At 50.3% G+C, this 57671-nt stretch carries 52 protein-coding genes and 2 tRNA genes (2 of these 54 cut by a window edge); 21 read left to right on the forward strand and 33 right to left on the reverse strand.

Annotated features, from left to right (window positions below; translation table 11 throughout):
- The 5 genes from EL386_RS09565 to EL386_RS09585 all read right to left on the reverse strand — a co-directional run.
- Nucleotides 1–992, reverse strand: the 5' portion of a protein-coding gene (locus tag EL386_RS09565) for a TRAP transporter large permease (protein WP_126455660.1). The gene continues 550 nt to the left of window position 1, outside the view; only the first 992 of its 1542 coding nucleotides appear in the window; the start codon lies at nucleotides 990–992; the stop codon falls past the left edge of the window.
- A complete protein-coding gene (locus tag EL386_RS09570; RefSeq protein WP_126455662.1) occupies nucleotides 989–1690 on the reverse strand; it encodes a TRAP transporter small permease subunit in 702 nt (233 codons plus the stop codon). Before EL386_RS09570 ends, EL386_RS09565 begins: the two co-directional genes overlap by 4 nt.
- Before the next feature lie 81 nt (nucleotides 1691–1771).
- Nucleotides 1772–2917: a TRAP transporter substrate-binding protein DctP gene (gene dctP, locus EL386_RS09575; RefSeq protein WP_126455664.1), complete on the reverse strand. Its 1146-nt coding sequence runs from the start codon at nucleotides 2915–2917 to the stop codon at nucleotides 1772–1774.
- A 302-nt stretch (nucleotides 2918–3219) separates the two neighbouring features.
- Nucleotides 3220–4545 carry a four-carbon acid sugar kinase family protein gene (locus EL386_RS09580; RefSeq protein ID WP_126455666.1) on the reverse strand — a complete coding sequence of 442 codons (1326 nt, stop codon included), beginning with the start codon at nucleotides 4543–4545 and terminating at the stop codon, nucleotides 3220–3222.
- A gap of 45 nt (nucleotides 4546–4590) precedes the next feature.
- Complete coding sequence (locus EL386_RS09585; protein ID WP_126455668.1) at nucleotides 4591–6810, reverse strand: phosphoketolase family protein; 2220 nt, start codon at nucleotides 6808–6810, stop codon at nucleotides 4591–4593.
- A gap of 250 nt (nucleotides 6811–7060) precedes the next feature.
- Here EL386_RS09585 and EL386_RS09590 point away from each other — a divergent pair, with 250 nt between their 5' ends.
- Together EL386_RS09590 and EL386_RS09595 are read left to right on the forward strand one after the other, a co-directional pair.
- Entirely contained in the window at nucleotides 7061–7813 is a 753-nt protein-coding gene (locus EL386_RS09590; RefSeq protein ID WP_126455670.1) for an IclR family transcriptional regulator, read from the forward strand.
- 73 nt (nucleotides 7814–7886) lie between these two features.
- Nucleotides 7887–8606 (forward strand): 2-keto-4-pentenoate hydratase, encoded by a 720-nt coding sequence (locus tag EL386_RS09595; protein WP_126455672.1) that lies wholly within the window; start codon nucleotides 7887–7889, stop codon nucleotides 8604–8606.
- 76 nt (nucleotides 8607–8682) lie between these two features.
- Here EL386_RS09595 and EL386_RS09600 read toward each other — a convergent pair whose 3' ends face one another.
- Genes EL386_RS09600 through pdsO form a run of 4 tightly spaced genes read right to left on the reverse strand, consistent with a single transcriptional unit; the run spans nucleotide 8683 to nucleotide 12341 of the window.
- On the reverse strand, nucleotides 8683–9243 hold the full coding sequence (locus EL386_RS09600; protein WP_126455674.1) for a class GN sortase: 561 nt from the start codon (nucleotides 9241–9243) through the stop codon (nucleotides 8683–8685).
- Nucleotides 9240–11369: a marine proteobacterial sortase target protein gene (locus tag EL386_RS09605; RefSeq protein WP_172597694.1), complete on the reverse strand. Its 2130-nt coding sequence runs from the start codon at nucleotides 11367–11369 to the stop codon at nucleotides 9240–9242. The genes EL386_RS09600 and EL386_RS09605 overlap by 4 nt, the downstream gene beginning before the upstream one ends.
- The gene (locus EL386_RS15625) at nucleotides 11347–11520 is read right to left on the reverse strand and encodes a hypothetical protein (RefSeq protein WP_172597695.1); all 174 of its coding nucleotides are present in this window, start codon (nucleotides 11518–11520) and stop codon (nucleotides 11347–11349) included. The genes EL386_RS09605 and EL386_RS15625 overlap by 23 nt, the downstream gene beginning before the upstream one ends.
- Before the next feature lie 11 nt (nucleotides 11521–11531).
- Nucleotides 11532–12341, reverse strand: a complete 810-nt coding sequence (gene pdsO / locus EL386_RS09610) for a sortase-associated OmpA-like protein PdsO (RefSeq protein ID WP_126455679.1) — start codon at nucleotides 12339–12341, stop codon at nucleotides 11532–11534.
- Between the two features lie 243 nt (nucleotides 12342–12584).
- On the opposite strand from pdsO, the gene EL386_RS09615 reads away from it, so the two are divergent.
- Both EL386_RS09615 and EL386_RS09620 read left to right on the forward strand, forming a co-directional pair.
- Nucleotides 12585–13283, forward strand: coding sequence for a response regulator (locus EL386_RS09615; RefSeq protein ID WP_126455681.1), 699 nt, complete (start codon nucleotides 12585–12587; stop codon nucleotides 13281–13283).
- Complete coding sequence (locus EL386_RS09620) at nucleotides 13280–15325, forward strand: ATP-binding protein (RefSeq protein ID WP_126455683.1); 2046 nt, start codon at nucleotides 13280–13282, stop codon at nucleotides 15323–15325. The genes EL386_RS09615 and EL386_RS09620 overlap by 4 nt, the downstream gene beginning before the upstream one ends.
- Nucleotides 15326–15395: 70 nt before the next feature.
- Here EL386_RS09620 and EL386_RS09625 read toward each other — a convergent pair whose 3' ends face one another.
- The 11 genes from EL386_RS09625 to recA all read right to left on the reverse strand — a co-directional run bounded on the left by EL386_RS09625 (nucleotide 15396) and on the right by recA (nucleotide 30223).
- Nucleotides 15396–15701: a hypothetical protein gene (locus tag EL386_RS09625; protein ID WP_126455685.1), complete on the reverse strand. Its 306-nt coding sequence runs from the start codon at nucleotides 15699–15701 to the stop codon at nucleotides 15396–15398.
- A 400-nt stretch (nucleotides 15702–16101) separates the two neighbouring features.
- Nucleotides 16102–19224, reverse strand: a complete 3123-nt coding sequence (locus EL386_RS09630; protein WP_126455687.1) for an efflux RND transporter permease subunit — start codon at nucleotides 19222–19224, stop codon at nucleotides 16102–16104.
- Between the two features lie 9 nt (nucleotides 19225–19233).
- The gene (locus EL386_RS09635; RefSeq protein WP_126455689.1) at nucleotides 19234–20496 is read right to left on the reverse strand and encodes an efflux RND transporter periplasmic adaptor subunit; all 1263 of its coding nucleotides are present in this window, start codon (nucleotides 20494–20496) and stop codon (nucleotides 19234–19236) included.
- Complete coding sequence (locus EL386_RS09640; RefSeq protein ID WP_126455691.1) at nucleotides 20483–21757, reverse strand: TolC family protein; 1275 nt, start codon at nucleotides 21755–21757, stop codon at nucleotides 20483–20485. The genes EL386_RS09635 and EL386_RS09640 overlap by 14 nt, the downstream gene beginning before the upstream one ends.
- 1255 nt (nucleotides 21758–23012) lie before the next feature.
- A tRNA-Arg gene (locus tag EL386_RS09645) sits at nucleotides 23013–23089 on the reverse strand.
- Nucleotides 23090–23538: 449 nt separating this feature from the next.
- Nucleotides 23539–23629 (reverse strand) — tRNA-Ser (locus EL386_RS09650).
- A gap of 553 nt (nucleotides 23630–24182) precedes the next feature.
- Nucleotides 24183–24389, reverse strand: coding sequence for a carbon storage regulator CsrA (gene csrA / locus EL386_RS09655; RefSeq protein ID WP_126455693.1), 207 nt, complete (start codon nucleotides 24387–24389; stop codon nucleotides 24183–24185).
- 226 nt (nucleotides 24390–24615) lie between these two features.
- Complete coding sequence (locus EL386_RS09660) at nucleotides 24616–25839, reverse strand: aspartate kinase (protein ID WP_126455695.1); 1224 nt, start codon at nucleotides 25837–25839, stop codon at nucleotides 24616–24618.
- A gap of 100 nt (nucleotides 25840–25939) precedes the next feature.
- Nucleotides 25940–28546 (reverse strand): alanine--tRNA ligase, encoded by a 2607-nt coding sequence (gene alaS / locus EL386_RS09665; RefSeq protein ID WP_197722050.1) that lies wholly within the window; start codon nucleotides 28544–28546, stop codon nucleotides 25940–25942.
- Nucleotides 28547–28550: 4 nt separating this feature from the next.
- On the reverse strand, nucleotides 28551–28994 hold the full coding sequence (locus EL386_RS09670; RefSeq protein ID WP_126455697.1) for a regulatory protein RecX: 444 nt from the start codon (nucleotides 28992–28994) through the stop codon (nucleotides 28551–28553).
- Nucleotides 28995–29146: 152 nt separating this feature from the next.
- The gene (recA, locus tag EL386_RS09675; RefSeq protein ID WP_126455699.1) at nucleotides 29147–30223 is read right to left on the reverse strand and encodes a recombinase RecA; all 1077 of its coding nucleotides are present in this window, start codon (nucleotides 30221–30223) and stop codon (nucleotides 29147–29149) included.
- 223 nt (nucleotides 30224–30446) lie between these two features.
- Between recA and EL386_RS09680 the strand changes: the two genes are divergently transcribed.
- The 3 genes from EL386_RS09680 to EL386_RS09690 all read left to right on the forward strand — a co-directional run bounded on the left by EL386_RS09680 (nucleotide 30447) and on the right by EL386_RS09690 (nucleotide 32547).
- On the forward strand, nucleotides 30447–31346 hold the full coding sequence (locus EL386_RS09680) for a WYL domain-containing protein (RefSeq protein WP_126455701.1): 900 nt from the start codon (nucleotides 30447–30449) through the stop codon (nucleotides 31344–31346).
- A gap of 367 nt (nucleotides 31347–31713) precedes the next feature.
- Nucleotides 31714–32100 (forward strand): tetratricopeptide repeat protein, encoded by a 387-nt coding sequence (locus EL386_RS09685; RefSeq protein WP_126455703.1) that lies wholly within the window; start codon nucleotides 31714–31716, stop codon nucleotides 32098–32100.
- 81 nt (nucleotides 32101–32181) lie between these two features.
- Nucleotides 32182–32547 (forward strand): glyoxalase superfamily protein, encoded by a 366-nt coding sequence (locus EL386_RS09690; protein WP_126455705.1) that lies wholly within the window; start codon nucleotides 32182–32184, stop codon nucleotides 32545–32547.
- 81 nt (nucleotides 32548–32628) lie between these two features.
- Here the strand turns inward: EL386_RS09690 and EL386_RS09695 are convergent, their stop codons facing one another.
- The 3 genes from EL386_RS09695 to EL386_RS09705 form a co-directional block, all read right to left on the reverse strand.
- A complete protein-coding gene (locus EL386_RS09695; protein ID WP_126455707.1) occupies nucleotides 32629–33216 on the reverse strand; it encodes an FMN-dependent NADH-azoreductase in 588 nt (195 codons plus the stop codon).
- A gap of 97 nt (nucleotides 33217–33313) precedes the next feature.
- Nucleotides 33314–33931, reverse strand: coding sequence for an SAM-dependent methyltransferase (locus tag EL386_RS09700; RefSeq protein ID WP_126455709.1), 618 nt, complete (start codon nucleotides 33929–33931; stop codon nucleotides 33314–33316).
- Between the two features lie 61 nt (nucleotides 33932–33992).
- The gene (locus tag EL386_RS09705; protein WP_126455711.1) at nucleotides 33993–34748 is read right to left on the reverse strand and encodes a glucose 1-dehydrogenase; all 756 of its coding nucleotides are present in this window, start codon (nucleotides 34746–34748) and stop codon (nucleotides 33993–33995) included.
- 117 nt (nucleotides 34749–34865) lie between these two features.
- On the opposite strand from EL386_RS09705, the gene EL386_RS09710 reads away from it, so the two are divergent.
- The 3 genes from EL386_RS09710 to EL386_RS09720 all read left to right on the forward strand — a co-directional run bounded on the left by EL386_RS09710 (nucleotide 34866) and on the right by EL386_RS09720 (nucleotide 37565).
- Nucleotides 34866–35459: a TetR/AcrR family transcriptional regulator gene (locus EL386_RS09710; protein ID WP_126455712.1), complete on the forward strand. Its 594-nt coding sequence runs from the start codon at nucleotides 34866–34868 to the stop codon at nucleotides 35457–35459.
- A 145-nt stretch (nucleotides 35460–35604) separates the two neighbouring features.
- Nucleotides 35605–36048, forward strand: coding sequence for a YtoQ family protein (locus EL386_RS09715; RefSeq protein WP_126455714.1), 444 nt, complete (start codon nucleotides 35605–35607; stop codon nucleotides 36046–36048).
- 149 nt (nucleotides 36049–36197) lie between these two features.
- Nucleotides 36198–37565: a hypothetical protein gene (locus tag EL386_RS09720; RefSeq protein WP_126455716.1), complete on the forward strand. Its 1368-nt coding sequence runs from the start codon at nucleotides 36198–36200 to the stop codon at nucleotides 37563–37565.
- Nucleotides 37566–37667: 102 nt separating this feature from the next.
- Here EL386_RS09720 and EL386_RS09725 read toward each other — a convergent pair whose 3' ends face one another.
- Nucleotides 37668–38426, reverse strand: coding sequence for a DUF2189 domain-containing protein (locus tag EL386_RS09725; protein ID WP_172597696.1), 759 nt, complete (start codon nucleotides 38424–38426; stop codon nucleotides 37668–37670).
- A 252-nt stretch (nucleotides 38427–38678) separates the two neighbouring features.
- On the opposite strand from EL386_RS09725, the gene EL386_RS09730 reads away from it, so the two are divergent.
- Nucleotides 38679–39032 (forward strand): hypothetical protein, encoded by a 354-nt coding sequence (locus tag EL386_RS09730; protein ID WP_126455720.1) that lies wholly within the window; start codon nucleotides 38679–38681, stop codon nucleotides 39030–39032.
- A gap of 74 nt (nucleotides 39033–39106) precedes the next feature.
- Here the strand turns inward: EL386_RS09730 and EL386_RS09735 are convergent, their stop codons facing one another.
- On the reverse strand, nucleotides 39107–39580 hold the full coding sequence (locus EL386_RS09735) for a hypothetical protein (RefSeq protein ID WP_126455722.1): 474 nt from the start codon (nucleotides 39578–39580) through the stop codon (nucleotides 39107–39109).
- Between the two features lie 139 nt (nucleotides 39581–39719).
- Entirely contained in the window at nucleotides 39720–40550 is an 831-nt protein-coding gene (locus tag EL386_RS09740) for an AraC family transcriptional regulator (RefSeq protein ID WP_126455724.1), read from the reverse strand.
- A 118-nt stretch (nucleotides 40551–40668) separates the two neighbouring features.
- On the opposite strand from EL386_RS09740, the gene EL386_RS09745 reads away from it, so the two are divergent.
- On the forward strand, nucleotides 40669–41283 hold the full coding sequence (locus EL386_RS09745) for a cytochrome P460 family protein (protein ID WP_126455726.1): 615 nt from the start codon (nucleotides 40669–40671) through the stop codon (nucleotides 41281–41283).
- 97 nt (nucleotides 41284–41380) lie between these two features.
- Nucleotides 41381–41965, forward strand: coding sequence for a uracil-DNA glycosylase family protein (locus EL386_RS09750; protein ID WP_126455728.1), 585 nt, complete (start codon nucleotides 41381–41383; stop codon nucleotides 41963–41965).
- Between the two features lie 235 nt (nucleotides 41966–42200).
- Here EL386_RS09750 and EL386_RS09755 read toward each other — a convergent pair whose 3' ends face one another.
- On the reverse strand, nucleotides 42201–42827 hold the full coding sequence (locus EL386_RS09755; RefSeq protein ID WP_126455730.1) for an NAD(P)-dependent oxidoreductase: 627 nt from the start codon (nucleotides 42825–42827) through the stop codon (nucleotides 42201–42203).
- A gap of 68 nt (nucleotides 42828–42895) precedes the next feature.
- Between EL386_RS09755 and EL386_RS09760 the strand changes: the two genes are divergently transcribed.
- Nucleotides 42896–43486, forward strand: coding sequence for a TetR/AcrR family transcriptional regulator (locus tag EL386_RS09760; RefSeq protein ID WP_126455732.1), 591 nt, complete (start codon nucleotides 42896–42898; stop codon nucleotides 43484–43486).
- An 89-nt stretch (nucleotides 43487–43575) separates the two neighbouring features.
- Here the strand turns inward: EL386_RS09760 and EL386_RS09765 are convergent, their stop codons facing one another.
- From EL386_RS09765 to EL386_RS09790, 6 genes are all read right to left on the reverse strand, one after another.
- The gene (locus tag EL386_RS09765; RefSeq protein WP_126455734.1) at nucleotides 43576–43911 is read right to left on the reverse strand and encodes a hypothetical protein; all 336 of its coding nucleotides are present in this window, start codon (nucleotides 43909–43911) and stop codon (nucleotides 43576–43578) included.
- Nucleotides 43912–43984: 73 nt separating this feature from the next.
- Nucleotides 43985–44539, reverse strand: coding sequence for an RNA 2',3'-cyclic phosphodiesterase (gene thpR / locus EL386_RS09770; RefSeq protein WP_126455736.1), 555 nt, complete (start codon nucleotides 44537–44539; stop codon nucleotides 43985–43987).
- Complete coding sequence (locus EL386_RS09775) at nucleotides 44526–45050, reverse strand: CinA family protein (RefSeq protein WP_126455738.1); 525 nt, start codon at nucleotides 45048–45050, stop codon at nucleotides 44526–44528. Before EL386_RS09775 ends, thpR begins: the two co-directional genes overlap by 14 nt.
- A 185-nt stretch (nucleotides 45051–45235) precedes the next feature.
- Nucleotides 45236–45568: a TusE/DsrC/DsvC family sulfur relay protein gene (locus EL386_RS09780; protein ID WP_126455740.1), complete on the reverse strand. Its 333-nt coding sequence runs from the start codon at nucleotides 45566–45568 to the stop codon at nucleotides 45236–45238.
- Between the two features lie 210 nt (nucleotides 45569–45778).
- Entirely contained in the window at nucleotides 45779–46399 is a 621-nt protein-coding gene (locus EL386_RS09785) for a CBS domain-containing protein (protein WP_126455742.1), read from the reverse strand.
- Between the two features lie 50 nt (nucleotides 46400–46449).
- A complete protein-coding gene (locus tag EL386_RS09790) occupies nucleotides 46450–47019 on the reverse strand; it encodes an HPP family protein (protein ID WP_197722051.1) in 570 nt (189 codons plus the stop codon).
- A gap of 233 nt (nucleotides 47020–47252) precedes the next feature.
- On the opposite strand from EL386_RS09790, the gene EL386_RS09795 reads away from it, so the two are divergent.
- The 7 genes from EL386_RS09795 to EL386_RS09825 all read left to right on the forward strand — a co-directional run.
- Nucleotides 47253–48110 (forward strand): LysR family transcriptional regulator, encoded by an 858-nt coding sequence (locus tag EL386_RS09795; protein ID WP_126455744.1) that lies wholly within the window; start codon nucleotides 47253–47255, stop codon nucleotides 48108–48110.
- A gap of 181 nt (nucleotides 48111–48291) precedes the next feature.
- Nucleotides 48292–50850, forward strand: coding sequence for a DNA mismatch repair protein MutS (gene mutS / locus EL386_RS09800; RefSeq protein ID WP_126455746.1), 2559 nt, complete (start codon nucleotides 48292–48294; stop codon nucleotides 50848–50850).
- 160 nt (nucleotides 50851–51010) lie between these two features.
- Complete coding sequence (locus EL386_RS15890; protein ID WP_269471104.1) at nucleotides 51011–53110, forward strand: methyl-accepting chemotaxis protein; 2100 nt, start codon at nucleotides 51011–51013, stop codon at nucleotides 53108–53110.
- Nucleotides 53111–53125: 15 nt separating this feature from the next.
- The gene (locus EL386_RS15895) at nucleotides 53126–55378 is read left to right on the forward strand and encodes a methyl-accepting chemotaxis protein (RefSeq protein WP_269471105.1); all 2253 of its coding nucleotides are present in this window, start codon (nucleotides 53126–53128) and stop codon (nucleotides 55376–55378) included.
- Between the two features lie 3 nt (nucleotides 55379–55381).
- On the forward strand, nucleotides 55382–55840 hold the full coding sequence (locus EL386_RS09815; RefSeq protein WP_126455750.1) for a chemotaxis protein CheW: 459 nt from the start codon (nucleotides 55382–55384) through the stop codon (nucleotides 55838–55840).
- 2 nt (nucleotides 55841–55842) lie between these two features.
- On the forward strand, nucleotides 55843–57117 hold the full coding sequence (locus tag EL386_RS09820) for a CheR family methyltransferase (RefSeq protein ID WP_126455752.1): 1275 nt from the start codon (nucleotides 55843–55845) through the stop codon (nucleotides 57115–57117).
- Nucleotides 57117–57671 carry the 5' portion of a chemotaxis protein CheW gene (locus EL386_RS09825; RefSeq protein WP_126455754.1) on the forward strand. Its footprint extends 144 nt past the window's final position, so only the first 555 of its 699 coding nucleotides appear in the window; its start codon is at nucleotides 57117–57119; the stop codon falls past the right edge of the window. The genes EL386_RS09820 and EL386_RS09825 overlap by 1 nt, the downstream gene beginning before the upstream one ends.

The raw sequence follows: 57671 nt of genomic DNA on the forward strand, positions 1-57671 counted from the left end.
CATCGATTATGCATAATGGCCACAACAATCGCACCAAATGAACCGATACCGGCAGCTTCCACGGGGGTGGCAATACCGCCAAACAACAAACCCAGAACGGTAAAGACCAGAATCAAAGGTGCAATCAATTGGCGCAGTAACAATATTTTATCTAGTAAAGAGATGCGCTCTTCTTTTGGTATTGCAGGGCCTAATGATGGATTCATCCATGAGCGGATCAATACATAGGCCACATACATGCTAGATAACATTATGCCGGGAATGATGGAACCCAGGTAAAGCTCACCTACCGATTGTTGTGCTACCACGGCATAAAGAATTGCCAGAATAGAAGGCGGTATGAGTATTCCCAGTGTGCCGCCCGCCATAATAGAGCCCAGGGCAATCTCATGGTTATATTTGCGCTTTAACATGGCCGGTAAGGCAATAATACCCATGGTAACTACCGCGGCACCTATGACACCAACCATTGCCGCGAGGATTGTTGATGCCAGGATGGTGGCAGCGGCAAGACCGCCATTTAGCCCCCCCATCCATTTGTATACCACATCAAACATTTCCTCTATCAAACCTGCCCGCTCTAACATCGAAGCCATAAATATAAATAATGGTATCGCGGCCAGGTCCGAGTTCGTCATCATTGGAAAAATACGACTTGGGATAATGTTTAACATGGCCTGGTCGCCGACCAGATAAATGAACACCACCCCCAGACCACCGGTTACAAATGCCAGCGGCAGCCCCATCATCAAGGCAATGAACAAGGTACCGAACATTAACCAGGTCAGGGTGGCAATGTCTGCGTCTTCCAGCATTCCGGCCGTACGGAACAGGAAGTATTCTTCTTCATAGGGATCGTAAAAAAAGATATTAATAAGCTCGACGACCACGGCAAATGTCATACCGACAGTGGCGAGGATCATTAACCATGTCCAAAACTTACCGGACAGATTCTGCCCAGGGTTTGGCGTATTAGCCACTGCAGTATTCATTGTTTATTACCCTCGCCCATAAGGCGGAACAGCATAATATCCTTTATAAGTTTTGAGAGGCCCGCCAGGGTGATCAACACGGCACCCGTGAACATCAGCAACTTGACCGGCCAGTACTGAATGCCCCAGGTTTCAAGTGTGGTTTCATTCATGCCGTACGAACTTGTAAAGAACACCCATGATGTCCCCATGAGGGCAATCGCAAATATAAAGAAAAATACCGAGGTAAAAATATCCATGCCGACGCGGCCACGTGGAGGCAATTTCACATAGAGAATGTCGACGCGGACATGTGCGCCGTGTAATAAGGCATAGGCACCCGTCATCAGGTACTGCATGCCAAATAATAAGAAGGAGGCTTCATGCACCCAAATGGTGGGCATGTTAAATACATAACGCATAACGACTTCATAGAAATAGGCAACAACGGCGTTAACGGTCCATAAGGCGATAAACACCCCTGAATAATCGCTGATTTTATCAATGATACGAGTGAGTCTGTTCCCCTCCGTATGCAGCACCGGGTCCTCTTCGGCCAATATATCAAGCGCAAGTTCTTCATCCGGTGTGGTGGGTTCTGCTTTTTTCTTAGATTCTTTGCGATTAAGCCAGTACATATAAGTTAGAGGCATAATAGCCAGCCAGCCCCAGTATGCCCAGTGCGGCACGACGAAACCGAAGCCCTGTAACTCATTCATATAATAACCCCCAAATCTGCTTCAATATAAAGTAGAGGACAGCTGAAATGCTGTCCCCTACTTCATTGCCAGGCGTTTTTGTTAATTAAACTTCTGCCCTTTGATATCGTTCGGGTTAACGTAACCCATAACATCATTGAGCATGTAGTCCAGCTGCAGTTTAAAGACGCGTTTCGCATCTGCGTCTTTATTCGCCCATTTATACCAGATGGGAATGGCTTTGCGGCGGAATTCAGCTACATCTTCCACGCTTAATCGTGACACAGTACTGCCTGATTTCTTGAACTTGTCCAGTGCCTCAACGTTGCGCCCCTGGATAGAAACATAGTGTTCGAGTGAGTAGGCCTTTACCTGCTCTTCAACCAGGGCTTGAAGCGAAGGTGATAAGCGGTTCCACGCGCGCTGGTTAACGGTGAGGTCCATTAAATCAACCGGCTGATAAATAGACATGACACCGGGAGGTCCAAACAAAATGTATTTAGTTACCTGGCCAAAACCAAGATCCCAGTTTACTGCAGGCCCGACATAATCTGCCGCATCAATCGTGCCTTTTTCCAAAGCCGGAAAAATATCAGAACCCGGCAAACTCACCGTGCTCGCACCGAATGACTGGAACACCTCGGAAACCATGCCACCGGGCACACGCAGCTTCAGGCCCTTAAAGTCAGCGAGACTATTGACCGGCTTTTTGGAATGAATGATGTTGGCGTCATGCTGAATAGGGCCGACATATACCAGACCTTGCTTGGCATAGATTTCACGTGCCATTTTCAGCATACCCAGGCCATAGAACATGGTATCCCACTGCGCCGGCTGGTCAGGGCCGGCGGGATATGAAGATAAAAATACTGATGCTGGAATTTTACCTGCCCAGTACAGGGTGAATGGGTTCATGCCTTGTAATACACCGGTTTTTACGGCTTCAAACAGTGCATTATTGTCGGCCGCCACCGATTTAGCCGGAAAGGGTTTTACCTTTAACTCACCACCTGTTCTTTCCTGGAAGCCATTACACCATTTTTCAAACAGTGTATAACCGGTAGTGCCCGCATCCCATGTCGTCTGAATTTTCCAGGTCTGGCCCTTTGCCGCTTCGGCATTACCAATAAAAGGCGCCCCAAGGATGGCCGTGCCGCCCACTGCTGCGGCAGACTTGATAAAATTTCGACGTCCGCTGGTTTCCTCTACCTTTTCTTTGAGAATTGGAGATTTTTTATCATCTTTCATATTCGACTCCTCATGGTTGGCTGTATACATCGATACAGGGAGAACCCTATCTCGATTTTCTTATAGCTATTATTATCATAATGCAGCTTTATACAAAGCAGGCTCTATACCTGTTCTGGCTAAACGTATGGTGCACGAATCTGATGAGAATGACGACTCACAATGTGAATAATTACAGCTGTTTGTATGGCCTCAACACGGTCGAGCAGGCTAAATGTCATATCCGCGTCAAGTATATTAGGAGAATCTGATGCTGCATGAGAGGGTTTTTTTAGTACCTGAGCAAGATTCTTTTTCATCGCTTAGGCTTTCGCAGACAAACGCTCATAAGCGGTGACCAGGGCATGTTCGTCGCCGACATTTCCGGGGAATATCACCACCGGCATGTCAGGATAACGCGGATGGTTGTTTGGACAACATACGACCGAGCAACCCGGCAGGATCTGCCCGACCACACGGGAAGTGCGTAATGCCAAACCCGTGCTCAAGACATCATTGGATGTAATCCCCCCCTTACTAATCAGGTAACCCAGTGTTTCAGGCAGGTTGCGCACCACATCCATGAGAAATGCAGAGACTTGTTCTCCGAAAGCCAGGCGGCTCTGTTGATCCGGAAATACCTGTTCAACACGGCTGGTATAGATAACGGGGGTTAAATGCTGCGTATGCGCCTGTCTCGCCTGGGTCAAAATCTCATCTAATAATGTCTTATATTCTGTTGGAATGCGCTGCACATCAACTTCCAGTGCGACAACATCAGCTACCTTGAGCAGTTGCTCCAGCTGCAGGGTTGTTTTTTTAACGTGTGAGCCAATAATCACGGCGCCCGGTTTTCCCCCACGCACATATTCGGCCATGGCATCTGCCGCGACGGGTTGTGCCGGGAGGTTTGCCAGGGAGGTTAACAAGCTTGCGCCGCTACGAAACAGGAAGCGTTTGCCGTGTTTTGTTGCGTCTTTTAATTGCTCCGCGAAATGGTTCAAATCAGCCTGTGTTTCACTATCTACGGCGCAACATACATTGTTTTTCAGCTTTAACAGGCGATCCAGGCTATTACCACGCACATCACTTAATAAAAACCGTTCAACTTGTTCAGCCTTGATCCTGCCGGACGTCTTTTCTTCAACATAGTCAGGTAGATAACTGTGCGTATAACCAAATACAGAATCTTGCGCAAACTCGGTTTCATGTACCGGCGTTTCTTTTCCCTCCACGACCAGATAATGAATGCTGTCACGCGTTATTCGCCCACCCTCGAAGAAGGCGGGCACGAGGAAATGTGCATCAAATGGCCCAAGTTCTTCGGCGATCACATCGGTTTCCACAGGATAGTGCCCGCGTAATGTCGAATCTGAGCGACTGACAAGGATCGGGCTGATATCCTGACCGTTATTTTTTAGCTCATCAAGCACCCGCTTAACATTCCGGCATACCTCCCGGGTGATGGCAGCAGCGCGATCCGCCCCCATCCCCCGGGTATTGGTCAGTACAAAAAATAACGGTGCCGAATCGAGCATTGCCTCACGCAATGTATCCACATCCCATTGCGTTAATAACAAACAGCTATGCACTGTTTGCGACCCTGTCGGGTCATCGTCGAGAACAATTATTTTTGTTTTTATTGTCATAATTCTCCAATAAAGTCATCGTCACCGCGCATCGGCACAAGCAATTTACTTCGCCAGGATGTTAGCGCGCTCAACCATGGCTTCAGCGGTGATGCCGTTAAAGTTCATGATTTCGGCTGGCGAAGCAGTGGTCTCGCCACGTTTCCAGGCGAAGGTGTCACGTTTTGCTGCGCGTGTACGTAACAGCACGGGCTCTAACGGCGCACTTGGCCCACCACTGACGGCAAGTAATACATCGGCATCAAACAGGGCATTAAAGTGGTCGTCGTCCATGAACTTGTTATCAGGCTCTGATACCGTATCCCATGCCACATCGGTAGGGCGGTATAAACGGCGTGGGTTAACCACGGCCACAATGCGGACACGGTAACCTTCCGTCTCCAGCTTATCTTTCGCCTCAAATACGGGCAGGAAGACCATGTCACCGGTTACGGCAAAGACTATTGTGCCCTTACTGCCTGATTTACTCTCGTAAATAGTGGCCGCGCCCTCTTCGACAGCATGTTGGGCCTCATCCAGTGTCATGTAAACAGGCAACGGGCTCTTGGAGGCAATGATCACCATGCCTTTATTGAAGCTATTGGTTGCCCATTCGTATGCCACCTGAATCGTATTGGCATCACAGGGAAATAACGGGAAAAGGTTACCGTTACGCATCATCGCAGCAAAATAGTTTTCAATTTCAGGGCGTTGATGGGTCCAGCCATTACGGCCTTGTTCCAGTGCACCGGCTGTAAACATGGTTACGATGGATGGCGTCTTGCGGCGCAACTCGGCCATGGCCTGGGTAACGGTTTGAACAATTGGCCAGCCATTAATGGCAAAACTTTCATATGACAACCATAAGGCACGCGAACCGAATAATGCCAGGCCGGCAGCAAGTCCGGCACAGGCATCTTCATTGAGTGGTTCATAAACCTGCCCGTTCGGTTCCTGGTTGTAAAGCGGGTCCACCGTTGGATGACGGATTTTCAGCGCATCATTAATGTTTTTCATCGCAGAGGCTTCATTACCATCGGCATTGGTGACGACGAAACGCTTATCCGCCTTGCCTACAGCGGCTACCAGTGCACCCATGGCGGTTGAAGGCACCGCCTTTTCATCTTTACTGAATTCATGCAGGGGCAACTTGCCCAGTGGGGTAAGCTCGAGAACATGTTCTGTGACGGATGTTCTGACAGCAGGCCCGCCGCCGGCACGCACGAAATTATCACGGACTATCTGCCATGCCTCCGGATTTAAGGCCCGGCGTTGCAGGCCGGCAATAATTTGAGGATGTTCCAGCGTATCTGCCGGATACAGATTATGTGACTTTGAGCCCACTGTGTGTACGCCGGCGCCTTTCATTTGTTTGATAATGAATGCGGTTAATGTACCCCCCATGGCGGATCGGGCTGCCTTATCAACACCTTCAAGTACTGCCTGGGTAAACTTAAGACGGTTCTCGAATGAAAAATAGGTGCTGTCGATATAATCACCTTCCTGGCCTGAGTCATCAAAGTCTTTTGCATCAATCAACACAACCTCTTTGAAGCCATGACCTTTCCAGTAATTGGTCATGTCTTCATTGCTCATGCGTGAAACCATCGAATGGTGTTCCTGGCTGTATCCATTCCAGACCAGTGTCGGCATAAAGTTGGTTGTTTCTGGGTAGGCCGTATTAAAATGCATCATGGCTGAGAGGATATAGGGCTCTCCCATACCGCCATCACCCATGGTGAACGGGAATAACTTTTCAGGGTGGAGTAATGCGCCCGCCATGGCAAAGTGCTGTCCCTGGCCTAATGGACCTGCGGGTGCGAGCAGGCCTGGTACGGCCCCTGATAAATGTCCAAGCAGGCCATGGCGTTCACGAAAACGCGCCTGCATATCGCTGACGGTATGGATACCCATCTCTTCAAGTGAGCTATCCAGAAACATGGCGCTATAGAAGCCCGGTGCATGGTGGCCCACTTCAGTAACAATATTGGTATGGCCCAGCATAACCAGTGCGGCATACGCATCCGCACTCGAGGCAAACCCACCCGGGTGGCCTGAGCCCTTGGAGCCGCACACCTGTAAGGTCAGGTAACGTAGTGCATCGGCCATCAACTGCGTCTGATAGACAGACTGCGGACTACAGCAGTCACTGATCGCACTCTGCCCCTCGGCAATAACTGCCGTAGCGGCTTTATCAGCATAGTCCGGCCATGCCTCACCATAGTGCTGAATGCCTTTGCAGAATACTGGCGCTGCAGGCATCTGTTGCTGTGCTGTTGTGGTCATTTTGCTCACCTCCGAAAAATTACGTATTACTCGTAGCCACTGTGTCAGTGGGTGGTGCTATTTGAAGACAGGTTAACCATAGAACATGCCGCCCAATCCCACAATACACAATCGTTTTCATAATGCGCAATATCGTGTACAATTTTGTCTATATAGAGGCTATTCACCCTAAATAAGTACTGGTTTAAACATAGAAGATGATCTAATCTTTCACAATAGACAATCGTTTTCATAATACGGAAATTTAAAAATGAGCAAAACACCCTCCATCCAGGTCATTGATCGCATGGCCTTATTGCTGAATATCATGGCGCGCTATGACGATGCGGTCAGCCTGAAGATTCTTTCCGCTGAAAGCGAATTACACCCCTCCACGGCATTTCGAATCCTCGCGTCACTGGCTAAACACCAGTATGTTGAGCGAGATGACAGCGGTTATTACCGGCTGGGGATTAAATTACTCCACCTCGGCTCCCATGTTCGCCAACGCGTAGGCCTTAGCCAGCAGGCTAAACCGATAATGAGAAAACTACGTGATGAATTAGGCGAAACCATCAACCTCACAATAAGAGAGAATGACGAGGTCGTATATGTTGAGCGTTGCATCAGTAGCCAGATGATGCGTGTCGAACAGGTAATAGGTAGTCGGGCGCCATTACATGTCACCGCTGTGGGTAAATTAATGTTGGCAGAAGCGGGTGAAGAAGAGTGCCGCCAATATGCACAAAGGACCGGGTTACCGGCGTATACAGAAAATACCATTACGGACATAGATGACCTGATCAGCAAAACCAAACAGGCAAAAATTAATGGTTATGCCTATGATAATGAAGAAGCCGAAAAAGGCGTTGGTTGTATTGGGGTGTTGATTTATAACAATGCTGGCGACATTGCCGGTGGCTTATCACTTTCAGCACCGATAGAACGGCGAAAAGAAGAATGGATACCCATCATCATAGAAGCAGGCAAGCGTCTATCAGAGAGCCTGGGATACTTCGGCTAATATTCTTTTAACAGTGATAATCGTTGTTCAATACGCTATCTATTCATGAATACGAAACGCAGAGTGATATCTCATGACCAAATCAATTTCTGAACAGGAACTTATTGAAGACGATGTGCTGATACAGGCAATGAATCTACAGCTGCATAAATGGAAGGCCATGCTCGCTTCCGGGCAGGAAAGAGTAGGTTGGAAAATTGGCTTTAATACTTTAGCTGATCAAGAGCGCATGCATCTGTCCTCCCCTATTATTGGTTTTTTAACCAGCAAAAGCCTTCTCGAGAACGATGGGGCTTATAAGGCAAAAGCTGCCTCTAAAATAATGCTCGAGGCAGAGATAGCTATTCTTATTGGGCAGGATGTTCCCGCAGGTGCGGATAAGGCACAATTGGCCGCAGCAATTGAGGGCTTTGCGCCGGCAATAGAGATCGTTGATGTAGCCAGGACACCTCATGATATCACGTCAATTCTTGAAGATAATCTCTTTCACGAGGCTGTCATACTGGGGCCGGTTAGCCGTGAGCACCCTGGTTTAGCGGCCCGGGACGTTGATGCCAAAGTATTTATTAATCAGGAGAACGTTCAGAGCGGCGATCCTTCGCGTTATCCTGAAGATATTACCGAAATCGTCTCGGTGGTTGCTGATACACTGGCCAGGCAGGGAGAGTCTCTGCAAGCGGGTGACTGGATAATATCAGGCTCAATCACCAAACCTGTTGCCGTGCAGGCGGGTGATCAGATAGAAGTATCATTATTGCCACTGGGTACACTTTCTGCGGAGATTACTGAATAAGATATCATAGGTATCTACCTGCCCTGTCTGAATAGGCAACAGCAGCAAGATTATTTTGTTAGGCCACCTCTTCTGGTTATATTTCAATCAATTCGGCATCCACCACATAACGTAACGGTCCGCCGCTAACGAGGCTATCAAACGGATAACAGGTGACGAGATGTAGCAGCTTGTTGTCCGGGTCACTGACCAGTTTATGCCGATGTATATTCAGCAATCGTATATCCCGTACCCGGTAACGATATTGCCCGCTGGCGGTTTGCAGATGGATGTCATTTCCCTGTTGTAATTGCTGCAGAAAACGGAAGTGCGTATCACGGTGACCACTGATCACAACACTACCGGCCTCGCCGGGCATGGCACTGCCCTGAGTATGGCCCGGACCAAACGCCAGCGTACGCCCGCTGTCGCCTGCGAGGACGATCTGATCGATACCCTGAGCCGGTACGCTGATCCGCGCCACGGCCCAGGTGTCGGCCCACGGCCAGGGTCTGGCCGCTTGTCCACTCTGCAGCGCCTCCTGCCAGGAACGCTCGAGTAGCTGTTGCGCGAGCGCTGCCTTGAGGTAGATCCAGCCACCGTCTGCCAGCAGGTATCCGCCGCCAAGCATGAGCAGCAATAACACAAACTTTTTCATATGTCCGTCCTGTTCAGCCAGGGCCAGGCGACCATACCTAGCAGCAGCAATACCAGACCGACGAGTAGTTGCAGCATCGCAGGGGTCGCGGTCTTTGCCATGCCGAATACCCGCCCAAACACCTTATTGGCGTTCATGCCCTTGGGTAATTGTGTCTTCATCGCATGACTTACGAGCGGTTCATTATGGCGCACCGGGGTTATATCCACGGCCACCAGACTGGTGAACTTGCTTACCAGATGATGTTTGAGCGCAAGTTGAAGAACCTTGTCACCTAATACTTTTTGTTTGTCCTGGCCATGAATAGCCAGACGCTGGTCCATAAGTGATGCGATCTTACGCCGTGCCCACACCGCGGCGATACCCTGCCGCTGTTGTCCGCCGGACAGGTTAACCTGCGTCTGCCATGGCATGGCACCAAACCTGCCCTTCAGTTGCAGGTCAACGGGTAATTGATCGGCCTTCATGGCCAGTATCACGGGTTCGCCCAGATAGAGATCCGGCAGCGGGTCAGGCAGGGTCTCAACTACCGTGGCGTCTGACAATACCAGCTTCAGATCAGTCAGTGCCGGTTGCGATAACTTGAACAAAAGTGGCTCCATCTTTGCCAGCACCTCATGGGTATTGCCGATATAGGTAAATGTACCGCGGCCGCGCTCGGCTGCCTTGCGCATGAAATAACTGTTGGGGGCAGAACCAATACCGATGGTAAACAGCCTATTGTTACCGAGGTGGATATTGATCGTCTGGAACAACTGGTCTTCATTGCCCACCGCACCGTCGGTGAGAAAAATCACCTGGCGAAGGCTGTTGAAATCATTGCGAATAGTCAGTGCACGCTTTAATGCCGGCAGCATCTCGGTGCCACCATTGGCATGCAGTTGCTCAACAAAACGTTCTGCATGCGCCACGCGCAATGAAGTGGCAACACGCGCATCCGGAAACAGGCTACCGTAACCGTGGTTAAACCAGATAATGTTAAAGCGGTCACGTGTCGACAGGCGTTCCAGTGCTAGCTTAAGTGCGGCCTTTGCCTGTGCAATTGAGTCGCCACTCATTGAACCTGAAACGTCAATCACAAAAATAAACTCACGTGCGGCAATCTGCTGTTTCATATTGGCTAAGTCTGGCGGCATAACCATGAGCAGGGCATAATCCTCGTCCTGATAGCGCTGCTTGAACATCGCGGCAACGGGGGCCTCATTCGCCACTGGCTTCCATACCAGTTCAAAATCCCGGTCCGCCGTAACCTCGCCTGCGGCGAGCTTGATATGAAATACGCCTGTGCTGTCCTCTTTGCTGAGGATGGTGTGATAAGGACTGCTCAGTTCTGCCAGTTGAAACCCCGGTGCCAGGTCAATGGAAATGGCTACCGGGCTTGCCAGCTCGTCTTGCGGGGTTGCTACCGGGGGGGTGATGCGTGCAGCATCCGCTACCTGTGGAGTATTCGTATGCCTTCCCTGCGCCCAGCCACTTCCACTGAAACTGACTGCATCGCTTACCGGAGCCAATGAAACAGCGGCCCCGGGAATATAACGTGGCGTGATCGCCATAGGAAAACGCAGGCTGAAGTGGTTGTCGGTATACGTCAGTGTTTGCAGATATTCTATTTCAACATGTACCTGTTCACCCGGCGCGATGTTGGCGACCGAGGTAGTAAACATGTTGGGCCGTTCCTGTTCCAGCAGTGATGCGCGTTTGCCCGCGCGCCTGGCCTGCTGATAAATCTTTTTCGCCTGTTTGCGTTCCTTGATCTGCCCTTCGATCACCCGCTCACCAATACGCAGGCGCATGCGATCGACTGCGGCTTGTTCCGGCAACGGAAACACATAAACCCCTTCCGCCCATTCAGTGCCTTCATTTCGAAACTGTTGGCTAACCTTGACCCGCGCCACCATACCGGACACCTGCATGCTGACATCCGTGTTCAGCAATGGTGACGGAGAATATTGTCCGGGGGTATCGGTTTTCAACAATAATGAACCGTGTGTGACTTCAGATGCACGCATGCTGCCATCATTACGCAGCATTTCACTGGCCTGTAACATAGGCCCCTTGCCTGCCAGTAGCGCCAAACCCAGCAGCCAATGCATCACATAGCGCTTATCTATTATAATTTTGTTCATCTGAGTTCTCCTTGTCGGGGCTATCTGCAGATTCCACACCATCCAGATAGCGATGACACTCATAATCAAGGCTAAACGGTACAAGTGGCTCGCAGATCAGTTCCGGGTGATCGAAAATAAGTTCGTCAGTGATCGGTATAAACAGTTTCATGAGTTATTGCCTTATTGCTGACGCAAACCGACAGGCACAATGCTTCCCACTCGTTTGCCTGCGCCTTTCAACGATGCGGCCTTGTCAGCATCTGATGGCTGGGTGATAAAATTAATCACCACACGGCGATCAAATGCATAGGCTTCAATATCACTCGGTGTCGAAATGGTATTGCGCTCTCCCCAGGCAGTGGCATGGATGCGTGTGTTTTTTATGCCGGCCTTTACCAGCATTTGACGAATGCTGTTTATGCGGCGCGTGGAAAGTGCAAGGTTGTCAGTGTCTGCCCCACGCGGGTCAGCATGACCGGCAAGCTGAATATCCACCTCGGGGAACAGTTTCATGACCGCAATCACCCTTTGCAGTTGCGGTGTGTAATGCGGCTCAATATTTGAGCTATTGGTTCGAAACTGCACATCCACGCGCATACCACTGGCCAATGCATTGACCGCCTTGCGATTCGCGCCGGATGTAACCTTATGTAACAGTGTACTGTCCCGACTTACCTCTATACGGGCTTTGGCCATGCCGGACTGTGCATGTGTGATGTCTTTGCGCAGCGCGGCCAGCTGTTGATCTTTTTCCGTCAACTGCTGTTTGTAGTCTTCGGTCTGCCCCGCCTGTGCACCAATAAGACCACCGACAACAAAACCGATGGGGCCGCCGACTAACGCCCCGGCCAGCAGGCCGATGCCAAGACCGGCATCCTCTCGGGTCGGCTGGTATTCATATCCCATGTCAGGGCCGATATCGGAGGCAAAGGTGTTAGTGCTGCCCATTACAGCGGCCAGTGAGATAGCTATAATTGTCTTTTTCATCATGTTCTCCTTGTTTGCGATTGGGCCAGCGCTGCCATCCTTGGCAAATTCGGTGTAAATCCTGCTCCGATGACAATGCCTGTCTGCGCCGGGATAAGGTTCGATACAGATTTAAGCAATGATGGGCATTTCAATCTTTGCCGCGGGATGGAAAGATCATGGAGAAATCATGGAGAGTGGCGCCCTATGCTCTGCACGGACGATGAGGTAAGGTACAGTTATTATTGAAGATTTGGAGGAAATCGCTTGGATAGAACCATCGCCATCGTCGAGGATGACCCGGACCAGCGGCAAAACTGCGTCGATGCACTGACACGCCGAGGCTATCAGGTGCTGGCCTATGGCACACGTGCCGAGGCGCAGGCGGCATTTGAACAGCAGCTGCCGGACCTCGCGATCCTCGACATCATGCTCGGGGCCGAACAGGATGCAGGCTTTGAACTGTGCCGCTACCTGCTGGCACGTAAGTCAGACCTGCCGATCATTTTTCTTACCAGCCGCAGTGACGACATCGATCGTATTTCCGGTCTGCGTCTGGGCGCATGGGACTATCAGACCAAACCGGTATCGCTGGAATTTCTGGCAGAACGCGTGAGTTCGGTATTTCGTATTCTGAATATCAACCAGGATAAGGAACCGACTGCCAATATCCACCAGATTGGCGATCTTACTCTTGACAGCGAACGTATGCAGGTCGCATGGCAAGAACAGCCGCTGGTTCTGACCTTTACCGAATACAGTGTCTTGCAGGAATTGATTAATAAAAAAGACGCGCGCGGCGCGAGTTATGATGAACTCGCCGAGGCAACGCGTCAGGGTGTGGTGCAGAACAACACTATTAACACCCACATCCTGCACCTGCGCAACAAATTTCGAGACATTGATAAGGACTTTGATTGCATCAAGAGTGTCTATGGCTTCGGTTATCGCTGGGTGTGTGCATGAAAAGCAGACGCAGCAGTATTCGCGGCCGCCTTATCATCATTAGCCTGCTGCTACTGGTCATTCCATGGCTGGGTTATCAATACCTGATAGAAATGAAAGACTTCCTGCTCACCGGACAGGAAAAGGCACAATTGCTCGCCACCCAGGCCATCGCCACCGTATTACATGATCGCAATGACCTGTTTGATCCAACGGAAGACATCCCCGCCTCGCTTATCGAACAGGGTTCCGTCTATGCCTATCCACTCGATGTATCGATCCAGATAGATGGCTATCTAAGTGACTGGGAGCATCTCCTGCCGCATGCCAATCATTATAGTGAAGAAAGTATTATTTCAGTACGCAATGGCAACATGACGGACCTGCCGGAATTTTCACTACTGCTAGGTATTCAGCAACGTTATATTTATGGTGCGATACAGGTTAGTGACGGCACCGTTATCTACCGGCACCCCGGTTATCGGCGGCTGGATAATGGCGACCATGTACGCATGAGCTTTATTGATGCCGAGGAAAAAATCCGGCGCGTCGTGCTGGTTACTGAAGGCCCCGGTACGATCAGCGCCTATGAAGTGGATGAGAACTGGATGTTTCCACTCGGCGGCTACCCGCTTGGCGGTATCTATGGTGAGTGGCTCGAAGGCCCGAACGGTTATGTCGTTGAGTTCCGGATGAAACAGGAACTGCTGGGGCAGGACAAGCGCCTGCGTATCAGCGTGGCTGATGTCGATGATGCCGACAGTCGTCAGGTGAATGCCGAGATCGGCAGCTTGCCTTCACAGTGGTCAAATGAACTCAACGTGCTGGTAGTGCGATCATCGAAACTGGAGAATATTTTACGCGGGCTGGCGCGCTCCGATGCGCATATCTGGGTCGTCGACAGGCATCAGCGTGTACGCGCCTCGGTAGGCGGTCAATCCCTGTACGAAACCGACACCATTGCACGCCTGGATGAACGCCCGGTACTGGAAGCGCTCAATGGCTCGCCGGTGGTGCGTCGCATCGTCGACACTAACACCGGTGATGAGGTCATTATCGCTGCACAGCCGATACTCAATAAAGAGCAGATCATCGGTGCTGTGGTGTTAATGCAAAATACGACCGATATCCTCGCCCTGCAACGCAAGACTTTTTTACAAATCACCCTGACCACCCTGACAGTGTTACTGGTGATTATTCTCAGCCTGCTTGGTTTTGCCTCATGGCTGGCCTGGCGCATCCGCCGATTGAGCCATGAAGCCGATACAGCCATTGATTCTGAGGGCCGTGTGACGGCAACCGAACTCCGCGCTGATCGTGAAAGTCGTGATGAACTGGGACAATTATCACAACGCATGAGCGCCATGTTACAGCGTCTGCAACGCTATACCAGTTTCCTGGAAAACATGCCGCGAACACTGCGCCATGAGATCAATAACCCATTAAATGTCATCAGCACATCATTGCAGAATTTGACAGAGAAACATCCGGACCTGAAAGATGAACAATACCTGCACAGTGCGGAACGTGGTATCCAGCGCTTAAGCCGGATCATGGACAGCCTGACCGAGGCCGCGAGTCTGGAGCAGTCCCTGCAGGGAGATGAGAAGACCCGGTTTGACCTTGCACTGCTGGTACATACCTATGTAGAGAGCTGCCGTCATTCACACCCACAGCAAAGATTTGATTACACCGGGCCGGCCAGCGGCATCGAGCTTACTGGCAGCGCACTGCGTATCGAACAGTTGCTCGACAAACTCGTGGATAATGCTATCGATTTCGCAAGCCCCGAGAGCCCCATCAACATACACCTTGCCATGGAAGGAACGCAGATTATTCTTCGGGTTCTGAACGAAGGACCGTTACTACCGGAAGAACTGCGCGGCTCCACCTTCATGTCCATGACCAGCACCCGGCCATCGAGCGATGAGCGACCTCACCTGGGCATGGGCCTGTTTATCGCCCGGACCATTGCCGAATACCATGGTGGTCAGTTACAGGCAGATAATCGCGCTGATGTTACCGGGGTAGAGATAAAACTGCTTCTGCCTGGCACTACCTAAGTTGCCTCGACGCGAAGGGATAGTTCGCCAGGCAGAATTTCCCGATAAGCAGCGCTTCGGAATACATTTATTATTTGTCGCCCTGCTCATAGTGCCTCACCCGCTGCCATTGCCTGGCGTAAAGCTCGCGTGTCTCATGGATAAGATCAGTAATGGCCCAGGCAGCATCGGCAATGGTCGCGTCGTTCGGATAGTCCTGGCTACCGATTAACAAGCGGCTTATGGCCTCGGCCTTGGCCAGACGCTCAGTGATGGCGTCGGTGAGATCGACGAGGCTGTTGGCATCGTCGTCCTCGCGTATCGCCCAGGCGCTGTCATGAATCAGGTAAAGACCTTTAGTGACAGATTCGGAGTAACTATGATCAGTCTGTGGCATGGCATTAACTCCTTGTATACCGACAGTGTCGGTGCCCACTTGCAAAATCTCAACAAAAAAGCTGCCTCTGACAAGGTATGGCCCGTGCAGCGCCTTTTTATGAGTGGTTTATAAGCCCAAAAATATGAAGTTATCGCGAGTGTGTCAAGCCATGTTTACGCCAGATTTGAAAGAAAAGGTTTTTCAGACACTATAAACATAGTTTTACGGCAACAAATCGCACGCAAGCGTATGAGCTTGCATGATAATTCGCTAACTTTAGATGTTTTTTTCGTATCTATATAGAGCCATAGCATAGGCTGAACAGGCACCAAAGGTACTACCGCGAGAATGGTGTCCGCAAATGCGTGGCATTAAATAATGATCCCTAAATCAAAACACATAATAGTATGACATCAGCTTAATTAGTAGATGTGGATTCCTGTTTATCGTTTACGTAAACAAGCCTGTATAGAGCCGGTAACACAACCAGGGTAAGTATGGTTGACGAAATAATCCCGCCTATTACCACTGTTGCAAGCGGGCGCTGTACTTCAGAACCAATCCCCGTATTAAGCGCCATGGGTATAAAGCCCAATGCGGCGACCAGAGCGGTCATTAATACAGGTCGAAGCCTTGTTAAAGCGCCATCAACAATGGCATCTTCAAGGCCTTTACCATGCATACGCAGATCGCGAATGAATGCGACCATGACTAATCCGTTTAATACGGCAATACCAGATAGAGCGATAAACCCTACCGCAGCTGAAATCGAAAACGGAATATCCCTGAGCAATAATGCGATGATCCCGCCGGTTAACGCCAGGGGCACTCCCGAAAATATCACCGCAGCATCTTTAACCGAACCCAAGGCCATGATCAGCAAACCCAAAACCAACAGCAATGTCAGCGGTACGACTACAGACAGTCTCTTGGAGGCAGATTGTAATTTCTGGTATGTCCCACCGTACTCGACCCAGTAGCCAGCAGGAATGTCTACATTCTTAGTGACAGCATTTTGTACATCTTTGACAAAAGAGCCGAGGTCTCGACCACGGACATTTGCCGCCACAACAACACGGCGTTTACCATTTTCCCTGTATACCTGGTTATAACCCGTAGACAAGTTTAGTTCTGCAATCTCGCCCAAAGCCACATAACCACCTTCAGGTAGCATAACAGGCAGATTAGATAAAGAATCGGTGTCAGTTCTCAGGTCCTCAGCAAGACGTACAACAATGTCTGCGCGCCGGTCACCCTCATACATTTGGCCTGCTACCGTACCACCAAGTGCGGTAGACAACATATCCTGTACGCCCTGTACAGACAGGCCTAAACGAGCCATTGCCTCACGCTTTGGTTCTATTGTCATAATGGGCAAACCCGTCGTTTGCTCAACAGCGACATCAGCAGCGCCTGGCACTTTATTTATGGCTTTTTCTATTTGACTACCGAGGTCTATGAGTTGGTCAAAATCATCGCCAAAAACTTTAACGGCAAGCTCTGTCCTCACGCCTGCAATCAATTCATTAAAGCGCATTTGGATGGGCTGCAAGAATTCATAACGGTTGCCTGGGATAGGTGTGACCAGCGCTTCCAGTTCTTCCACCACTTTGTTCTTCGATTTATCTGGATCCGGCCAGCTGTCTCGAGGTTTTAGTATAATAAAATTGTCCGCAACACTGGGTGGCACGGCATCTGTAGCAACCTCGGCGGTACCAATTTTGGCAAAAACTCTTTCTACCTCAGGCATTTTATTAATTTCTGCTTCCAGCACTTTTTGGAGTTCTATGGCCTGTTGCAATGACGTACCGGGAATTCGCAATGCGTGCATTGCAATATCCCCCTCATCAAGATTAGGCACAAACTCCGAACCCAGCCTGGGAACCAGTAACCCCGACACAATAACCAGCAGCAGCGCCGATGATATTACAATCCAGCGAAATCTTAGGCTTAGCATCAATATCGGTTTATATATGATACGTGCAGTATTAATAATGCGGTTTTGCTTCTCTATGACGGGTTTTCGAAATAATAATGCTACACCTGCCGGAATAAATGTTATCGATAAAACCATCGCACTAACCAGCGCGATAATTACCGTAGTCGCCATGGGGTGGAACATTTTTCCTTCAACACCTGATAGTGCAAAAATAGGGATGTAAACAGCGGTAATAATGAACACTCCAAATAATGCCGGGCGTATCACTTCACGCGTAGAATCAAATACAACTGCCAGGCGTTCCTTCAGTGACATCATGCCATCACGACCAGATTCACTGAGTCTTCTCAGGCAATTTTCTACAATAATCACTGCACCATCGATAATCAAACCAAAATCAAGTGCGCCCAGGCTCATCAGGTTTGCGCTAACACCTGATTTGAGCATACCAGTGATGGTCATGAGCATTGCAATGGGAATGACCAAAGCGGTTAGAATAGCTGCGCGAACATTCCCTAACAGCAGGAAAAGTATAACGATGACAAGTATGGCGCCTTCTATCAGATTCTTTTGAACGGTAACCAAGGTTTTATCGACCAATTCTGTGCGATTGTAAACTGCCGTCGCGGTGATGCCTGCCGGTAATGTAGATTTAATTTCCTCCAGCTTTATAGCAACATCGTTGGCAACCGTGCGACTATTTTCACCGATTAGCATAAACACGGTGCTCATAACCACTTCTCGGCCATTCTGGGTGGCAGCACCTGAACGTAATTCCTTACCAAGTCCGACTGTAGCCACATCCTTTATGCGTATAGGTACACCCTGTTGCTGTCTAATAACGATATTCTCAATGTCTGCCATGCCCGTCACCTGACCAGGCACCCTCATTAACCATTGTGAGCCGTTGCGCTCGATGAAGCCTACACCCCGGTTATCATTATTTCTCTGCAGTGCGTTATATATATCAGGGTAACCAAGCCCATATGCGAGTAGCTTGCCTGGTTCTGGGGCCACCAGGATCTCTTTCTTGAAGCCACCAACCGGGTTAATTTCCGCAACGCCAGCTACCCGTGATAATTGTGGGCGAATAATCCAGTCGTGAACTGAACGAAGGTCTGTAGGCGTGATGGCGCTGCCATCCGGGTTTGTCGCCCCCGGCTCGGCATCAACCGTAAACATGAAAATCTCACCCAAACCGGTAGCAATCGGACCCAGCTTGGGTTCTAGTGACGCTGGCAAATCACTTTTGGCAGCATTCAAACGTTCGCCAACCAATTGGCGTGCAAAATAGATATCTGTTCCTTCTTCAAAAACAACCGTCACCTGTGAAAGGCCATAACGTGAAACAGAGCGTGTATAAGAAAGCTTTGGCAAACCGACCATTGCTGTTTCTACCGGAAAGCTTACTCTTTGTTCAGCTTCCAATGGCGTATAGCCAGGTGCAGCGGTATTAATTGAGACTTGTACATTGGTGATATCCGGTACTGCATCAATGGGTAGTTTGGTGAAGTTCCATATACCCAGGCCCATCACCAAAAGTACGGCTGTCATCACCAGACCACGGCGAGCCAGCGAGAAATTAATTATAGCTTCAAGCATGATAACTCCTTAGTGATCGTGTGATGCGCCAGATTTTTCAATGTCGGCTTTGATGATGTAGCTGTTATCGCTGACATAACGTGTGCCTGGCTCAAGACCACCAAGTACTTCCACCCACTCACCATCCTGACGGCCTAGTTCCAGCATACGTACTTCGTATTCATCACCTATCTTTGCGTATACCACGGTAAAGTCTCTGAATGCCTGTAAGCCAGTGCGTTTCACTGCAAGATCTACAGAGTGCATTGCTATTTCAATATCGGCTGAAACAAAGCTGCCCGGGAGTAAACGCCCCTCCTTGTTATCCAGCACAACGCGTGCAGTAACGGCCTGATTTACCTCAGTCATAACATTAATGCGATCAATGACACCATCAAATACCTGCCCACCTATTGCCGTGGTTATGCGGACAGGGGCACCAATACGTACTCGTGTGCGATCAGAAGGAAATATGGACAAATTGGCCCACACTGAAGAGGTGTCCATAATCGTAAACAGGTTGCGTCCATTGGTTTGCTCACCAGGGTTTGCATTGCGATGTGTGATTACGCCACTGATCGGTGCGTTGATGTTATATATTTTCAGACTTTCATTGCTCTCGACTCGTGCGAGAAGCTGACCTTTCTTAACCGTATCGCCAATTGATGGTGCCACAGACTTAATTTGGCCATCAAATCGCGCACTGACATCTCTCATACGCTCACTGTCACCGACAATCTTTCCGTACACAGTGACAATTTCTTTTATGACCCCGGCTTCTGCTACTGATGTCCCAATAGCGAGCGCTTCGGCCACCTTGGGTTCGATCATAGTGCGGCCTTCAAAATTATCATATTCCCAGCTATGGGTTACCCCCTTGTGAAGGGCAATGATATTGACCACGAATGAATGGGGTTCATAGATGACCGTATCGCCGCGCAGTGCGTCCCCATGCGGCTCGAAACCTATGTCATCTATCTTGTTACCCAGTCGAATTAATTTAATCTTCAGATCAACTTCATCCGGTGTAAGTAAACGACCTTCATTTTTCGCCCAGGCACGAAATTCTGGCGGCACACCCGTTTCGAAAATTGATAGTTCGAGCGAGAAATCACCAGAATGTAGCATGCGACCACCATGAGGTCCTTTTTCAACTTCTATTTCTGTTTCTGCACCGTGCTCTCCAGCCATCGAACTTTTGGGTTCGTTATCACTAACACCACAAGCACTAAGCAATATTGCAAAGCTAACAGTCCAGAATAGTTGTAAAAATTTAGTATTACCTGACTTCATGATTTTTCTCCAAACGAGCCATATTGCTACCTGTTAGGCGCTCGATTTCAATTTTGTTTCGGTGGTAATTACTCGCGGTAACCGCTGCTTCCAGTTGCGCATCAAGCAAGGTTCTTTGAACGGTGTTTAGTTCAATGAGAGAGTATCGACCTGCCTCATAACCACGTTTATAATCACGAAGCACCAGTTCTGCTTCCGGAATTATTATTTCTCGCAATACCTTCACCGCATCAATCGCATGATGGATTTCCTGGTATAACGCGTATAGATTCGTATACAGTGTGATACGTCGTTGCTCACGGTTATAGGGTGTCAACTGGGATAATAACTGTGCTTCACCTATAAATGGCTTGGCTCGTGATGATGAACCAAAAGGCATACTGGCCGATAACACCAGGGCGGTATCCGACGTATCGTGAAAATGTCTAATACCGCCTGATATTTCCACATCCGATCGGCTGCGTGAGTTGGCAAGATTCAGTCGTGCTGCAGCAAGGCGTTCCTGCGTTGCATACTGAACAATATCCGGATTTCTCGTCAATAGTTCCTCGAGTTGCTGGAAAGAGCCTGGTTCTTGCAGTGAAAACAATTCTGCCTGTGCCGATATAAAACCGGGTGATGTTTTTCCCCATGTTGATGAAAGCTTGACACGGGATGTCTTCAATTCGTGCTCAATATGCTCTAATTCTATTTTCGCTCGTTCCAGTTCAATTCTTACCCGTCTCTGTTCTGCTTGTGGGCTTTTACCGAGTCTTACGCGTTTTGCGACAATATCCTGTATGCCTTTTATGAGTGCTAATTTATTCTTAGCTATTTTCAGCTTATGTTGGTCAAGCACAACCTCTACAAAACGCCTTGTCGCCTCTGCCAGAAGATCGAGCTTCCTTGCATCTTGTTCATTTCGTAATAAGTTGGCTTCATTTTTCGCAACGCTTTCACGCAACTCAGGTTTCCGGCCGAGTTCTAATACCTTGGCTAAACTAAGCGTTGTTTCAAGACGATCATTACCGCTATACACGCCCGATCCAGCAACGTTTTCAAGCTCAAGTTTGAGAGTCAACGGGGATAATGATTGTTGTGCCTGCTGAACCCTTGCTACGGCTGCCCTTGACTCAATGTCACCGGCCAGTATTTGCGGATTATGCTCAAGGACTTTAGCAACAACCTGTTCCAGGCTGATTACATTGGCAGTAAATTTATCCCCAGCATACGCTGACGATATAGATATAAGCATCGCTACCAGGGGTATCCAGTATCGCATCGTTTATATACTCCCGGACATGGTAAAATAGTCCGAATAATGATTTTTAATGTTGCGCATAGACAGCATGCGTGTGCCAGGCGAAACGCCGGCAAAATTTATCAAAAGGGATATCTAAAAATTAATGGAGGGGTGGTGCTCGGAGAGGAGGGGTACTACAAATATACAACTTACGCAGATGAGTAGACACAAGCGGACGAAGCTTGTGAGATGAAAAAGTAATACTTAGGAAAACAAAAATTCCAATCAAGATAGCTATAAAGAGAGAATTAAAATTAACTTTCTTTATCAAGGTATCAGGTGTTGCAGCTAATACAACATCATCTTCATGCCCATCATGCCCCCTAGTATCGGAAATAGCATGAATAGCAGCATGATGATCGTGAGCCTGAGATGTCATATTGGTCAAATGGGATGAGACTAATAGATCATCTTCATGATACATATGGATGTGTGCAGGGAATAGCGACAGCATAACAACAGCAGCCAGAACCAGCCAACTGACGGATTTGTTTACAAATATGAATTTTCGCCAAGAACGCATCCCTGAATTTTAACAATATGCGCTAACCTTACGCAATAAATTAATTTTTATAAATACCACTCTCACACTATGTAAGTGCCGTTTCGCTCTTAACCGTGCCACCGTCATATTTGGCCTGGATCTATGCGGTCAACATTGCCAAGATTTGTTTGCCTGATCATCTAATCGCTCAGTGCATCACTGATCGTCAATACAATAAAGGGACGAGCCTTTTTGGGTTGGTACATGGATTTATTCGGCGTAGTTACCGGAGTATGACAGTCCCTCAGAGCAAATTGACCAATTAGTGCTGTCATGTTGCCGGTACTTGGACTATTGCCGTTAGTTGCGGTCAGCCTGCGAGTGGCGCGCCTGGAGCGATTATTCGGCCTGTGGCCTCACCCCTTCGGGGCCGTCGTCGCAAGCTCCAACGTTCTGCGCCGACTTCGTCGGCTTGTCGAACGATCCTTCATATTACGTCGGGCGTTCGAATCACCTTTCAAACATACCCCATAAATGCAAAAAGCCCCCATAAAGGGAGCTTTTTGCATTTATATGGCGCGCCTGGAGCGATTACTCGGGCTATGCCCTCGCCCTACGGGCCGGCCTTCGGCCGTTCTGCGCCGACTTCGTCGTCTTGTCAAACGCTACCTTTTAATGTCGGGTGTTCATAAACCATCTTCAGGCGAACAAATAAAAAAGCCTCCGCAAAGGAGGCTTTTTTATCTTGTATGGCGCGCCTGGAGCGATTCGAACGCCCGACCGCCTGGTTCGTAGCCAGGTACTCTATCCAGCTGAGCTACAGGCGCTTAAGAGGCGCGTATTATCCTTGGAATCCACCATTCAGTCAAGATTAGTTCCTGCTAATGTACACCGAATTTCGCGCTAAGCATCCGTGTTTGTTGAGAAATAATCCTGTCGAGGGTTTCAAATCCCTCGCCTAAGAACCAAAAAACCGCCCAGTGGGCGGTTTTTTGGTTATGGCGGATGCCCTGACGCTGGAAGCGTAGGGTACTCATAATGAAGCCCGAAGGGATTCTATGAGAGCGAGGGATTACTCGGGCTATCGCCCTCGCCCTTCGGGCCGCCTTTGGCGTTCTGCGCTGCTCCGCAGCTTGTGACCGGAGCGATGCGTAGGAAATACCTGATGAAACCCGAAGGGGTTCTGAGGTGCAAACCGGCTTTTTATATTCATCGAGGGTTCAAATCCCTCGCCTAAGAACCAAAAAAACCGCCCAGTGGGCGGTTTTTTTGGTTATGGCGGAGAGCGAGGGATTCGAACCCTCGATAGGGTATAAGCCTATACACCCTTAGCAGGGGTGCGCCTTCAGCCACTCGGCCAGCTCTCCAATTCTTTCTATTACCCACTAATAGTACGACAGGTAACGTATTTTGCACGGCACACGCTATTTAAAACGGGGTGCGCGTTACTCGGGACTCCGTCCCTCGCCCCTTCGGGGCCGTCGTCGTCCATCTCCGATGGCTCCAACGTTCAAGCGGCAAAGCCGCTTAGTCAGCCACTCGGCCAGCTCTCCAAAAACTCTAACTATCAGTATTAAACGGTTCTAACTACTCCATTGCATCCAATATAAAATGGAGCCACTTGCCGGAGCAGAGCGTTGCCCTGACACTCAATGTGTAGGGTACTCACAATGAACCCTTCAGGGTTCTGTGAGACAACCTAATGAAGCCCGAAGGGATTCTAGGTGCGGCCAGCTCTCCAAATATCCACAGAGGATGACCTCAGCGAGAGCGGTATTATATAGGGTTAATGCGAAAGCAAAAAGCCCCGACCGGCACTTGGTCGAGGCTTTTTTTATCCGCCTGGCTTAAAATCAGCCAATATAGCGAAAATAAGCGAAATGGCTTGTTACCCACCCCAGAAATTCCGGGGAAAACGTCTTACTCGCTTACTGTGGACTCATCTTTTACTGCGGGCTCATCTTTCTCACGCTGAATGCGCTCGTAGATCTCCTCACGGTGTACTGTGACATCCTTTGGGGCATTCACACCGATTCGTACCTGGTTACCCTTCACCCCGAGTACGGTAACGGTGACATCGTCACCGATAATCAGCGTTTCGCCGACACGTCTTGTCAAAATTAACATGTTACTGCTCTCCTGATAGAACCATTACAACAATTGGTTGAGTCATCCTTTTCGAACTCGTTTTATATATCGTCCAGCAGAGTCGAAAACTATACCCCTAAGCCCCTGTTAACGTCATAAAAAATATGCCGTTATCTCTCCCGATTGTATTAGCCTGCCATGGCCTTCTGATTATATACTAATTCTATAGCCTTATTTTAAATAGGTACATACGGGTTTATTATTATTATAAATCTTCTTTAAGATCAAAGGCTTGATGAAGTGCGCGCACGCCAAGCTCAAGGTACTTTTCATCTACCACCACAGAAACCTTGATCTCAGAGGTAGAAATCATCTGAATATTAATATTTTCGGCCGCCAGGGTCGAAAACATTTTACTGGCAATACCGGCATGCGAACGCATGCCCACGCCTACCAGTGAAATCTTGATGATCTTATCATCACCCTTCACCTCGCGGGCGGAAAGTTCCCTGGCGACCTGCTTCAGTACCTCCATACCACGCGCAAATTCGTTGCGGTGCACCGTGAAGGTGAAATCGGTGGTGTCATCGGCCGCGACGTTCTGCACAATCATATCCACTTCGATATTGGCATCGGCAATCGGACCGAGGATCTTGGAGGCCACACCGGGATGATCCGGCACACCCAGAATGGTCAGCTTGGCCTCGTCACGATTGAAGGCAATACCTGAAATAACCGGTTGTTCCATGCTTGTTTCCTCGGAGGTGATCAGCGTGCCCTGCCCTCCCTCATCAAATGAAGACAGCACACGCAGTGGCACATTGTACTTGCTGGCAAACTCGACCGAACGGATCTGCAAAACTTTCGAGCCAAGACTCGCCATCTCGAGCATTTCTTCGTAGGTGATACGATCCAGCCGGCGGGCCTCCGGCACCACACGCGGGTCGGTGGTGTAGACACCGTCCACATCCGTATAAATCTGACACTCATCGGCCTTCAGCGCGGCGGCCATGGCCACGGCAGTGGTATCCGAACCGCCACGACCCAGGGTTGTGACATTACCGTGTTCGTCGATACCCTGGAACCCGGCGACCACCACGACGCGACCGGCATCGAGGTCGGCGCGTACCTTGGCATCGCTAATATCCATAATACGTGCCTTATTATGCGTGCTATCGGTCAGTATTCGTACCTGGCTGCCGGTATAGGAACGAGCCGGGTAACCACGCGCCTCCAGACACATGCTCAACAGGGCGATGGTCACCTGTTCACCGGTGGAGAGCAACACGTCCAGCTCACGCGGGGTTGGGCGGTCACTGACACCCGCGGCGAGTTCGAGCAGGCGATTGGTTTCACCGCTCATGGCAGACAGCACGATAATCATTTGATCACCGGCATCACGACCTTTAATCACACGATCGGCCACGGCCTGGATGCGTTCGACGCTACCCACCGAGGTGCCACCATATTTTTGAACGATTAATGCCATACTTGCTTCACATGCGCCAGCTTGTGCCGCCCATTATTACTTTCACAAAGGGCGGAGATTAAACACGAAAATCCAATGGATATAAAGGGCTTTTGGCCATTTAGGCGCCAATTTGTGCCTGAACCCACGCCGCCACGGAGGCCAGTGCCCCATCCAGCGCCGCCGGGTTGTTGCCACCGGCCTGTGCCATATCCGGTCGACCGCCGCCCTTACCCCCGACCTGCTGGGCGACACTATTGACGAGCTCACCGGCCTTGATGCGGTCGGTAGCGTCCTTGCTGACCCCGGCGATCAGGGTCACCTTGTCTCCCTCGGCGGCACCGAGGATGATCGCCGAGGTGCCGAGTTTGTTCTTTAACTGGTCTACCGTGTCACGCAGGGCCTTGGCATCGGCGCCATCGAGGCGCGCCGCCAATATCTTGATACCGCCTACGTCGACGGCCTGTGCGGCGAGATCACTGCCGGCCGAGCTGGCCAGCTTGCCCTTTAATTGCTCGAGTTCCTTCTCCAGCTTGCGCTGGCGCTCGAGTAATTGCGTGACCTTGTCATTAACATCCTCGCGGCTGCCCTTGAGCAATTTCGCCACGCTGTTAAGACGGGCTTCATCTTCGGCAATACGCTGCAGCACACCGGCACCGGTCACGGCCTCGATGCGGCGAATACCGGCGGCGGTTCCGGTTTCATTAATAATCTTGAACACCCCGATATCACCCGTGCGCCGGGCATGTGTGCCACCACAGAGTTCTACCGAGAAGTCGCTCATGCTCAAGACGCGGACTTCGTCGGCATATTTCTCGCCGAACAGGGCCATGGCCCCGGAGGCGCGGGCATCGTCAATGTTCATAAGTTTGGTTTCAACTTTATGGTTGGCACGAATATGCGCGTTGACGATATTTTCGATCTCACTTAACTGTTCCGGTGTCACCGCTTCAAAGTGAGAGAAGTCAAAGCGCAGGCGCCCGGCATCGACCAGCGAGCCCTTCTGCGTGACGTGCTCGCCGAGCACCTGGCGCAGGGCGGCGTGCATCAAGTGTGTAGCGGAATGATTCAGTGCCGTTGCCTGCCTTGCGGCCGTATCCACCTCGGCGGTGATAATGTCGCCCACCGTTAATGCACCACGACGCATTTTGCCGATATGCAGAATCGTGTCGGCACCGGCCTTCTGCGTGTCACTGACATCGAAGCTCACATCCGCTTCTTCGAGCACGCCGATATCACCTGCCTGTCCACCCGATTCGGCATAGAACGGCGTCTGCTCGAGCACCACGACACCCTCCTGACCTTCCTCCAGACTATCTACCGACTGGCCGTCATGAAACAGCGCAATGACCCTGGTGTCTTCTGCAAGGTGCTCGTAACCGGTAAACGGCGTAGTGACATCCAGCTTTAATTCGCCGGTATCCGTGGTGTGAAACTTGCCGGCGGCACGCGCGCGCTCACGCTGCGCGGTCATTTCACGTTCAAAACCTTCGCTGTCCAGCTCAAGATTACGTTCACGCGCAATATCACCGGTCAGGTCATACGGGAAGCCATAGGTATCATAGAGCTTGAAGATGGTTTCACCCGGAATGACCTTGCCCTTGAGCTCGCCTATTGCGAGCTCAAGAATTTTCATACCCTGATCCAGCGTCTCGGCAAAGCGTTCCTCCTCGGTGCGCAACACACGTTCAACCTGCTCACGCACGACAGGCAGTTCCGGGTAGGCATCACCCATCTCATCACACAACGGGGCGACTAATTTATAAAAGAAGGTCTCGTTAATGCCGAGCTTGTAACCGTGACGGATCGCGCGACGAATAATGCGGCGCAACACATAACCACGACCTTCATTGGAAGGGATCACACCATCGACAACGAGGAAACTGCAGGCACGGATGTGGTCGGCGATCACACGCAGGGAGGCCTGCTTGAGGTCGTCGGTATTGGCGAGTCTGGCCACGGCCTTGATTAAATTCTGGAACAGGTCGATATCATAGTTCTCATGGCCGTTTTGCAAAATCGCCGCAAGGCGTTCGAGGCCCATGCCAGTATCCACCGACGGCGCCGGCAGCGGTGTCAGCTTGCCGTCTTTATCACGGTCATACTGCATGAACACCAGGTTCCAGATCTCGATATACCGATCACCGTCTTCCTCCGGTGTGCCCGGTGGACCACCCGCGACATCCGGACCATGGTCGTAAAATATCTCAGTACATGGGCCACAGGGGCCGGTATCCCCCATTGACCAGAAGTTATCCTTGGCACCGATGCGCGAGAAACGCGCCGGGTCGACACCGATCTCTTTCAACCAGATATCGGCGGCCTCGTCGTCGTCTTCAAACACGGTGACCCAGAGTTTTTCCGCCGGCAGCCTGGCCACCTCGGTGAGAAACTCCCAGGCATATTGAATCGCTTCGCGCTTGAAGTAATCGCCAAAGCTGAAGTTGCCAAGCATTTCAAAGAAGGTATGGTGACGTGCGGTGTAACCGACGTTCTCGAGGTCGTTGTGCTTGCCACCGGCGCGCACACAACGCTGCACACTGGTGGCGCGCGTGTAAGGGCGCTTTTCCTGGCCGAGGAAGGTTTCCTTGAACTGCACCATACCGGCGTTGGTAAACAACAGGGTCGGATCATTGCCCGGCACCAGCGGGCTGCTGGCGACGATTTCATGGCCCTTGCCATGGAAGTAATCCAGGAAGGCCTGGCGAATCTCATTCGTGCTCATCATCGTTCTAATCATCCAACCCTTTCAGCGCCGCATTCAGATGCGCCTGGGTAAAACCCCTGTATTGCAAGAACCGCATTTGTTTGGCGCGTTGTTCAAACGCCTCCGGCAGCCCTTCCCCAAATTTTCTGACCCGCACCTCGCGGGCCACCCCAAACCAGTCGATCTCAGCGCCATCCAGATACGTCTCTATGAGTGCCTCTTCGACACCACGCTCCTGCATTTCCATGCGGATACGCACCGGACCATACCCCCTGTTGCTGCGCATGCGCACATAACTCTCCGCATAACGCTCATTACTCAGCAGGCGATCCGCGATCAACGTGGCGATCACCTTGTCTATAACATCAGCTGGGAAATCTCGCTGCTGCAGCTTGCGCGTCAGTTCAAATACCGAGTGTTCGCGCCGGGCGAGCATATTCGCGGCGGAGCGGAGTGCTTTGTCATACATCTCAATTGGCCTCAAACCCCACAGCCAGGCGCGTATTTTAGCCTAGCCGGACAATGACTTAAAGTGGCATAGCCACATACGCGTGGCCGTACCCTACGGAAATGCAAAAGGGGTGCATCAGCACCCCTTTTGGTCAAGTTTTAACCAAATACTCAGACTTCAGCATCCTCTTCCAACAGACTGTCATCTTCTTCAAGATCGGCAGTGGCCGCTTTGGCTATGGCCTCCTTGCTTGGCAGCATCTTGGCGCGGATCTGTGCCTCGATTTCATCCGACATTTCCGGGTTCTCTTTCAGGAAGTTACGCACATTGTCCTTACCCTGACCGATGCGCTCACCATTATAGCTGTACCAGGCCCCGGCCTTGTCGATGATGTCGAGGTTAACGCCCATATCGATGATCTCGCCATGGTGGGAGATCCCCTCGCCGTAGAGGATATCGAACTGTACCTGTTTGAACGGTGGTGCGACCTTGTTTTTCACCACCTTGACCCGGGTCTCGTTACCGAGGATCTCGTCACCCTTCTTGATGGCACCAATACGGCGGATATCCAGACGCACCGAGGCGTAGAACTTCAGGGCGTTACCCCCGGTGGTGGTCTCGGGGTTGCCGAACATAACGCCGATCTTCATACGAATCTGGTTAATAAAGATGACCATGGTGTTCGAGCGTTTGATGTTACCGGTCAGCTTACGCAGGGCCTGTGACATGAGGCGGGCCTGCAGGCCCATGTGGGAATCACCCATATCGCCTTCAATTTCAGCCTTTGGTGTCAATGCCGCGACCGAGTCGACCACCAGCACATCCACCGCCCCGGAGCGCACCAGCATATCGGTGATTTCCAGCGCCTGCTCGCCGGTATCCGGCTGCGAGACCAGCAGGTCATCGATATTCACGCCCAGCTTTTCGGCATAACTCGGGTCCAGCGCATGCTCGGCATCGACAAAGGCACAGGTACCGCCGGCCTTCTGCGCCTCGGCGATCACATGCAGGGTCAGGGTCGTCTTACCGGAAGATTCCGGGCCATAGATCTCGACCACACGACCTCTGGGCAGACCACCGATGCCAAGCGCGACATCCAGCCCCAGGGAACCGGTCGAAACCACTTCAATATCGTTATTCACGCCTTCATCACCAAGGCGCATCACCGAGCCCTTGCCGAACTGCTTTTCGATTTGTCCCAGTGCGGCGCTGAGTGCCTTGTTCTTCTGATCATCTGTATTAGCCATCTTGCTTCTCCTGTTCTTAAGTGACATCTCGTTGTTTGCTCAGGTGTTTTCAATTCGTGGTGAGGCCATCCCTCACCTGTTGCAAGAGAGAATAGGCTATACTTTCGCCTGTGTCAATACTTTTTACCACCTAGATAATTTATACTTTGTCATAATTTTTACTCAGGTGCTTTATATAGTTGGGGAAGGCGCTATAATTCCTTGTAAATTCAATGGAGTTAGCATGGCAAGTCCGTACAAATCCCCTGCCGAGGTCAAATGGGCCGTACGCCAGCGGTTCCTCTATATAGAGATCATGGCCTTTTATACCGGCCTGGTGACGCGCAGTGACGTGGCGCGAACCTTTGGCCTCTCCGATGCCGCCGCCACCAAGGACCTGAAGGCCTACAGCGAGCAGGCCCCGGACAACCTCGCCTACCGCCACAGTGTGTTCGGCTTCGTGCCGACCGCGAGCTTCCAGGCCCTGTTTGCCGACCTCTCGCCTGAGGTCGTGCTGCCGATGATCGCCGCCAACCTCGCCACGGTCGGCGGCGCGGCAGGCCTTGATGGTGATGAGAATGTCTACGGTATCCCGGTCGAGGCCCTGCCCCTGCCGACCCGCCTGCCCAGTGTTGAGGTCTGCGCACCGATCATCCGCGCCATGAAACAACACCAGCAGTTACGCGTCCGTTACAAATCCCTGTCAGACCGTCAGGCCGAAGAAAACCGCATCATTGAACCGCACTCTCTGGTTAACACCGACCTGCGCTGGCACGTGCGCGCCTACAGTCACGATACTTATGATTTCCGAGATTTTGTGCTCTCACGCATCGTCGAGGCCGAGCTGCTGGATCAAGACGCCGAGTCCAACATCCAGTACGACGACGACTGGGTAGAACTCGCCACCCTGCAACTCGCCCCGCACCCGAAACTGGATGCGCGCAAGCGAGAGAGTTTATTAGTCGATTACGATGCACAAGGTGAGGTGATTGAACTGGAGGTTAGGCATGCCCTGGTCGGTTACCTGCTGCATCGCCTGTCGGTGGATACGTCGGTGGATCATTCCATGAACCCGAATGCCTACCAGTTGGTACTGGTGAACCGGGATGAGATTGAGCCGTTTGCGGGGTGGGCGTTTTTGTAAGAGCGTTTAACCGCAAAGGTCGCGAAGTAACGCGAAGGAAAACAAACAATAACACCATAATAAGGCTGGATTCATTACCCGCCTGGTCTTACACTCAAAATATAATAACGAGGGATAGGATGTCTCGCACTTCTCAGACAATCTTTCCTGAACAAGAAAAATAAGTATAGGGAAACGCAATAATTCCTAATATTTAACTCAGGTATTATCTAACCTTAGATTGTCATTTTAGATATTGTTTGAGTCCTTATATTTTTAGTTACGTTGTTGAAACATTTAATAGCAAGGGTGTTATGCACCCTAAATGCCCGAATTAAAAAGGACATTTAGGTCCACTAATTATAGTTAGCGCAAAGGAATAAATTGTATGGAAGCAGAAATATTACAAGAATTAGAAACAATTCGTGTATTTGTTTTTATTATTATGTGCGTAGTAGCTGTTTGGGGATTGGTGAAAACAATAGAGTCAACTCAGAATATAGTTGTAAGTTTCAAAAAGGCATGGGATACGTTTTTTGAAAATAGAGTTGTTGGGTTGATTGATAAAGGCGAATATCAAGAAGCCATTTCTGAGTGCAAAAATAAGTTAAAGAAATACCCTAACCATGTTGATGCCAACTGGCTCATAGCAAAAGCTTATTATTTCACTGAGAATAACGAACTTTCAAAAGTGCATTTTGAGAAATCTATCTATCTAGTGCCGGGTTGGGAAAATATAGCAAGCGAATATATTGAGAAAATAAATGCGCGCTAACAAGGCACTCCACCGGACGCAAATTACGCTACGCTTCATTTGCGCCCGTGAGTTTAAACGTTACGTGTAAAAGGAAATGAAATGGAATTCCAAGCAATACCAATAATAAGAATATTTGACGAAAGGAAAGCTAAAGAATTTTATTTAGGCTTTCTCGGTATGAATCTCGATTGGGAGCACCGGTTTGAGGCAGGCTTTCCAATTTATATGCAGGTATCATGTGGAAATTTAGTATTTCACTTGAGTGAGCATTCAGGCGATTGTACTCCGGGCTCAAAAGTATTCGTCAATACAAATGAACTCGATAATCTTTTCAAAGAGATTATCTCAAAAGATTACAAATACAATAAACCGGAAATGACTACTGCACCTTGGGGTGCAAAAGTATTTGAAGTTACAGATCCGTTTTCAAACAAGGTTCTATTTAATGAACAGGCAAAAACATAACAAGGTACTCGCGTGTGACACTGCGCGCTATCGCGCTTGCACCCCACAGCCTGAACGTTAAACGCCATCAATTAAACTCCTTTATATTATCAGGCTACCAATTTTTTCTTTGGCGAACTTGATTTTTTCTTCTCCATCATTTCCGTAAACACCATCAGCCGAAATAATCTCAACATTCGTAATTCCGATAAAAGCCAGGAAATGCCTCAACCAAGGCGTCATGAAATCAATGTTGCTATTCACACCTGTTCCTCCAGTTACGACGACGACAAAAGCTTTTTTATTCCTGAGCAGTCCTACAGGACCATTATCGGTGTATTCAAATGTTCTTTTCACTCTTGCTACCAAATCTGCCCATGCTTTCAAACTGGCAGGAGGCCCAAAATTATACATAGGCGCGCCAATTATTAGATAATCAGCTAACTCAAGCTCTTCTATTAATGAGTCAGATAGAGCTGCTAACTCATTTTCCTCAACAGTCCGCTCCTCCAATAATTTTTCAACTGAGTTTAGTGACTGTTCACTAATGAAATGAATACCTCTAGTCAAATCTCTGTGGATAACCTCATTTGCATCCCCCTTTATCCTGTCGGCTAGAATCCCTGTTAACTCGCGAGATGTCGAACTATTAAAGCGTACGCTTGAATCGATCACTAAGATTTTCGCCATGTATTCACCTATCACATTAATGGAGATGTGTTATTTATAGATATAAATAACTTGAAATATAGTAGTAACATCGTCGCATTTAGCGGCTTGTGCGCTGTCATGCTTTGCCAACAGCACGTTTCGCAACGACTTGCACTACAGCGCTTAGGCCTTGATGATATTGACCCTCGTTGAAATTTCGTTCTGTTTCTTTGGCTATAACAAAATCCAAACCTGCCAGCTCGATCTCAAGCTCCGATAAAGACATAAACATCTCTTTTTGATTAGCCGGCGGCCCACCGATGCCGGGCATTTCAAGATGGTTTTCTGTGTAAGCTTCTAAAATTAATATGCCACCAGGTTTAAGTCCACTAACAACCTGACGATGAATTTTTTTTCGTGTTGAAGGAGATAGATGGGCTGATATGGAAACAATACCATCCCAATATGAGGGCGCAATTTCAAAATCCTCCAAGTCGGCTTCGATCGTTGTAATCTCAACACCCAGCTCCCTGCCTAGTTCTTTTGTTTTTTCCAGGCCCTGTTTGGACTGATCAACGGCTGTTACGGTGAACCCTTTCGAGGCCAAAAAAGAGGCATTTCTACCTTCGCCTTCGGCCAGGCATAAGACTCTCCCGGGTTTGATTCGATGACATTCAGCAAGCAGGAATTCATTTGGCTTTTTGCCATACGCAAATTCGGTGCCTGCATAACGTTCGTTCCAGAATTCTTTCATTTTCTTCTCATATCTATTTGTATTATTAAAAATATAAAATTATCATTACCTTTTATATTTCTTATTGAAGAAGCGGATTTACATTTATTCCACCATCGATATTGTATTCCGCGCCGGTAATAAAACTGGCTTCGTCAGAAGCAAGAAACGCGACCAAATTTGCAATTTCTTCCGGCTCGCCGAATCGTTTAAGAGGGATTCTGTCCTGCATCGCAGAGGCAAATTCCTTTATTGCTTCTTCAGGCATGCCCAGTTTACCAAAAATCGCTGTATTTACCGGACCTGGATTCACCGAGTTCACTCTAATATTGCGTGGCGCCAATTCATAGGCTGCAGTTCGAGTCAGTGAGTTCATAGCCGCTTTACTGGCTGCATACACAGCGGTATTTGGCATTCCTGTATAAGCATTGATCGAAGACAAATTGATAACCGATGCACCTTCGCGCAAAATCGGCAAAAACTTTTGCAGTGTGAAGAACGCGCCTTTGAAATTCACATTCATTATGTTATCGAATTGGTCTTCCGCCATATGCTCAACAGGCGCAAACGCAGCGACACCTGCATTAATAAAAAGTACATCAACACTTCCAACTGCCTTTTTAACCTGGCTGACCAATTCATCGATGTCATGTAAATTCGCCTGGTCAGCCACGATACCTACTACGCCTAGCGTCTCAGCTGCCTGAGCAACCGCCTCTTTGTTTCGGCCTGTTATGACCACATTGGCCCCTAAGTCACTGAATTTTTTAGCTGCTTCATAGCCCATACCGCTGTTTCCGCCAGTAATAACAGCGGTTTTACCTTGTAGATGGCTCATTGTTTGCTCTCCTGTGAATAATGGCATTCATTCTGTACCGGTCGGTACATATTTAAATATTGTACCAATCGGTATATAATGTCAAGTATTCCACTGATGATTGTTTTTGAGTGACATATGAGCGCAGGTCGACAGCGAACCTTCAATAAAGAAGATGCCCTGACTAAGGCTATGGAAGTGTTTTGGCGTAATGGCTATAGCGGGACGTCTTTAAGTGATTTGACAGAGGCGATGGGCATCAACAAGCCCAGTCTGTATGCTGCATTCGGCAACAAGGAACAACTTTACGTCAGTGCATTAAATGAATATGTACTTAAATTCGGTGTTCCACATTTCGATAAGCTGCTTGCGCCAAATTTAAGTCTAAAACAAAGAGTAAGTGACTATTTAGAATCTATTGCTGAAATGGTAGCGGACTCCACATTACCGGGCGGTTGTTTTCTTACCAGCAGTACCTGCGAAGCCGGAAGTGACTGTTTACCTTCAGATGCTTTACGCACTGTATCGAAAATTAATGAAACATCAACAAACGCTTTCGTTAATTTTTTTAAAGATGAACAAGAAAAAGGTAATTTACCACTGACAAGTTCATCAGGGGTATTAGCAGATTTTCTGCTGACAATGCAATTTGGCTTAGCCGTCATGGCCAGAAACGGAATAAAGCAAGATAGACTTGAACAAGTAATCAATCATGCTGTATCAAATTTCTGAAAATGGCTGCATTTGACAAATATATCAAGCGGACGCCCAAAAGGTTAATCGAGGACAGACCACTATTTACTGAAAAAAACAAAGTAATTCGAACCTCGCTAATTATTAAACGTTCTATCTATCAAAAACATACAGAGGAAAAAACATGAACTGGAATGTATACCTTTCAGGTGAAATACACACTGACTGGCGACAACAAATCAAGACCGGTTGTGAGGCGCTCAGTCTGCCGGTTCACTTCACCTCGGCAGTGACTGATCATGAAGCCAGTGATGCGGCAGGCGATATGCTGGGCAAAGAAGAGAATTACTTCTGGCGCGACCACAAGTCGGCCAAGGTGAATGCCATAAGAACGAAAACACTGATTGAAAACTGTGATGTGGCGGTGATTCGCTTCGGCGACAAGTATAAACAATGGAATGCCGCCTTTGATGCGGGCTGTTGTGCGGCATCCGGTACCCCTTACATCACCCTGCATAACGAAGACATCATCCACCCCCTTAAGGAAGTCGATGCCTCTGCCCTGGCCTGGGCGACGACACCGGAACAAGTGGTAGAAATACTGGAATACGTTATTACCAAAGAGTGAAACCTAACAAAAGAAATAGGAAAATAGGTGTCAGAGACCAATTGTTCCTAATATTAGAAACAAATGGTATCTGAGTCTGTTATTTATGCGCACACGTAAAGGAATATGAAAACATTGAACAAATTGAAACCGGTTGGTGAGAAGAAACTATGCTGACTCGTGTACTGACAGGCATGGTGCTGCTACTACTCGGCAGCGTACTCTTTATTACGCCAGCTGAGGCAAATGTCTTTCCCCAACTGCAACCCTGCCTCGCGAAAAAATTGCCTCAATTACAATCGTTGCCTGGTAACACCTACATAATCCAGGTTATGGGTCATCAATTTCGAAAAGATGACGAGTGTGTGCCCTTCTACGTGACCTTTACCTGGGAGAACCATTACGACCGTGACGATGGCTATAGCCAGTATTCGCTGCAATTTGTACAAACTTTTGCCGGCGAACTCTGGTACAGCTCGGACAAGGAGGAATTTACCCTGGTCGCCAACCCAGTTCATTGGAAAGGGGCAAGCAAGATCAGGAAATTTGATGGCTATGGCCAGGTCTGCTTACGTTTTGATGAGAATGATAAATGCCTGGAATTACATAAGTTCGACCGAGGCTATGTACGGGCAATAAAGACACTTGAAGAATACCTGGCCTCGTTGAGTTATGCCTACCCGGAAATTACAACGCACGGCCAGTCAATTCCAATTACCTTGTATGCCAGCTCACCTGAATTCGAATTTAAGGACGCCCGCCGCAAGTGGACTCCCAATGATGGTCATTTTGAAATAAACAACCCGGCGTTGATATCGTTTGACTTCCCGGAGCTTATTAATGCGGCAGCCAGCAAAGGGACGTATACCACCACCATCCAGTATAACCGCAACAATGAGCTTGGAGATGCTAGCTATGACAAGGGCAAACTACTTATCAGGCTTGATTTCGACCCGGCCTGCAAGGGCATCAACAACAGTGACATGGAACCCTGTCAACAGGTTGCAAGCCTGCTCGACGATCTGCAGTTTGCATTGCAACTTCGTGAGCTTTATCCAGAAGTAGTGGAAATAGCCATACAAAATAACGAGAATATAAGCGATCAAAATATTGACGAGAAAGTCGTGGCAAGACTTCGTGAGCTTAACCCGTATATCACGGATGCTGATGCTAAATCGATGCTGAACACGTCAGGCGGCACTAATCCTGTATCATTAGAAATCAAAGTACCTGACTATTGCAACAAATGCTCTGCCAAGCCGCTATGCAAGTGGCTACATGATGTTATCCAAGCACATGAAGAGGCGAACAAGGCCTACCTTGAGGAATACCCCGGGAAACGCGACATACTCAATGATGCCAATAAACCCGACATCGACAAGGCGAAAATCATCGCCGACATGGAATACAACTCATATAACGATCGGGCTATTTTCTTGAAGAATCTTATTTATAAACAGCTAAATCAGAATACAGACTGTACATTCGGTGCAGATTTTTATAGCAAATTCCAGTCACTCATACATCAAATTAAATAATTCAGTGACAAATAAGGCCGCCTCAGCCCTCCACGGCCTCTTGCGGCATTAGCACATCCCTGTGTGGCTATCATTACGCTTTATCTCTGACCCGGTTTTATATTATACCTTTGTGATGATCGTTTCACGGTAGGCGTGCCATGTCGCATAACCGACCACTGGAACAATGAGCACGAAGCCTATCAGTGCGGTCGCGAATCCTACCGCCACAAGTGCCAGGATCAGCAATGCCCATAGCGCTAAAACCGACTTGTTTCGCCACACCGCATGGAGGCTGGTTATTATTGCCGTCATGGCACTGGCATCCTGGTCCAGGATCATCGGTAGTGCGAAGGCGCTGGCGCAAAAGAACAGAGCCGCAAAAATAACGGCAATGGATAAGGACACCGCATCAGAAATGGGAACCGCGGCAGAAATGGCCAGTTGCCCGGGTATCGCACTGATATTAAACACTATCGATATGAGGATGAGCAGAATCACGAACGCCAGGCCCAGCAACAGAGCAAGCATGAGCTCGTGTCCCATCTCATGGAAAGCCTTCCTCCGCTCGTGGCCAAAGGTTGGTTTGTGTTGCCGTTCGAGTTGCTGGCTTATATCGTAAAGGCCGAATGCGAGCGCAGGCCCCACTAGCAGGAAGCTGATAAAGAGACCGACCAGAAAAACATCCTCATAAAACCATGAAGAATAAACAAGCAGCCAACCGATACAAGCGAATACCGCGCCATAAGCCAGGCTGTGCCAGCGTGCTCGGCGGAAATCTTGCCAGCCTTTTTTTAACCACACAAAAGGGGCGTTGAAGGTGAGCTTGCGGCAAGGTGCGTAGAGTGGGATATTACTCTCAAGTGAATCTGCTGTTTTCATGCTACACCTCCGTAAAAGGATAGTAGGCAGTAAAAGTATAGTAAGTTCGCTAGCTATTAGCCAGACGTCAGTCTCGCACCCTCGCGGGGTAAAAAGCTCATAAAAAAAATAAATGATTGTTATAGAATAAGCGGGGTCCGTGACAAATAAGGCCGCTTCAGCCCCCATGGCCTCTTGCGGCATTCGCAAATGCCTGCACGGCAAGCATTACGATTTGTCTCTAAACCTATTAGTTGTATTTTCTGGAGGGGTATGAACAAGCAGATATTATTATTGCGACTCAGCTACTGGTCCGCTGCCATAGCAGACTTCGGTGTCGCCATTATGGTGTTAATACCTGAAAGAATGGGATTGACCGAAATTGTCTACCCAATGGGTCTCGCCTCTGCCATAGCTTTTTCCTGGGGTGTTTTATTATTAGTGGCCGACAGAAAACCCGTGGAGAGAAAATGGGTGCTTATTCCAACGATCCTCGTTGTCGGTTTACTAACCACGGCAAGACTATTATTTTCCTATCATGAAATGATAGGTTTCAGTTTTGCTTTGCCTGTTTTTGGTATTGCCCTGATAACACTCATGGCGTACAGCTATTTTTACAAAAAATAAAACCGGCCAGAGCACAGGCTCTTCTAAATTATTAGCAACAACTGTGCTCGGGCCTTATTTATTCAACAAATTCCTTAACCTATTGTGCCCTGTACACAGTAAACCTTACCGCGATAATTCTTCTTCGCCCGGGCGATTAATTTGTCACATTCCTTGGCCACGTAACTGGACGGTATCCCATAGAATATAAAGCGTCCATCCCGCTCACGATTGTTGCCTTTCTCAAAAACAAGGTAGCTCGCCGCTATAGGTTTATTGTCGAATAATTTTTCGTAGCGACCCGGCAGGGTTTTACTGCAATTTGTATCGACGAGATTGAGTTTCCCCGCCTCTTTGAATACGTTGACCCAGATCTTCGCCGATCTCGCCAGGCAATCCTCCTGTGAGAACATTTTGCCGAAGCCGACCAATTTAATATTAGTATTGTCCACGGCAACCCGTATTTCGATAAAATGCGGGTCAGTGACTTCAGTTTGAAAAGGTGAATGGTTATTGTAAATGTAGTATCCGCCGCCGATAAGGGCGATGACCAACAGCAGGCTCTTCATAATTCCTTTTCTCCATATTTTTCGAATTATCCTTTCGAATAAAACTATAGCATAGAGTGGAGAAAAAATGAGGTTGATGACAATTGAAATGGCTTGAATGTTTGCTAATTAACGATCACGCCCCTCTCCGTGGCCGCGTTCAACGTTCTGAAGCATACTGTTTTTTCCAGTCCGTGGGTGAAACTCCAACTTGTGTTACAAACGCACGAGATAATGCACTGGCACTGGCGTAACCGACTTCATCTGCAACCAGTTGTACGGATTTACCTCGACGCAGTAAAGATTGCGCAACACCCATTCTCCACTCAGTGAGATAGCTGCCAGGCGTCGCTCCTACCGTGTCACGAAATTTTATCGCAAAACGGGAACGTGACATACCCGCTACATTAGCAAGATCTTCCAATGTCCAGGCTCGAGCAGGTTCGTTATGCATGGCATTGATTGCCTTGGCGAGTTTTGGCTCGGCAAGGCCCGCGAGCAGACCAATTTGCAAGCGTTTCTCATCCATGAGGTCGCGTAACAGCTGAATAACGATGATCTCGATGAGGCGATCGAGTACTGCCTGCCGTCCGCAATGCTGCTCTTCTGCCTCAGTGAACAAGAGATTCAAGGTCGCAGAAAGTGCTGGCATGTCACTAAGTTTTAATACCAGCACATCGGGCAAGGCTTGCGATAATGGGTTTCTTAAACCCGCACCAAAGTTAAATGAAGCGCAGACCATGTCGACACCACTGCCTTGTGGGAACAAATGATGACTGGTTGGATTCATATAAAAAAACAAACTGGGCTCTTCAAGCAAAAATGCGGCTTGCCTGGCTGAATTGACCTTGAGTTTGCCGCTTCTCAGGAAATGGATATATCCGAGCCCATCCTGTGCATCAAAACTGGCGGAATGGCATAACGGACCGGCCTGAAAAACACGTGCACGGAGCTCGAATCTATTCAGTAATTCAATCAGACGATCATCCATAACGATACTCTGGGTGTATAAATTGATTCTAAATGATACCACAAGTATTGATCAGGCTGTCAATATGCCCTCACGCCCTAAATGAATCGTTTTTAATATGTCACAGGAGATTATTCCAATGAAAAATATTTCCATAAATACTACTCGCTCAGCATTACTCTGGATGTCGCTATCGCTCTTATCTCAGCTATTTTTCGCGGGGAATGTGTTTGCAGGAGAGGGCTTCGCCAGGTTCAATAACAACGATGAACTTATTCGCCCTACAGGCTATCGCGAGTGGATATACATCGGTGCGCCACTCACGCCTAACGATATGAATAATGGTAAGGCCGCTTTCCCCGAGTTCCATAATGTTTATATTGACCCTGACGGTTGGAAGCACTGGAAAAAAACCGGCGAGTTCAAAGACGGTACTCTGATCATCAAGGAGTTGGTCAGTGTTGGCACAAAATCGTCATCCAGTGGTAAAGGCTACTTTATGGGTGAATACATTGGCCTCGAGGCTGTGCTAAAGGATAAAAACCGTTTCCCGGCGTCGGACAAACATTGGGGTTTCTTCCGCTTTACCACGGATGATCATACAAAGCTGCTCAAAGGCAGTAGAGTAGCGCCATCCCAGTCATGTGCGGCGTGCCATAAAGCGAATGCGGAACAGGATGCCATCTTCACACAGCACTACCCTGTACTGCGGGCAGCAAAAGGCAGGGGTGAACAGGGAACTGGCGGAAAATAACCCCTTTACCTGTTTTCCCATGACAAACCGGGGTTCGCCACGTATAAAATGGCGAACCCTTTAGTCCTGGACTAGCACAGTAATTTGAGGTGATGTTATGAATCGCACTTTTCGAGAATTGACTAATGCGATAAGTAATTGTCAAATCTGCGCTAGTCATTTTGAACATGACCCAAGGCCTGTTTTTCAATTAAGTCAGAAGGCTTCAATTCTGGTGGCCGGTCAGGCACCGGGGCGAAAGGTCCACAAGTCGGGTATCCCATTTGACGATCCCAGCGGTGATCGTCTTCGTGACTGGATGGGAGTATCTACTGAAACATTCTATGACGCTGACAAAATAGCAATTCTGCCGATGGGCTTCTGTTACCCGGGTCATGGTCGATCTGGTGATCTGCCTCCACGCCAGGAATGTGCCGAGGCATGGAGGCAGCAGATTCTGGATGTTATGCCCAATATACAACTGACTCTCGTTATCGGCAGATATGCCATGGAATGGCACCTTGGCTCGTTGAAAAATTGCAAACTGACTGATGTTGTCAGGGCGTGGAAATCCTATGCACCGACTATAATTCCCTTACCTCATCCCAGTCCGAGGAATAACATCTGGTTGCGTAAGAATGCCTGGTTTGAAAAAGATGTTCTGCCTGCCCTACAGAGAAGGGTGCGTAAAAGTCTGAGTTGAATGTACCTGCAGGCCATGATGCCGCAATGTGAAAACGTCATAATGATTGTAAATAATAGAGTAAATGTCCGTCATACCGGCGACGGCCGGTATCCAGTGTTTTGAATTAGGTGCTTATATTTTCTGGATTCCGGCCGTCGCCGGAATGACGTTCAAATAGAATAAAGGGAGCTAAGGGATTAGAAAATAATTACCACTGCCCCCTTCATTCATCAATCATCAATCACCAATATCACTAGTACGACAACCCCGGTGTCTGATGCAGATACGTGTCGTCGCTGAGTTGTTTCAACATAAAGCCCGCCACATCGGCGCGTGAAATCTTCAGCGTCAGTTTCTTTTCCGTCGGCGCAAAGCCATGCTTATAGCCTTCCGTGGCCGGGCCATCGGTGAACGAAGCCGGGTGTGGGATAACCCAGTCGAGCTGACTGCGCTTCACGATCGCCTCCTGTGCAACGTGGTCCTTGAATACATTGCGCAGGACCAGGCCGAACATCAGGTACTTCCAGAAAAAATTCAGATTGGCCCGGCTCTCTCCCACGCCCAGCGTTGACTGGCAAACGAGGCGTTTAACCCCGTGTTGCTGCATCGCCTGCACGATATTTTGTGTGCCGACCGAACGCACCTTGCCGGTAAGTTTGGATGAGCCCAGTGACACCAGTACCCCGTCACGGCCCTTCACCGCCTCGGCTACGGCCGTGGGTTCAAATACATCGCCTGAAAACAGGCTCAGGTTAGGGTGCTCGATTCCCAGTGCAGCGGGGTTTCTGGCAAATGCGGTGACCTGGTGACCCTGTTTGAGTGCCTGTTCGACAACCTGCCCGCCTATTGTTCCTGTTGCTCCAAAGATAGTCAGTTTCATTGTCTTTCTCCTTGTGCTTGACACTGTGTCAATTGACTGTATGGCAATTAAAGATCATACTTGACACCATGTCAAGTGATAATTCTGAAACTACGCGTGATCGAATCCTGAACGCCGCATGGGGCCTGCTGGAGGCCAGCCACGGCAAGGGGGTACGCATGACCGACATCGCCAAGCAGGCGGGGATCAGTCGGCAGGCGTTATACCTTCATTTTAGTAAGCGATCTGAACTACTCATCGCCACGACCCGCTATATCGATGAGGTGAAAGGTGTCGATGCTCGCTTTGAGGCGAGCCGCAAGGCGAAGATAGGTACGGAACGACTTGATGCCTTTATCGATGCCTGGGGCAATTACATCCCGGAGATTTACGGCGTCGCCAAGGCCCTTCTGGCGATGAAAGACACCGATGAAGCGGCAGACCTGGCGTGGGACGACCGGATGCAGGCCGTGCGCCACGGTTGCGAGACCGCGATCATGGCACTCGCCAACGATGGCACGCTGTTGCCTGAATATACTCCCGAACAAGCAACCGATATTCTGTGGACGATGCTGTCGGTTCGTAACTGGGAACAACTGACCATGGAGTGTAAGTGGTCGCAGGAAAATTACATCAAGACAACCAAGTCACTCGCACGGCGCATCCTTGTAGTCGGCTAGATGCCTGAATGAATACATGGGGTCAGAGCACAGATTTCTCTAGTATCAGCAACAACTATGCTCTGACCCCATTTAAGAAGTAGACCATTTCAGGGACGGTGTGGGTGTGAAGATAGCGCCTCATCTTCACGAGTAAGCACGAAATAGTTTGTCGCGGTGTCGTGGTTCACGATATCAAAACCGGCGGTAAGGAACTCATGTAAAGCCTGTGCACAGGACTCCCCTACTGATATGTGAGGGAGTTTTTGCCTCGTTACATTTACACTCACCGCCTCCACTTCGATCCTTACCGGCTTTTCTGTCGTATCCAGCACGCAATATATTATTACTACGCTAGCCTCTTTCCCTTTTGTGATGTGACCGGCATTGGCCTGCCCGCAGATGAACAACACGGCACACAACATAACCTGAATAAAATTACGCATGACACTCCTCCTTAAGTTCACTTGTTGAATAGACGCTCCTTCTTCGATGCAACGCTCGCAATAATCAACCCAACTATTGCCAGCTTTTTACCACTTGATACTCCACCCCTTCCCGGTGCGTAAGAGACTGCACGAGGCAAAAACGATCAACACGCCAGTCGATCGGTTCGGTCTCCATTTCGTTAAATTCTCTCACTTTCCGCATCAAGGTCAGGTGCGTGGCAAACGGCCGCTCATCCAGTTCGATGTCACAACCGCGCACGCCGCGATTCAGGTCTGCTACCAATTGCAAAAGTGCCTCGGGTGTTTCGTGCGCGCCGAGCCATAAGACCTTTGGGCGTTTGAACCAGCCGACATGATCAAAGCGCAGATCAAAGGGTGCCATGGAGATGGCGTCGGCGGCGGCCTCGACGCATTCGCGTTGCGCCTCGCTGACGTAACCGAGAAAGGCCAGCGTGATGTGCAAGTTGTTAAGCTGAACGGCCTTGCCATCGTGATTGTTCCTCGCTTGTTTGATGATGCCTGCACAGGCACCACGTACTGCATCATCTGGCCAGAGGGCAAAAAACAGGCGCTGCCGATTTAATTGTTTCGGCTGTTGTTGCTTGGGCTGTTCAGGCCGAGGCATGATTTTCCAGTAATTCTAGCACGCCTTGTAAGGCCCTGGCGACGGCTTGCCGGCGCACGGCCTCGCGATCACCCTCGAACACTTCACGACAACTGGTGGTCTTGCTGTTACGCATGACCCCGGCGACGCGGTCGGCAATACACCAGGCAAAATACACCGTGCCCACGGGCTTTTCTTCACTGCCCCCACCGGGGCCGGCGATGCCGCTGACACCCACGGTGACCGCGGCGCGACTCTGGGCGATGGCCCCTTCTGCCATCGCCTCAACCGTTGCCTCGCTGACCTCGCCGTGGGCGTCGATGACCGCCGCCGGCACACCGAGCATTTGTTGTTTGGCCTCGCGGTTATAGACGGTAAAGCCGCAATCAAACCAGGCCGAGCTGCCCGGCACGTCGGTCATGCACTTGGCGACCCAGCCACCGGTGCAGGACTCGGCCGTGGCCATGAAGATGCCCTTGCTGTTGAGGGCCTGGCCGACAGACTCGGCCAGCGAGTAGAGTGTTTTATCCATTTTGTTAGTGTCGCACACTGGATATGAAAAACCAGCGCCCCGATGCGGGCACACCTATCAAGCAACGGGTCAGCGATACGTCACTATTGCATAAAAGAACGTGTTACTACCTGTAAAGGCTTTTTAATCCAACTCCTCACGACATTGCAGGACGGATAACGTGTTGCCCACGGACTGTTGCAGACTCAGCCGGTACTCCAGGCGCGGGGACGTTGCATCCCAGCCAGCTTGCATGCCTGTTTCACATAGCCATAAGGGAACAGCCTGAACAGTTGTTGTTTCGCCTCCTTTTTGTCCACACCCTCTTCCTTGACGAGGAAATTAACCACATGACGCACGTCAGGCGCTACCTGGTGTTTTGTCCAGTATTCGCGCATGAAGCGGAGTACCGACCAACAGGCCTTGTCCAGCTCAATACCCTCTTCTGCGGCCAGCATCTGGGCCACAGACTCATCCCAGTCCAGCGGGTCAAACAGATAGCCTTCGGCATCGCGTACAGGCTGTGTCTCGGTGGTCATCGTCGTTCTCCTGTTCAGGTTTTGATATGACCACTATAGATGTCTGCTGATACCACAATCAAACGATATTAATTTGTATATAATATCGATAATTTCGATGTTAAAAGCCTCTCAGTCAGCACGATATTGTCCTGCACCCGGACATCGAACCTGGGGGCGGTGACAGCGGTGTGAAGGCAGTGAAGCCGTTAAAATACGACGACCCTGTCTCTATTCACGGGTAGTGCCAGCCTTTTTGATCCGGTCGAAGAAGAGCCTGACCAGATCTGAGCGTGTGACCATGCCGATGACATGATGCGCCTCATCACAGACCACCACACGCTTGATCCGGTTCTTCTTCATTTCTTCCAGTAAGTCATGCAGTGTGTGGTCCGGTGTAATGCTAATGACATCCCGCGTCATCAAATCGGCAACAGACGCGTCGTCCGGTTCCTTGAGCTCCAGCGTAGGGGTAAACATGGCTTCCAGCGTCTGCCACAAATTATGCGTCGGATGATGACCGGGCACACCCAGTGCCCGTAAAAAATCGGCTTCCGTGATCACGCCCACCAGTTGTTGCTGTTCGTCAACAACGGGCAGCCCGCTGATCTTGTGGGTCGTTAGAATATGTGCCGCCTCGGCCAATGAACAATCTGTTTTCACAGTCTTGACCGGTTGGCTCATCAGGTCGCTCACCCGCAGGCTTTCTGTCCTCCGCATTCGCGCATATTTCTCTGCCCTGATATGTATATCCATGATGTCTTCCACCATGATGTCGGTGTATACATCAATCTCCTTGAGCGCATTAACGTAATCTTCACGCTGAGGTTTTATACCTTTGTTATTTTCCATAACATAGCCCTTTTACTATCCATTTATGTCTAAGGTAAAAAGTAGAACCCTTATGATTCAGCCTTGCTTGCAGTCTGTTTCGTTCTCTGGCCAGACATCGCGAGCGATATGGGATAACGACGCCAGGGAAAAACATAATTAAACAATACGGCAACAAACAGAATCATCATCGCGTTCAATAATATCGGTGTGACGACATACTGAAAGCCTAGCGCATGAAAACTGTCACCGCCAACAACGGCCGTCAGTGCCGTGGCCCCACCCGGTGGATGAAGGCAACGCAGGTAGTGCATGGCGACGATTGCCAGCGCGACGGCAAGCGAAGCGGCGATGGCCGCATCCGGCAACCATTGAGCACAGGCCACACCAATCGTCGCAGAAACAAGGTGCCCGCCCAGCAGCGGCCAGGGTTGTGACATCGGCCCATGTGAAGCAGCAAATAACAGCACGGCCGAGGCCCCCATTGAGGCAACCACCCACGGCACGGCGTCAGGCTCAAGAAAATAGCGGCTGATCAGGATGACACCGAGCATGCCCAACAGGCTGCCGATGGCCGACAGCCACTTTTCCAGATGCCCGGTTGTGTTCTCGGTGACCCCGAGCATCACGGTCCACTTCACGAGCCTGTCTCTCATCGGCAAAGACTCGACAGAACACACTGACGGACAGGCAGATATTCATTCTCAGGCCGCTGCCACGGCGCAAGCCCGTCACGGTCATTGCAATAATACTGCTTACTCAGGTTCAAAATCTGCAACCCCCTGTTAAGTGGACGCAAACTTTATAAGCTTATTTTATATATAACAAATGATATTTATTTGATTCTAATATCGATATCATCGATATTAATATCATGGACATCGATCAAGCCCGCACTTTTCTCGCTATCACTGCACATGGCAGCTTCATTGAGGCCGCACAACGCCTGCATCTGACCCAGTCCACCATTAGTGCGCGGATCCGGCGGCTGGAAGAGGAGCTCGGTGCCCGCCTTTTTGTGCGTAACCGCTCCGGGGCCAGCCTCACGCCAGCCGGTAAACGCTTCCTCGATTACGCCAAGCGTCTGGTGCTCACCGCCGATCAGGCACGTGATGAGGTTGGTCTGCCCGAGCGTTACCGCGCCAGTATTCGTATCGGCGGACGCATTGCGCTGTGGGAAGGCTTTCTGCCTACCTGGGTGGGCTGGATGCGGAGTCGTGCCGCCGATGTCGTGATCCGCAGCGAAATCGGTTTTGAGGAAGACCTCATGCATCGGCTGATCGAAGGCTCACTGGACGTCGGTTTAATGTACACACCCAGCCACAGCCCAGGTCTGATTGTCGAACCGCTTTTCAATGAAACCCTGGTATTGGTCAGCACCCGCCCCGACGATACCGGCCCAGGGGAAGATTATATTTATATCGAATGGGGGCCGGGGTTCTACGCACAGCACACGCAGAGTTACCCTGACCTCGAGCGACCACCACAGTTCGCCAACATAGGTTGGCTCGGCATCCAGCTTACCCTGGCCAACGGCGGAAGTTGCTTCCTGCCCGCTCGCATGGCGGCCTCCTTTATCGCCGCCGGCCGACTATACCGCGTGCCCGACTCACCGGAATACATTCATCCCGCCTACATGGTCTACCCTCGTGAAAGTGACAATCCAGTAATGGAACAGGCGCTAGAGGGTTTACGGGAACTGGCGGCAAAAGAACCTGCCGCGTATGAGTGATGTTCTGCAAAGGCCGGCGTACTGACTTCGAGAGTTCCAACAGAATATATGGCATTATGTGCAGGCTTTTTTATAACGTCAGCCAGGTGCTGTAGGCACTAGGCTGATATTTGTTTTTGATAATCTCACGCCTATTTGCGCGACAGCCTGAAACCAGAAGAATATAACCTTACCAGCTGATATGAGTCTTGATACAGACAATATAACAGGCGGCATCGAAAGCCATACGCCGATGATGCAGCAGTTCCTGCGCATCAAGGCCGAATACCCGAACACGCTGCTGTTCTACCGTATGGGCGATTTTTACGAGCTGTTTTTTGAGGATGCCCGCTACGCGGCCAAGCTTCTCAATATCACCCTGACCCAGCGCGGCCAGTCGGCCGGCGAGCCCATTCCCATGGCCGGCGTGCCTTACCACGCGGTCGACAATTACCTCGCCCGCCTGATCAAACTCGGTGAAAGCGTTGCCATTTGCGAACAGATCGGCGACCCGGCCACCTCCAAGGGCCCGGTCGAACGTAAGGTGGTGCGTATTATCACCCCGGGCACGGTCACCGATGAGGCCCTGCTGGATGAGCGCCGCGAAAACCTGCTCGCCGCCGTGCATGCCGAGGTGGGTCGTTTTGGCCTGGCGACCCTCGACATAGGCAGTGGCCGCTTTTGTGTGCTGGAAGTGGACTCCGAGGTGGCACTGGCCAGTGAACTGCAACGTCTGCAACCGGCCGAGTGCCTGCTCGCGGAAACGGCCAGTTTACCCGCTGCCGACACCTGTATACACGAGCTCGCACCCTGGTATTTTGAACAACAGGCCGCGCACCGCCGACTCTGTGAACAGTTCGGCACCCAGGACCTGCACGGTTTTGGTTGTGAAAATTTACCCCTGGCCATTTGCGCCGCCGGTGCCCTGCTGCAATACACGCAGGAGACACAACGCAGCGACCTGAGCCACATCCACGCCCTGCATGTTGAGGCCACCCATGACAGTATCGTCCTCGATGCCGCCACACGCCGAAACCTGGAGATCGATACCAACCTCTCCGGCGGCCAGGAACATAGCCTGCGTGCCGTCATGGACCACACGGCCACGGCCATGGGCGCTCGCCTGCTGCAGCGCTGGCTGAACCGGCCACTTCGGGATCACGCGATCCTGAATGCACGTTATGCCGCGATCACCGGCCTGCGCGGGCAGCAGGCCTGGCAGACCTGCGCCGACACCCTGCGTGGCATCGCCGATATGCAGCGTATCCTAGCCCGCGTGGCGCTGCGCTCGGCACGCCCGCGTGACCTGTCGGCACTGCGTGACAGCCTTGGCCTGCTGCCGGCCATCCGGCAACAACTCGACAAACTCGCCGATGACGGGGGCTTACTGAGTCGTCTCCAACAACGCATCCAGCCCCATGATGACCTCTATCGACAACTCTGTGCCGCCGTGGTCGACATGCCACCGGTGGTGGTGCGCGATGGCGGCGTGATCGCCGCCGGCTACGACCAGGAACTCGACGCACTGCGCACCCTGAGCCGGGACGCCGATCAATACCTGCTGGACCTCGAACAACGCGAACGGCAACGCACCGGTATCGCCACCCTCAAGGTCGGCTACAACCGTGTGCATGGCTACTATATCGAGATCGGCAAGGCACAAAAGACCGATCGCATCCCGCCGGAATATGTACGCCGCCAGACCCTCAAGGCCGCCGAGCGTTTTATCCTCCCGGAACTGAAGGCGTTTGAAGACAAGGTACTGAGTAGCCGCGAGCGAGCCCTGGCCCGGGAGAAGGCCCTGTACGCCGCGCTGCTTGATGACATCGCCGTACACCTGCTGAGCTTACAGGACACCGCCGCAGCCATAGCGGAGACCGACGTATTACAAAACCTCGCCGAACGTGCTGACAACATGGGCTTTACAGCGCCTAACTTAAGCGAAATTGCTGGCATCGATATCAAGGCCGGGCGGCACATCGTGGTTGAACAGGCGCAGGCGGCACCGTTTATCGCCAACGACATCCAGCTAAATCGGGACCGGCACATGCTGATCGTCACCGGGCCGAATATGGGCGGTAAATCGACCTATATGCGCCAGGTCGCCCTGCTCGTCATCCTCGCCCATATAGGCAGCCATATACCGGCAAGTTCGGCGACAATCGGCCCTGTTGACCGCATCTTTACCCGTATTGGTGCCTCGGATGACCTCGCCGGTGGCCGCTCCACCTTTATGGTTGAAATGACCGAAACCGCCAATATCCTCCACAACGCCACGGCACAGAGCCTGGTGTTGCTGGATGAAATCGGCCGCGGCACCAGCACCTTTGATGGCCTGGCACTGGCCTGGGCCTGCGCCGAGGCGCTCGGGACAGAAGACGGCCCCTTTACCCTGTTTGCCACACATTATTTCGAGCTGACCAGCCTGCCGGGACAGCATGCCGGTCTCGCCAATGTCCATTTTGATGCCGCTGAACACGGGCAAGGCATTGTTTTTCTTCATGAACTCAAGGATGGCGCGGCCAGCCGCAGTTACGGCCTGCAGGTCGCGGCACTCGCCGGCCTGCCTGAGGCGGTGTTGAAGGCGGCGCACCACCACCTGGCCCGACTGGAAAATTCGCCCACTCCGGCCCCGGCCCCCTCCCCGGCCCAGCAACCGGATACCCCCCTGCGAACCGCCGTGGCCGGGCTAAAACCGGATGAGATGAGCCCGAAACAGGCACTCGAGACCCTCTACCGGCTGCAAAAATACCTGGAATAACCCCCCTCACCGCGAAGAGGCCCCTCTCTGGCGGCCACATCTTCTACATATATAGTTAAAGATTAGATTCCTTACTGCCGATACAGGATATATCGGCTGACAGTATATATATGGAGTGGGGAGTCAGCCCTAACAACAAAATATGGGTGCTTCCTTGAAGATGACATTAGTATCAAAGCTGTCCTTGCGCCAGCGCATTACCCTGATCGCCCTCCTCGGCATGTTACTCGTGGCCATCACCATGGCCATCGCCGATCAGCATACCTATCATGTCGCAGAGGAACGCTTCAGCCAGTCGTTACTGAAGACCCAGAAGATGCTCTGGCAACGTATCCTTCAGGATCAAATCCAGCATAGCCGTCTCGGCATCAGCAGTCTGCGAGACGAGAGTCTGCTAGTCGAGGCCCTGATTAATAATGATAAGGCACAGTTAACAACGCAGGCCGACAACCTCTACAGCCGTTTACTGAGCAGTGGCATCCTGCAGCACATGCAGATAACCAATAAACAGGGCGAGGTCATCTATCGTACTGACCGCATTGATTATGCCGGCAAGAGCCGAATGCAAGTGGTCAAAAATGCCATTACGCACAAGCAGGTGTTCAGTGACCTGGAGAAAGATGCCTCGGGGATGGTCAACACCATTACCAGCATTCCTATACTTGTCGATGATGAACTGATCGGTACCGGTGTGTTTATTTATGATTTACAACGGGCGATTGAACAGCTTGCGCATAAAGACGATAAAAAAACTCATCTTACGGAAGATAACCATATTGATGCCTTTATTGTTTCAGCCGATGGCACGCTGCAATATTCCTCCAGCAAGGCACTGTTTCAAGATTTAAATCTTGGTTCACGCACGCTGCATGAAGACTCCGTCGAACGTATTCGAACCGACGATCATATCTATACGGTTTCCGCGCAGGAATTAAAAACCGTCACTAACAGCCCGCTGGCAAGGCTTATTATTGCCCGCGATACCACGCCGCAATACCTGGCCAAACGCAATGCGGAATGGATGGCCTATGCCGGTATCAGTCTTGGCATTCTTTTCACGGCCATTCTGTTGTTACTTTATATTAAACGCGAAATCCATCCGCTCAATGATCTACTCGATACCGTGCACCGTCTTTATGACGGTGACATGAGTGCGCGTACAAAAATTAAACGCATGGATGAGATTGGCCGGATCGGCGTGGCATTTAATGGCATGGCAGACAATATGGCCAGTGCCATTGTTCGCGAACGGATTAGCAAAGAGGAGCTTGAAGGCAGGATTAATATTCTTCTGGATGTGGTCAAACGAATCGGTGAAGGCGACCTGCATGCCGAAGTCATGGCCTTTAGTGGTGATGACAGTATCGATCACCTTGCCCATGGCGTGCAGGCGATGATCAACAGCCTCAACCAGCTGGTCTCGCAAGTGCAGCAATCCGGTATCCAGGTGACCAGCTCGGCAACCGAGATCGCCGCCACCGCCAACCAGCAACAGGCCACTGTTACCGAGCAGGCCGCCTCGACCCAGCAGATCATGGCCACCGCCACCGAGATCTCCGCGACCTCACAGGAACTGGCCTCGACCATGCACGAGGTCGCCAGTATCGCCGACCAGACCGCCCACGCCGCCGCCGAGGGCCAGACCTCGCTGGCCAGCATGGAGGCGACCATGCACCAGATGAACATCGCCACCGCCTCGATCACCTCGAAACTGGCCGTGCTCAGTGAAAAGGCCGCCAACATCAATACCGTGGTCACCACCATTACCAAGGTCGCCGACCAGACCAACCTGCTGTCCCTGAACGCCGCCATCGAGGCGGAAAAGGCCGGTGAATACGGCCTCGGCTTCTCCGTCGTCGCCACCGAGATCCGCCGCCTCGCCGATCAGACGGCGGTCGCCACCTGGGACATCGAACAGATGGTTAAAGAGATGCAGTCCGCCGTCAGCGCCGGGGTCATGGGCATGGACAAGTTCTCCGAGGAGGTCGGCCGCGGCGTTGAGGATGTGCGGCAGATCAGCGGGCAGCTGGCACATATCATTGACCAGGTGCAGACCCTCACCCCCAGTTTTGAAACCGTCAACGAGGGCATGCAGAGTCAGACGCTCGGTGCACAGCAGATATCTGAAGGTATGGTACAGCTCAACCAGGCTGCCCAGCAGACCGTCGAGTCGCTCCGCCAGTCTTCGCACTCCATCGAAACCCTCAAGGACGCCGCACATGACCTGCAGCAGGGAATTTCCAGATTCAATATTGGATAGGACAGTAGCCGAACCATGAATATACGTATTAGCAAGCCGCTCAAACGATTCCAGCGCATGTCGGTAAAAAAGAAGATGTATACCGGCTTTGGTGCCGTGTTGGTGGTCCTGTCGCTGGTGCTTTTACAAACCTTGCTCGGATTATCCTCTGTCTCAGATGCGACCAGAAACGTATTGGAAAAACATCAACCCGTCATGATTACGGCATTAAGATTGTCGGAAAAGGTCAAGGAATCCCTCAGCAGTCTGGGTTTTTATCTCATCAGCCAGGAGGACATTGACAAGCAGCGATATGAGCAACAGCTCGACGAGGTTAGTAAGCTGATTGATGCCTTACGCAAAGAGGATATTTTCAAGACAAATATCGATGTGCGTGAGCGTATCTCACATATCGAAGACCTGCTCCAAATCCTTGCCGAGGAACAAGCCATTATGATCGTGGTGTCGAAAGACCCACTCAGAAATTACCCGGCGGTCCGCTATGCCGAAATTAACATCAATCCGCTTAGCCAGGCCACCCTGCAAAACCTGCAGCAGATCCTCAACTCTGAGGAAGAATATGGTAAAAGAATGCGCATGGACATTATCAAGTCCACCAACAAAATGCGTTATACCTGGGCAAGAATAATGAGTGAATTACGCGCCTTTCTTGGTTTCCGCACACAAACCAATTACCAATCATTATTGACCCTGCTCGAAGATTATAATAATGAAACGAACAGGCTCGACAAGCTCTTTACGGGTAGATATACATTTGAACAGGAAGAGGCCATTGCCAATATCAAGTCACTACAGACAAACTTCAGAGAAGAACTGAAGCATACTGCCGATATTCTTAATGATAGTGCCTGGCGACAGGATGCCCATATTTACAGAACACGTACCCGAAAATATATTGGTGAATTAAATAATGAAATTGACCTGCTCATCAATAACCTTGTCGAGAGCACAAAGCAACAAGGTGATGAGTTATCGTTACAGGCTGACGCTATTACACTGAGAATTGTCGGCATGTTGAGTATCGGCATTATTGCCGTGCTCGCGCTTGCTCAACTCCTTGCACATGGCATCATCCGTCCCATGAGCAATGCTGTCGACTCCGGTATCAAGACAATTAACAAGGCTGTCTCCAGCCTCTCGGGGGATGATAGCCAGGCGATCAGGCATGGTGATGGTGATGAAATCAGTGAAATGGAAATCACCTTTGATGTCATGTCAAACACACTCAGCAACGCCATTCAACGCCAGCAGGATTACACGACACAATTACAACAACATGTCGACACGATCCTTGGTGCCGTCAACCGTGCCGCAGCGGGTGACCTGACCGGTAACCTGTCTGACTTCACCGGTTCCGAGACCACTGACGAGCTCGCCCACGGCGTGCAGGCGATGATCAACAGCCTCAACCAGCTGGTCTCGCAAGTGCAGCAATCCGGTATCCAGGTGACCAGCTCGGCAACCGAGATCGCCGCCACCGCCAACCAGCAACAGGCCACTGTTACCGAGCAGGCCGCCTCGACCCAGCAGATCATGGCCACCGCCACCGAGATCTCCGCGACCTCACAGGAACTGGCCTCGACCATGCACGAGGTCGCCAGTATCGCCGACCAGACCGCCCACGCCGCCGCCGAGGGCCAGACCTCGCTGGCCAGCATGGAGGCGACCATGCACCAGATGAACATCGCCACCGCCTCGATCACCTCGAAACTGGCCGTGCTCAGTGAAAAGGCCGCCAACATCAATACCGTGGTCACCACCATTACCAAGGTCGCCGACCAGACCAACCTGCTGTCCCTGAACGCCGCCATCGAGGCGGAAAAGGCCGGTGAATACGGCCTCGGCTTCTCCGTCGTCGCCACCGAGATCCGCCGCCTCGCCGATCAGACGGCGGTCGCCACCTGGGACATCGAACAGATGGTTAAAGAGATGCAGTCCGCCGTCAGCGCCGGGGTCATGGGCATGGACAAGTTCTCCGAGGAGGTCGGCCGCGGCGTTGAGGATGTGCGGCAGATCAGCGGGCAGCTGGCACATATCATTGACCAGGTGCAGACCCTCACCCCCAGTTTTGAAACCGTCAACGAGGGCATGCAGAGTCAGACGCTCGGTGCACAGCAGATATCTGAAGGTATGGTACAGCTCAACCAGGCTGCCCAGCAGACCGTCGAGTCGCTCCGCCAGTCTTCGCACTCCATCGAAACCCTCAAGGACGCCGCACATGACCTGCAGCAGGGTGTGACACGCTTCAAAACCGCAAGGGATTCTTAGGTCATGTTATTACTCAGCTTCAACATGGGCAAGGAGCGCTATGTTATAGAAACCAGGAATATTGTCGAAATTGTTCCGCGTGTGCACCTTAAGCGTATTCCCGGGGCAGGTGAATCTATCCCGGGGATGCTCAATTACCATGGGCAAGCCATACCGGTGATTGATATCAGTATGTTATGCCATGGAACAGCTGCAGAGGACACGCTGACAAGTCGGATCATCCTCGTTAATTATACCGATAACAGAATCCTTGGTCTTCTCGCTGAAAAGGTCACTGAAACATTTTTTATAGAGGAGTCCGAATTCGAGAGCAGCGGCATTCAGATTAATGACTTTGAATTTCTTGGTGACCTGGCCGAGCATAAAAACGGCCTTGTTCAGTTAATAAACGTCGACCAACTGTTATCCGGGGATATCCAGGCCATGCTCTTCACCGACAATAGCGGACAAGCGGCGGTTTAGGGATGCCGGCCATATCGAACAAATTGATCGCACAACGGCTCAAAGAAGCAATGGGCCTGCATAGCGAAACGGTTGGCATGATAACGATCTCCAGTGCTGTAGAGCAACGTATGCGTAAGACCGGTATCAATTCACCTGGTGAGTATCTGAAAATTCTGGACTCACAAACAGAGGAGATACAGCACCTCATCGAAACAGTCATTATTCCGGAAACCTGGTTTTTCAGGGATGAGCCCGCATATGAACGACTACTCCAATACATCCAGGCACATTACCCCCTCGACAACGCTAACGTTCCACCCGCATTGAGGATATTGAGTGTCCCCTGTTCGTCTGGAGAGGAGGCCTACTCCATAGCCATGTTATTGCATGACCATGGTTATAATCCTGACCAGGTAAGCATTGATGCCATAGATATTAGCCAGACCCTTATCGATAAAGCGATACAGGGTATTTACCGTCAACACTCCTTCCGCGGCAATAATACCAAATTCAGAGGCCGGCACTTTAGCGCAAATGGCGACGATTATCTGATAAAAAAAGAAATAAAATCATACGTCAATTTCACGCAGGGGAATATGCTGGCAAAAGATTTTTACCCTGGGCATGAAATCTATAACATTATCTTTTGCAGAAACCTGCTCATATATTTCGACACAGAAACACAAGCCGAAGTTTTTTCCATCCTGAACCGCTTATTAAAGAAAGACGGCATCCTGGTGCTCGGGCATGCGGAAACCAGTCACAAGTCGTTAGGCCTGTTTTCCCAGGACAATGAACTTGGCGCCTATATTAATCGAAAATCTTCGTCACCCGGCCTTGAAACAACAGGGAAAAATAAAAAATATTTTACAAAGAAGCATAAGAAGAAGATTCACAACAAGACGCTTCACACAAACCTGAAAAATCCGGGGCCTGCAATTCCTGCACGAAAGAAACAATCTGCAACGATATCTAAGGATAACGAAGCGCTGCTGGAAAAGGCATTTGTATTGGCCAACAAGGGTGAACTTGATAAGGCCATGCAGATTGTCTCAAAACATCTTGGTGAAGATCGTTTTTCAAGCCGAGGCTACTATTTAATGGGATTAATACATGACGCAGATGGTAATTTCGAGCAGGCGCGAGCATCCATGAAAAAGGCGATATATCTTAACCCGGACAATATTGAAGCATTAATACACTTGTCATTAATGGCCGAGCAGCGTGGTGATATAAGCGAATCCGAGCGAATGCGCGATCGGGCAGAGCGCGCGCAAAACAGACGTGATAAATAATGACCGACAATAAAGAAAAAACACTCCCTGCGCCCGCAGTCATCACTGATTGCTGGAATACAATTGGCGTATGGGGGAACAGTCCAGAGCGCTGTGCGCGACTTGAAGAACTCATACATTGCCATAACTGTGAAGTTTACTCAAATGCCGGCCGCATGTTGCTCAACCGTGCGGCCCCGTCCGGCTACGAAGATGAATGGACAGATGTGCTATCTAAAGAAATCGTTAGTCCGGCTGAGAACCTGGAGTCGGTCGTGGTTTTCAGGCTTGGCACAGAATGGCTGGCACTACCGGTGGTCATGATCAAGGAAATTACTCTAATGCGTGATATTTGTGACCTGCCACACAATAACAATCTGAAACTACGCGGCATTGTCAATATTCGCGGCGAACTTGTTATTTGTATGTCACTGGGCTACTTGATGGGCGTCGAAAAGCCAGACGAAGACTGGCTTAAATTCGAACGATCAATAAGCAGGCTCATTATGATGCGTGAAGGCAGTGGCTATATTGTATTTCCTGTAAGTGAAGTGCATGGCATCGCCAGACACCTT

This window comes from Sulfuriflexus mobilis (assembly GCF_003967195.1).
Taxonomy (GTDB): domain Bacteria; phylum Pseudomonadota; class Gammaproteobacteria; order AKS1; family AKS1; genus Sulfuriflexus; species Sulfuriflexus mobilis.

Bases quoted from the DNA above. Each gene is read 5' to 3' on its own strand.
- EL386_RS09570 (WP_126455662.1), bottom strand. From the start codon at position 1,690: ATGAATGAGTTACAGGGCTTCGGTTTCGTCGTGCCGCACTGGGCATAC.
- dctP (WP_126455664.1), bottom strand. From the start codon at position 2,917: ATGAAAGATGATAAAAAATCTCCAATTCTCAAAGAAAAGGTAGAGGAA.
- EL386_RS09580 (WP_126455666.1), bottom strand. From the start codon at position 4,545: ATGACAATAAAAACAAAAATAATTGTTCTCGACGATGACCCGACAGGG.
- EL386_RS09585 (WP_126455668.1), bottom strand. From the start codon at position 6,810: ATGACCACAACAGCACAGCAACAGATGCCTGCAGCGCCAGTATTCTGC.
- EL386_RS09590 (WP_126455670.1), top strand. From the start codon at position 7,061: ATGAGCAAAACACCCTCCATCCAGGTCATTGATCGCATGGCCTTATTG.
- EL386_RS09595 (WP_126455672.1), top strand. From the start codon at position 7,887: ATGACCAAATCAATTTCTGAACAGGAACTTATTGAAGACGATGTGCTG.
- EL386_RS09600 (WP_126455674.1), bottom strand. From the start codon at position 9,243: ATGAAAAAGTTTGTGTTATTGCTGCTCATGCTTGGCGGCGGATACCTG.
- EL386_RS09605 (WP_172597694.1), bottom strand. From the start codon at position 11,369: ATGAACAAAATTATAATAGATAAGCGCTATGTGATGCATTGGCTGCTG.
- EL386_RS15625 (WP_172597695.1), bottom strand. From the start codon at position 11,520: ATGAAACTGTTTATACCGATCACTGACGAACTTATTTTCGATCACCCG.
- pdsO (WP_126455679.1), bottom strand. From the start codon at position 12,341: ATGATGAAAAAGACAATTATAGCTATCTCACTGGCCGCTGTAATGGGC.
- EL386_RS09620 (WP_126455683.1), top strand. From the start codon at position 13,280: ATGAAAAGCAGACGCAGCAGTATTCGCGGCCGCCTTATCATCATTAGC.
- EL386_RS09625 (WP_126455685.1), bottom strand. From the start codon at position 15,701: ATGCCACAGACTGATCATAGTTACTCCGAATCTGTCACTAAAGGTCTT.
- EL386_RS09630 (WP_126455687.1), bottom strand. From the start codon at position 19,224: ATGCTTGAAGCTATAATTAATTTCTCGCTGGCTCGCCGTGGTCTGGTG.
- EL386_RS09635 (WP_126455689.1), bottom strand. From the start codon at position 20,496: ATGAAGTCAGGTAATACTAAATTTTTACAACTATTCTGGACTGTTAGC.
- EL386_RS09640 (WP_126455691.1), bottom strand. From the start codon at position 21,757: ATGCGATACTGGATACCCCTGGTAGCGATGCTTATATCTATATCGTCA.
- csrA (WP_126455693.1), bottom strand. From the start codon at position 24,389: ATGTTAATTTTGACAAGACGTGTCGGCGAAACGCTGATTATCGGTGAC.
- EL386_RS09660 (WP_126455695.1), bottom strand. From the start codon at position 25,839: ATGGCATTAATCGTTCAAAAATATGGTGGCACCTCGGTGGGTAGCGTC.
- alaS (WP_197722050.1), bottom strand. From the start codon at position 28,546: ATGATGAGCACGAATGAGATTCGCCAGGCCTTCCTGGATTACTTCCAT.
- EL386_RS09670 (WP_126455697.1), bottom strand. From the start codon at position 28,994: ATGTATGACAAAGCACTCCGCTCCGCCGCGAATATGCTCGCCCGGCGC.
- recA (WP_126455699.1), bottom strand. From the start codon at position 30,223: ATGGCTAATACAGATGATCAGAAGAACAAGGCACTCAGCGCCGCACTG.
- EL386_RS09680 (WP_126455701.1), top strand. From the start codon at position 30,447: ATGGCAAGTCCGTACAAATCCCCTGCCGAGGTCAAATGGGCCGTACGC.
- EL386_RS09685 (WP_126455703.1), top strand. From the start codon at position 31,714: ATGGAAGCAGAAATATTACAAGAATTAGAAACAATTCGTGTATTTGTT.
- EL386_RS09690 (WP_126455705.1), top strand. From the start codon at position 32,182: ATGGAATTCCAAGCAATACCAATAATAAGAATATTTGACGAAAGGAAA.
- EL386_RS09695 (WP_126455707.1), bottom strand. From the start codon at position 33,216: ATGGCGAAAATCTTAGTGATCGATTCAAGCGTACGCTTTAATAGTTCG.
- EL386_RS09700 (WP_126455709.1), bottom strand. From the start codon at position 33,931: ATGAAAGAATTCTGGAACGAACGTTATGCAGGCACCGAATTTGCGTAT.
- EL386_RS09705 (WP_126455711.1), bottom strand. From the start codon at position 34,748: ATGAGCCATCTACAAGGTAAAACCGCTGTTATTACTGGCGGAAACAGC.
- EL386_RS09710 (WP_126455712.1), top strand. From the start codon at position 34,866: ATGAGCGCAGGTCGACAGCGAACCTTCAATAAAGAAGATGCCCTGACT.
- EL386_RS09715 (WP_126455714.1), top strand. From the start codon at position 35,605: ATGAACTGGAATGTATACCTTTCAGGTGAAATACACACTGACTGGCGA.
- EL386_RS09720 (WP_126455716.1), top strand. From the start codon at position 36,198: ATGCTGACTCGTGTACTGACAGGCATGGTGCTGCTACTACTCGGCAGC.
- EL386_RS09725 (WP_172597696.1), bottom strand. From the start codon at position 38,426: ATGAAAACAGCAGATTCACTTGAGAGTAATATCCCACTCTACGCACCT.
- EL386_RS09730 (WP_126455720.1), top strand. From the start codon at position 38,679: ATGAACAAGCAGATATTATTATTGCGACTCAGCTACTGGTCCGCTGCC.
- EL386_RS09735 (WP_126455722.1), bottom strand. From the start codon at position 39,580: ATGAAGAGCCTGCTGTTGGTCATCGCCCTTATCGGCGGCGGATACTAC.
- EL386_RS09740 (WP_126455724.1), bottom strand. From the start codon at position 40,550: ATGGATGATCGTCTGATTGAATTACTGAATAGATTCGAGCTCCGTGCA.
- EL386_RS09745 (WP_126455726.1), top strand. From the start codon at position 40,669: ATGAAAAATATTTCCATAAATACTACTCGCTCAGCATTACTCTGGATG.
- EL386_RS09750 (WP_126455728.1), top strand. From the start codon at position 41,381: ATGAATCGCACTTTTCGAGAATTGACTAATGCGATAAGTAATTGTCAA.
- EL386_RS09755 (WP_126455730.1), bottom strand. From the start codon at position 42,827: ATGAAACTGACTATCTTTGGAGCAACAGGAACAATAGGCGGGCAGGTT.
- EL386_RS09760 (WP_126455732.1), top strand. From the start codon at position 42,896: ATGTCAAGTGATAATTCTGAAACTACGCGTGATCGAATCCTGAACGCC.
- EL386_RS09765 (WP_126455734.1), bottom strand. From the start codon at position 43,911: ATGCGTAATTTTATTCAGGTTATGTTGTGTGCCGTGTTGTTCATCTGC.
- thpR (WP_126455736.1), bottom strand. From the start codon at position 44,539: ATGCCTCGGCCTGAACAGCCCAAGCAACAACAGCCGAAACAATTAAAT.
- EL386_RS09775 (WP_126455738.1), bottom strand. From the start codon at position 45,050: ATGGATAAAACACTCTACTCGCTGGCCGAGTCTGTCGGCCAGGCCCTC.
- EL386_RS09780 (WP_126455740.1), bottom strand. From the start codon at position 45,568: ATGACCACCGAGACACAGCCTGTACGCGATGCCGAAGGCTATCTGTTT.
- EL386_RS09785 (WP_126455742.1), bottom strand. From the start codon at position 46,399: ATGGAAAATAACAAAGGTATAAAACCTCAGCGTGAAGATTACGTTAAT.
- EL386_RS09795 (WP_126455744.1), top strand. From the start codon at position 47,253: ATGGACATCGATCAAGCCCGCACTTTTCTCGCTATCACTGCACATGGC.
- mutS (WP_126455746.1), top strand. From the start codon at position 48,292: ATGAGTCTTGATACAGACAATATAACAGGCGGCATCGAAAGCCATACG.
- EL386_RS15890 (WP_269471104.1), top strand. From the start codon at position 51,011: ATGACATTAGTATCAAAGCTGTCCTTGCGCCAGCGCATTACCCTGATC.
- EL386_RS15895 (WP_269471105.1), top strand. From the start codon at position 53,126: ATGAATATACGTATTAGCAAGCCGCTCAAACGATTCCAGCGCATGTCG.
- EL386_RS09815 (WP_126455750.1), top strand. From the start codon at position 55,382: ATGTTATTACTCAGCTTCAACATGGGCAAGGAGCGCTATGTTATAGAA.
- EL386_RS09820 (WP_126455752.1), top strand. From the start codon at position 55,843: ATGCCGGCCATATCGAACAAATTGATCGCACAACGGCTCAAAGAAGCA.